Annotated in this window: 49 protein-coding genes and 1 pseudogene (1 of these 50 running past the window's edge); 24 read left to right on the top strand and 26 right to left on the bottom strand. The window is 68.5% G+C overall.

What is annotated here, in order from left to right; translation table 11 throughout:
• The 3 genes from M2165_RS03055 to M2165_RS03045 form a co-directional block, all read right to left on the bottom strand.
• Positions 1-688, bottom strand: partial view of a BPSS1780 family membrane protein gene (locus M2165_RS03055; protein ID WP_280813217.1) — the 5' portion only. The gene continues 137 nt to the left of window position 1, outside the view; 688 of the gene's 825 nt are visible here — the first part of the coding sequence; the start codon lies at positions 686-688; its stop codon lies beyond the left edge, outside the window.
• Positions 689-698: 10 nt separating this feature from the next.
• The gene (locus M2165_RS03050; protein ID WP_280813216.1) at positions 699-1,745 is read right to left on the bottom strand and encodes a homoserine kinase; all 1,047 of its coding nucleotides are present in this window, start codon (positions 1,743-1,745) and stop codon (positions 699-701) included.
• Between the two features lie 63 nt (positions 1,746-1,808).
• Positions 1,809-2,168, bottom strand: a complete 360-nt coding sequence (locus tag M2165_RS03045; protein WP_280813215.1) for a hypothetical protein — start codon at positions 2,166-2,168, stop codon at positions 1,809-1,811.
• Positions 2,169-2,264: 96 nt separating this feature from the next.
• On the opposite strand from M2165_RS03045, the gene polA reads away from it, so the two are divergent.
• Positions 2,265-5,087, top strand: a complete 2,823-nt coding sequence (polA, locus tag M2165_RS03040; protein WP_280813214.1) for a DNA polymerase I — start codon at positions 2,265-2,267, stop codon at positions 5,085-5,087.
• Here the strand turns inward: polA and M2165_RS03035 are convergent.
• On the bottom strand, positions 5,040-6,587 hold the full coding sequence (locus tag M2165_RS03035) for an MFS transporter (RefSeq protein WP_280813213.1): 1,548 nt from the start codon (positions 6,585-6,587) through the stop codon (positions 5,040-5,042). The genes polA and M2165_RS03035 overlap by 48 nt on opposite strands.
• A gap of 83 nt (positions 6,588-6,670) precedes the next feature.
• On the opposite strand from M2165_RS03035, the gene M2165_RS03030 reads away from it, so the two are divergent.
• From M2165_RS03030 to M2165_RS03005, 6 genes are all read left to right on the top strand, one after another.
• Positions 6,671-7,630, top strand: coding sequence for a LysR family transcriptional regulator (locus M2165_RS03030; protein ID WP_280813212.1), 960 nt, complete (start codon positions 6,671-6,673; stop codon positions 7,628-7,630).
• Positions 7,627-8,925, top strand: a complete 1,299-nt coding sequence (locus M2165_RS03025; protein ID WP_280813211.1) for a M20/M25/M40 family metallo-hydrolase — start codon at positions 7,627-7,629, stop codon at positions 8,923-8,925. The genes M2165_RS03030 and M2165_RS03025 overlap by 4 nt, the downstream gene beginning before the upstream one ends.
• A 7-nt stretch (positions 8,926-8,932) precedes the next feature.
• Entirely contained in the window at positions 8,933-9,835 is a 903-nt protein-coding gene (locus tag M2165_RS03020) for a LysR family transcriptional regulator (RefSeq protein ID WP_280813210.1), read from the top strand.
• 9 nt (positions 9,836-9,844) lie between these two features.
• Positions 9,845-10,201 carry a DUF2946 family protein gene (locus M2165_RS03015; RefSeq protein ID WP_280813209.1) on the top strand — a complete coding sequence of 119 codons (357 nt, stop codon included), beginning with the start codon at positions 9,845-9,847 and terminating at the stop codon, positions 10,199-10,201.
• Positions 10,202-10,318: 117 nt separating this feature from the next.
• Positions 10,319-12,493: a TonB-dependent receptor gene (locus tag M2165_RS03010; RefSeq protein ID WP_280813208.1), complete on the top strand. Its 2,175-nt coding sequence runs from the start codon at positions 10,319-10,321 to the stop codon at positions 12,491-12,493.
• Positions 12,494-12,507: 14 nt separating this feature from the next.
• Positions 12,508-14,046 (top strand): PepSY domain-containing protein, encoded by a 1,539-nt coding sequence (locus tag M2165_RS03005; protein ID WP_280813207.1) that lies wholly within the window; start codon positions 12,508-12,510, stop codon positions 14,044-14,046.
• Here M2165_RS03005 and M2165_RS03000 read toward each other — a convergent pair.
• The gene (locus M2165_RS03000) at positions 13,982-15,205 is read right to left on the bottom strand and encodes a D-amino acid dehydrogenase (protein WP_280813206.1); all 1,224 of its coding nucleotides are present in this window, start codon (positions 15,203-15,205) and stop codon (positions 13,982-13,984) included. The genes M2165_RS03005 and M2165_RS03000 overlap by 65 nt on opposite strands.
• 224 nt (positions 15,206-15,429) lie before the next feature.
• On the opposite strand from M2165_RS03000, the gene M2165_RS02995 reads away from it, so the two are divergent.
• From M2165_RS02995 to M2165_RS02975, 5 genes are all read left to right on the top strand, one after another.
• Positions 15,430-16,317: a transporter substrate-binding domain-containing protein gene (locus tag M2165_RS02995; RefSeq protein WP_280813205.1), complete on the top strand. Its 888-nt coding sequence runs from the start codon at positions 15,430-15,432 to the stop codon at positions 16,315-16,317.
• Positions 16,318-16,339: 22 nt separating this feature from the next.
• Positions 16,340-17,086, top strand: a complete 747-nt coding sequence (locus tag M2165_RS02990) for an amino acid racemase (RefSeq protein ID WP_280813204.1) — start codon at positions 16,340-16,342, stop codon at positions 17,084-17,086.
• A gap of 94 nt (positions 17,087-17,180) precedes the next feature.
• The gene (locus M2165_RS02985; RefSeq protein WP_280813203.1) at positions 17,181-18,092 is read left to right on the top strand and encodes a dienelactone hydrolase family protein; all 912 of its coding nucleotides are present in this window, start codon (positions 17,181-17,183) and stop codon (positions 18,090-18,092) included.
• A 109-nt stretch (positions 18,093-18,201) separates the two neighbouring features.
• On the top strand, positions 18,202-19,185 hold the full coding sequence (locus tag M2165_RS02980; protein WP_280813202.1) for a ZIP family metal transporter: 984 nt from the start codon (positions 18,202-18,204) through the stop codon (positions 19,183-19,185).
• Positions 19,186-19,305: 120 nt separating this feature from the next.
• Complete coding sequence (locus M2165_RS02975) at positions 19,306-19,515, top strand: hypothetical protein (protein ID WP_280813201.1); 210 nt, start codon at positions 19,306-19,308, stop codon at positions 19,513-19,515.
• Here the strand turns inward: M2165_RS02975 and M2165_RS02970 are convergent, their stop codons facing one another.
• The 8 genes from M2165_RS02970 to M2165_RS02935 form a co-directional block, all read right to left on the bottom strand.
• Complete coding sequence (locus tag M2165_RS02970; RefSeq protein ID WP_280813200.1) at positions 19,516-20,967, bottom strand: D-aminoacylase; 1,452 nt, start codon at positions 20,965-20,967, stop codon at positions 19,516-19,518.
• Between the two features lie 312 nt (positions 20,968-21,279).
• Positions 21,280-22,269 (bottom strand): oligopeptide/dipeptide ABC transporter ATP-binding protein, encoded by a 990-nt coding sequence (locus tag M2165_RS02965; RefSeq protein ID WP_280813199.1) that lies wholly within the window; start codon positions 22,267-22,269, stop codon positions 21,280-21,282.
• Positions 22,266-23,294, bottom strand: coding sequence for an ABC transporter ATP-binding protein (locus M2165_RS02960; RefSeq protein WP_280813198.1), 1,029 nt, complete (start codon positions 23,292-23,294; stop codon positions 22,266-22,268). The genes M2165_RS02965 and M2165_RS02960 overlap by 4 nt, the downstream gene beginning before the upstream one ends.
• Positions 23,295-23,304: 10 nt before the next feature.
• A complete protein-coding gene (locus tag M2165_RS02955; RefSeq protein WP_280813197.1) occupies positions 23,305-24,189 on the bottom strand; it encodes an ABC transporter permease in 885 nt (294 codons plus the stop codon).
• Between the two features lie 21 nt (positions 24,190-24,210).
• Entirely contained in the window at positions 24,211-25,146 is a 936-nt protein-coding gene (locus tag M2165_RS02950) for an ABC transporter permease (RefSeq protein ID WP_280813196.1), read from the bottom strand.
• Between the two features lie 24 nt (positions 25,147-25,170).
• On the bottom strand, positions 25,171-26,751 hold the full coding sequence (locus M2165_RS02945) for an ABC transporter substrate-binding protein (protein WP_280813195.1): 1,581 nt from the start codon (positions 26,749-26,751) through the stop codon (positions 25,171-25,173).
• 96 nt (positions 26,752-26,847) lie between these two features.
• Positions 26,848-28,293: a M81 family metallopeptidase gene (locus tag M2165_RS02940; protein WP_280813194.1), complete on the bottom strand. Its 1,446-nt coding sequence runs from the start codon at positions 28,291-28,293 to the stop codon at positions 26,848-26,850.
• A 30-nt stretch (positions 28,294-28,323) separates the two neighbouring features.
• On the bottom strand, positions 28,324-29,487 hold the full coding sequence (locus M2165_RS02935; RefSeq protein WP_280813193.1) for an FAD-dependent oxidoreductase: 1,164 nt from the start codon (positions 29,485-29,487) through the stop codon (positions 28,324-28,326).
• Positions 29,488-29,690: 203 nt separating this feature from the next.
• Between M2165_RS02935 and M2165_RS02930 the strand changes: the two genes are divergently transcribed.
• The 5 genes from M2165_RS02930 (at position 29,691) to M2165_RS02910 (ending at position 34,334) form a co-directional block, all read left to right on the top strand.
• Positions 29,691-30,368, top strand: coding sequence for an XRE family transcriptional regulator (locus M2165_RS02930; protein WP_280813192.1), 678 nt, complete (start codon positions 29,691-29,693; stop codon positions 30,366-30,368).
• 143 nt (positions 30,369-30,511) lie between these two features.
• On the top strand, positions 30,512-30,676 hold the full coding sequence (locus M2165_RS02925; RefSeq protein WP_280813191.1) for a hypothetical protein: 165 nt from the start codon (positions 30,512-30,514) through the stop codon (positions 30,674-30,676).
• A gap of 763 nt (positions 30,677-31,439) precedes the next feature.
• On the top strand, positions 31,440-32,741 hold the full coding sequence (locus M2165_RS02920; RefSeq protein ID WP_280813189.1) for an MFS transporter: 1,302 nt from the start codon (positions 31,440-31,442) through the stop codon (positions 32,739-32,741).
• Entirely contained in the window at positions 32,729-33,229 is a 501-nt protein-coding gene (locus M2165_RS02915; RefSeq protein WP_280813188.1) for a hypothetical protein, read from the top strand. The genes M2165_RS02920 and M2165_RS02915 overlap by 13 nt, the downstream gene beginning before the upstream one ends.
• A 4-nt stretch (positions 33,230-33,233) precedes the next feature.
• Entirely contained in the window at positions 33,234-34,334 is a 1,101-nt protein-coding gene (locus tag M2165_RS02910; RefSeq protein ID WP_280813187.1) for a ThiF family adenylyltransferase, read from the top strand.
• A gap of 320 nt (positions 34,335-34,654) precedes the next feature.
• Here the strand turns inward: M2165_RS02910 and M2165_RS02905 are convergent, their stop codons facing one another.
• The 7 genes from M2165_RS02905 to M2165_RS02875 form a co-directional block, all read right to left on the bottom strand.
• Positions 34,655-35,281 carry a DUF3299 domain-containing protein gene (locus tag M2165_RS02905; protein WP_280813186.1) on the bottom strand — a complete coding sequence of 209 codons (627 nt, stop codon included), beginning with the start codon at positions 35,279-35,281 and terminating at the stop codon, positions 34,655-34,657.
• Between the two features lie 3 nt (positions 35,282-35,284).
• Positions 35,285-36,547, bottom strand: a complete 1,263-nt coding sequence (locus tag M2165_RS02900) for an ABC transporter permease (protein ID WP_280813185.1) — start codon at positions 36,545-36,547, stop codon at positions 35,285-35,287.
• 145 nt (positions 36,548-36,692) lie between these two features.
• Complete coding sequence (locus M2165_RS02895) at positions 36,693-37,439, bottom strand: ABC transporter ATP-binding protein (protein WP_280813184.1); 747 nt, start codon at positions 37,437-37,439, stop codon at positions 36,693-36,695.
• Between the two features lie 4 nt (positions 37,440-37,443).
• Positions 37,444-38,037 (bottom strand): DUF2796 domain-containing protein, encoded by a 594-nt coding sequence (locus tag M2165_RS02890; protein WP_280813183.1) that lies wholly within the window; start codon positions 38,035-38,037, stop codon positions 37,444-37,446.
• Positions 38,034-38,942, bottom strand: a complete 909-nt coding sequence (locus M2165_RS02885) for a sulfurtransferase (protein ID WP_280813182.1) — start codon at positions 38,940-38,942, stop codon at positions 38,034-38,036. The genes M2165_RS02890 and M2165_RS02885 overlap by 4 nt, the downstream gene beginning before the upstream one ends.
• 46 nt (positions 38,943-38,988) lie before the next feature.
• Positions 38,989-39,906, bottom strand: coding sequence for a DMT family transporter (locus M2165_RS02880; protein ID WP_280817455.1), 918 nt, complete (start codon positions 39,904-39,906; stop codon positions 38,989-38,991).
• A 17-nt stretch (positions 39,907-39,923) separates the two neighbouring features.
• Positions 39,924-41,063: an aromatic ring-hydroxylating dioxygenase subunit alpha gene (locus M2165_RS02875; RefSeq protein ID WP_280813181.1), complete on the bottom strand. Its 1,140-nt coding sequence runs from the start codon at positions 41,061-41,063 to the stop codon at positions 39,924-39,926.
• Between the two features lie 244 nt (positions 41,064-41,307).
• On the opposite strand from M2165_RS02875, the gene M2165_RS02870 reads away from it, so the two are divergent.
• From M2165_RS02870 to M2165_RS02855, 4 genes are all read left to right on the top strand, one after another.
• Positions 41,308-41,574, top strand: a complete 267-nt coding sequence (locus tag M2165_RS02870; protein ID WP_280813180.1) for an exodeoxyribonuclease VII small subunit — start codon at positions 41,308-41,310, stop codon at positions 41,572-41,574.
• Entirely contained in the window at positions 41,571-42,491 is a 921-nt protein-coding gene (locus M2165_RS02865) for a farnesyl diphosphate synthase (RefSeq protein ID WP_280813179.1), read from the top strand. Before M2165_RS02870 ends, M2165_RS02865 begins: the two co-directional genes overlap by 4 nt.
• 38 nt (positions 42,492-42,529) lie before the next feature.
• The gene (gene dxs / locus M2165_RS02860) at positions 42,530-44,389 is read left to right on the top strand and encodes a 1-deoxy-D-xylulose-5-phosphate synthase (protein WP_280817454.1); all 1,860 of its coding nucleotides are present in this window, start codon (positions 42,530-42,532) and stop codon (positions 44,387-44,389) included.
• Between the two features lie 112 nt (positions 44,390-44,501).
• Positions 44,502-45,584: a TRAP transporter substrate-binding protein gene (locus M2165_RS02855; protein WP_280813178.1), complete on the top strand. Its 1,083-nt coding sequence runs from the start codon at positions 44,502-44,504 to the stop codon at positions 45,582-45,584.
• A 124-nt stretch (positions 45,585-45,708) separates the two neighbouring features.
• Here the strand turns inward: M2165_RS02855 and M2165_RS02850 are convergent, their stop codons facing one another.
• Positions 45,709-47,529, bottom strand: coding sequence for a TRAP transporter large permease subunit (locus tag M2165_RS02850; RefSeq protein WP_280813177.1), 1,821 nt, complete (start codon positions 47,527-47,529; stop codon positions 45,709-45,711).
• An 11-nt stretch (positions 47,530-47,540) separates the two neighbouring features.
• Positions 47,541-48,140 carry a TRAP transporter small permease subunit gene (locus tag M2165_RS02845; RefSeq protein ID WP_280813176.1) on the bottom strand — a complete coding sequence of 200 codons (600 nt, stop codon included), beginning with the start codon at positions 48,138-48,140 and terminating at the stop codon, positions 47,541-47,543.
• A gap of 198 nt (positions 48,141-48,338) precedes the next feature.
• Here M2165_RS02845 and M2165_RS02840 point away from each other — a divergent pair, with 198 nt between their 5' ends.
• Positions 48,339-49,628 (top strand): SUMF1/EgtB/PvdO family nonheme iron enzyme, encoded by a 1,290-nt coding sequence (locus M2165_RS02840; RefSeq protein ID WP_280813175.1) that lies wholly within the window; start codon positions 48,339-48,341, stop codon positions 49,626-49,628.
• Between the two features lie 20 nt (positions 49,629-49,648).
• Here M2165_RS02840 and M2165_RS02835 read toward each other — a convergent pair.
• From M2165_RS02835 to M2165_RS02825, 3 genes and pseudogenes are all read right to left on the bottom strand, one after another.
• Positions 49,649-51,083: pseudogene (locus M2165_RS02835) on the bottom strand (MFS transporter).
• Positions 51,080-52,189: a substrate-binding domain-containing protein gene (locus M2165_RS02830; protein WP_280813174.1), complete on the bottom strand. Its 1,110-nt coding sequence runs from the start codon at positions 52,187-52,189 to the stop codon at positions 51,080-51,082. The pseudogene M2165_RS02835 and the gene M2165_RS02830 overlap by 4 nt, the downstream one beginning before the upstream one ends.
• Before the next feature lie 88 nt (positions 52,190-52,277).
• Entirely contained in the window at positions 52,278-53,633 is a 1,356-nt protein-coding gene (locus tag M2165_RS02825; protein ID WP_280813173.1) for an aspartate aminotransferase family protein, read from the bottom strand.
• 97 nt (positions 53,634-53,730) lie between these two features.
• On the opposite strand from M2165_RS02825, the gene M2165_RS02820 reads away from it, so the two are divergent.
• Entirely contained in the window at positions 53,731-54,666 is a 936-nt protein-coding gene (locus M2165_RS02820) for a LysR family transcriptional regulator (protein WP_280813172.1), read from the top strand.
• 65 nt (positions 54,667-54,731) lie between these two features.
• Here M2165_RS02820 and M2165_RS02815 read toward each other — a convergent pair whose 3' ends face one another.
• Complete coding sequence (locus M2165_RS02815) at positions 54,732-55,529, bottom strand: FadR/GntR family transcriptional regulator (RefSeq protein WP_280813171.1); 798 nt, start codon at positions 55,527-55,529, stop codon at positions 54,732-54,734.
• Between the two features lie 189 nt (positions 55,530-55,718).
• On the opposite strand from M2165_RS02815, the gene M2165_RS02810 reads away from it, so the two are divergent.
• On the top strand, positions 55,719-56,246 hold a 528-nt coding region (locus tag M2165_RS02810), incomplete at its 3' end, for an ABC transporter substrate-binding protein (RefSeq protein ID WP_280813170.1).

Raw genomic sequence — 56,246 nt, 5'->3', positions numbered from 1 at the left:
GCACGGTCGCCACCAGGCTCATCGCGATGCCCGCGAGCAGGAACACGCCGAACCACGCGAGGCCGAACAGCGCATAGGCGCCGAAATTGCGGAACAGCGCCACGATGCTGAAGAAGATGCTCTTCACCGGCTCCACGCGGTGCCAGTGCACCAGCGCGGGCGCATGCCACATGGCGAGCGACAGCGGCAGGTTCAGCAGCATGAGGAACATGCGTGCGAGCTGGAAGTCGCTGCTCGCCATCACCTCGGGCGTGGGCGCCTGGTCGAGCAGGTAGGCGCGCGCGAGCTGGCCGCCGTCGAAGAAGCTGGTGAGCAGCACCGCGAGCGCGAAGTACACGGCCGAGATCACGCCCAGCTTGACCAGCGAGCGCCACTCGGCGCGCATCGCCTCGGCCACGGCGACGAACATCGCCGAGCCGATGGGCCGCTGTGCATGGCCGGCGGTGCCGGACTGCGCGGCGTTGTCGCCGTGCGCCACCGAGCTCGCGACCATCATGCCCAGCGTCAGGAAGGGCAGCAGGATCGGCGCCAGCACGCTGCCGACGAGCGGCAGCAGCGACATCGTCGAGATCAGCGCCATCAGCAGGAAGAACAGCGAGATGAAGGCGAGCGGCTGCCGCCAGAAGGTCTTGAGCCCGAGGCGGACCCATTCGGCGCCGGTTCGCGCCGGCACGAGGTGGAGTTTCATCTTTGGAGGCTCAGGCGGCGATCGGCTCGAGCGCCGGCGCCATCGCGTGCGGGTGGGCGGCGCGCTCGCGCAGCACGCGCTCGAAGTGCGCCGGGTCGTGCGGCTTGAGCATGCTGGCCTCGCGCGGCAGATGGAAGTCCCACAGGCGCGAGATCCAGAAGCGCAGGGCCGCCGCGCGCAGCATGGCGGGCAGCAGCGCGCGCTCGGCCGCGTTCAGCGGGCGCACGGTCTCGTAGGCCGCGAGCAGCGCCTCGGCGCGCCCGGCGTCGTGCCGGCCGGTCGGGAGGTCGATGGCCCAGTCGTTCAGGCACACGGCCAGGTCGAACAGCCAGGTGTCGGTGCCCGCGAAGTAGAAGTCGAACACGCCTGTCAGGCGCGGCGCGGTGCCGGCCTCGGCGCCGGTGGCGAACATCACGTTGTCGCGGAACATGTCGGCATGCACCGGGCCGCGCGGCAGCGCCGCATAGGCCGAGGACCCGGCGACGTGGTTCTGGTAGGCCAGCTCGGCGCGCAGCAGCGCGGCCTGGGCTTCGTCGATGCAGGGCAGCACCACCGGCACGGTCTCGTTCCACCATGCGAGGCCGCGCAGGTTGGGCTGGATGCGCGGAAAGTCGCGCGCCGCGAGGTGCATGCGCGCGAGCATCGCGCCCAGTTCGGTGCAATGCGCCGCGCCCGGGGCCAGTTCGCTGCGGCCCGAGAGCCGCTGCACCAGCGCCGCCGGCTTGCCCGCCACCTGCAGCAGCAGCTCGCACGGCGCCTGGGCGGGAATGGTGAGCGGATGGCCCGAAGGCGGCGCGATGTCCGGGTCGGGCACCGGCTCCGGCACCGGCAGGCCGCGCTCGGCCAGGTGCTTCATCAGGCAGAGGTAGTAGGGCAGCTGCGCGGCGCTCAGGCGCTCGAACAGCGTCAGCACGAACTCGCCGGTCTCGGTGGTCGCGAAGTAGTTGGTGTTCTCGATGCCGCCCTCGATGCCGCGCAGTTCGCGCAGGGGGCCCAGGCCGAGGCGCTGCACGAGCGCGTCGGCCTCGCCGAATTCGACTTCGGTAAAGACTGCCATGGAAGGACGCTCAGCGAGGAGCCGGAGATGCGGGGGGCGGAGAAGACGGCGAGGGCGCCACGGTCAGAACTTGAGCACGTTCCAGACGCGCGCGCCGTTGCCGTTCGAATCGTTGGACGAACCGCGCGTCGAGCCCGCATCGTTCGGCAGCACTTCGTAACCCGGCATGTTGGATTTCGGCTTCACGTTGATGCTCTGCGTGCGCCCGCCGTAGCGGACCTCGTCGACCGAGGCGCCGCTGTCCTCGGTGTGGATGTGCTCGATCTTCTGGTTGCGTCGCCCCTCGGGCTGCGCCTGTTGCTGCTGCGGCTCGGCCGGCGGCGCGGCGGGCGCGGGCTGCTGCGCCTGGACGGCGGCAACGGGGGTGGCGAAGGCCAGCGCCAGCAGGATGCGGCGGGCGACCAGGAGTGTGGAGCTAGGCATGCGCAGATTGTAGGCGGGCGGCCGGTTCGGGGCTGTCGGCTGGCGGCGTACGCCGCCGTGGTTCGGGGCGCCGTGCCGGCACGGCAAAATGGCCGGATGACCGACAAGAAAACGCTGCTGCTCGTCGATGGCTCGAGCTACCTCTACCGCGCCTTCCACGCCATGCCCGACCTGCGGGCCGTGCCGGGCGATCCCAAGAGCCCGGCGACCGGCGCGATCCGGGGCATGATCAACATGATGACGGCGCTGCGCCGCGAAGTCCGCGCCGACTATGCGGCCTGCGTGTTCGACGCACCCGGCAAGACCTTCCGCGACGACCTGTACCCCGCGTACAAGGCCAACCGCTCGCCGATGCCCGACGACCTGCGCAGCCAGATCGAGCCGATCCACGAGGTGGTCAAGCTCATGGGCTGGCCCGTGCTCTGCGTGCCCGACATCGAGGCCGACGACGTGATCGGCACCCTCGCCAAGACGGCCGCGGCGCAGGGCGTGGAAGTGATCGTCTCCAGCGGCGACAAGGACCTGAGCCAGCTCGTGGACGAGCACATCACGATCATCGACACCATGAACGGCAAGAAGCGCGACGTGGCCGGCGTGACGGCCGAGTTCGGCGTGCCGCCGCAGCTGATGATCGACTACCAGACGCTGGTGGGCGATTCGGTCGACAACGTGCCGGGCGTCGACAAGGTGGGCCCGAAGACCGCGGCCAAGTGGCTGCTCGAATACGGCTCGCTCGACGCGCTGATCGCGCGCGCCGCCGAGGTCAAGGGCGCCGCCGGCGAGAACCTGCGCCAGGCGCTCGACCGCCTGCCGCTCTCGCGCCAGCTCGTGACCATCCGCACCGACTGCGACCTCGACGGCCACGTGACGGGCCTGCCTTCGCTCGAAGGCCTGCCCGTGGGCGCGCCGCAGACGGCCGAGCTCAAGCCCTTCTACGAGAAGTACGGCTTCAAGAGCCTGGTCAAGTCGCTCGAGGCGATGGAAGTGCCGCCCGAGCTGATCGAGGAAAACCTGCAGAAGCAGGCCGCGCGCGGCGGTGCCGCGAGCAGCGACCAGGCGGGCCTGTTCGACGAATCGACCAACCTCGGCGCCATCGAGGCCGCCTCGCCCGCGAGCAACCTGCGCTACGAGACGGTCACGACCTGGGCGCAGTTCGACGCCTGGCTCGCGAAGCTGGAGGCCGCCGAGCTCGCGGCCATCGACACCGAGACCACCTCGCTCGACGAGATGGTGGCGCAGATCGTGGGCCTGAGCTTCAGCGTCGAGCCCGGCGAGGCGGCCTACGTGCCGCTCGCCCACAACTATCCCGACGTGCCCGCGCAGCTGCCGTTCGACGAGGTGCTCGCGAAGCTGCGGCCCTGGCTCGAGAACCCCGAGAAGAAGAAGCTCGGCCAGCACATCAAGTACGACCGCCACGTGTTCGCCAACCACGGCATCGAGGTGCAGGGCTACGCGCACGACACCATGCTGCAGAGCTACGTGCTCGAGGCGCACCGGCCGCACGGCCTCGCGAGCCTCGCGGAGCGCCATCTCGGGCGCAGCGGCATCTCGTACGAGGACATCTGCGGCAAGGGCGCGCACCAGATCCCGTTCAGCCAGGTCGAGATCGCCAAGGCCGCCGAGTACTCGTGCGAGGACAGCGACCAGACGCTCGACGTGCACCGCGCGCTGTGGCCGCAGATCGAGCGCGACGAGAAGCTGCGCTTCATCTACCAGCTCGAGATGGATTCGAGCGAGGCGCTCTACCGCGTCGAGCGCAACGGCGTGCTGATCGACGCGCCCACGCTCGCGGCGCAGAGCCACGAGCTCGGCACGCGCATCATGGCGCTGGAGCAGGAGGCCTACGAACTCGCGGGCCAGCCCTTCAACCTCGGCTCGCCCAAGCAGATCGGCGAGGTGTTCTTCACCAAGCTCGGCCTGCCGGTGATCAAGAAGACGCCGAGCGGCGCGCCGAGCACCGACGAGGAAGTGCTCGAGAAGCTGGCCGAGGACTTTCCACTCCCGGCCAAGATCCTCGAGCACCGCGGCCTCTCGAAGCTCAAGGGCACCTACACCGACAAGCTCGGCCAGCTCGCGAACCCGCGCACCGGCCGCGTCCACACGCACTATGCGCAGGCGGTGGCGGTCACCGGGCGGCTGTCGAGCAACGATCCGAACCTGCAGAACATCCCGATCCGGACGCCCGAAGGCCGCCGCGTCCGCGAGGCCTTCGTCGCGCCGCCCGGCTGCGTGATCGCGAGCGCCGACTACTCGCAGATCGAGCTGCGCATCATGGCCCACATCAGCGGCGACGAGTCGCTTCTGCGCGCCTTCCGCGAAGGCATCGACGTGCACCGCGCCACCGCCGCGGAGGTGTTCGGCTCCACGCCCGACCAGGTGTCGAGCGAGCAGCGGCGCTATGCCAAGGTGATCAACTTCGGCCTGATCTACGGCATGAGCAGCTTCGGCCTGGCGCGCAACCTCGGCATCGAGACCAAGGCCGCGGCTTCGTACATCGAGCGCTACTTCGCGCGCTACCCGGGCGTGAAGGCCTACATGGACGAGACCAAGGCGATCGCCAAGGAGAACGGCTACGTCGAGACCGTGTTCGGCCGCCGGCTCTACCTGCCCGAGATCAACTCGCCCAACGGCCCGCGCCGCGGCGGCGCCGAGCGCGCGGCCATCAACGCGCCGATGCAGGGCACCGCGGCCGACCTGATCAAGCTCAGCATGGTCAAGGTGCAGGACGTGCTCGACGCCGAAAAGCGCGCCACCAAGATGATCATGCAGGTGCACGACGAACTGGTGTTCGAAGTGCCCGAGGCCGAGATCGAATGGGTGCGCACCGAGATCCCGCGCCTGATGGCCGGCGTGGCCGAGTTGAAGGTGCCGCTACTGGCCGAGATCGGCATCGGCCCCAACTGGGACAAGGCGCACTGAGCGCCGGCCGCGCCTGAAGAAGGCGCCGCTCGCGAGCGCGAGCACGCCCACGCCGATGCCCGCATAGAGCATCACGTCGCCGAAGCCCTGGCGCAGCGCGGTCTGCGCGATGGCCGAGGCGCCCGCGGCCGGCAGCGCGTGCAGCTTGCCCGCGGCCACGTCCTGCGCGAACTGCAGCAGCGCCGCTGCATCGGCACCGGGCGTGGCGTCGCCGAGCCGGCGCGCGATGCCGCTCACGAGCACGAAGCCCATCAGCGCGATGTTGAAGGCCAGCGTGATCAGCCGCGCGCTGAAGTCGATGCCCGAAGCCATGCCCGCGCGCGCGGCCGACACCGAGCCCGTGCTGGTGTTGGTGACCGGCGAGTTCGTGAGGCCGAGGCCGATGCCGGCCGCGAGGCAGGCGGCGATCACCGCTGCGTCGCTGCCGCGCGCATTGCCCGCGGCCATCAGCAGGAAGGCCGCGGCCATGAGCCCGAGGCCGCCCGGAATCACGCGCTCGGCGCCGTGCCGCAGCGCCAGCCGCTCGGCCACGGGCGGCACCAGCAGCGTGGGCAGCGTGTAGGCGAGCAGGGCCCAGCCCGTGTGCAGCACGTCGTAGCCCAGGCCGGCCTGGAAGTAGATCGGCAGGTAGATCATGAAGGGCCAGAAGCTGAAGTTCATGCCCATCGAGCCCATCATCGCGCCGTTGAAGCGGTGGATGCGGAACACCGAGAAGTCGAACATCGGGTGCGCGCTGCGGCGTTCGGCCAGCACGAACAGCCCCAGGCTCAGCAGCGCGCCGGCGAGCAGCGCGAGGCCGAGCGGATTCGCGAAGCCCTGCACCGTGCCGAGCGTGATGAAGTAGACCAGCGCGAACACCGCGAGCGTCAGCGTCGCCATGCCGGCCAGGTCGAGCCGGTGCGCGGCCGGGTCGCGCGACTCGCGCACGCTCGCATGCACCAGGCCGAGCGTGGCGAGCGTCAGCGGCACATGCACCAGGAACACCCAGCGCCAGTCCGCCAGCGCCACGATCCCGGCGCCGACCAGCGGCCCGAAGCCGAGCCCGATGCCCGCGACCACGCCCCAGATGGCGAAGGCGCGCGAGCGCGCCGCCGGTTCGCGGAACTGCTGCGAAAGGATCGCGAACTGGCAGATCATCATCGCGCCGGCGCCCACGCCCTGCGCGAAGCGCGCGGCGATCAGGAGCGGCGCGCTGGTCGCGAGCCCGCAGGCCAGCGAGGCCAGCGCGAACAGCCACAGGCTCGCCACCAGCACGCGGCGCCGGCCGTAGCGGTCGGCCAGCGTGCCGGCGGCCATCAGCACCGAGGTGCAGGCGAGGGTGTAGGCGTTCATGATCCATTGCGCGTCCTGGAAGTCGGCGTGCAGCACCTGCTCGAGCACCGGCAGGATCACGGGCACGCTCGAGATCTCGAGCCCGAACATCAGGGCGACGAGGCAGACGGCGGTGAGCGCGGCGGCGTCGCGCCGCGCGGGGGAGGAGATCGAAGGGCTGGAGGTCATCCGCCGATGGTGGCGGGAAACGGCTTCCGCATTGGCGACATCTGATCTGCGGATTCGGGAACGAGAAGGCACAATCGCGGCCCATGACCGATCGATTCGATGGCGTCCAGACCTTCTTGGAGGTGGTGGAAAGCGGCAGCCTCACGCTCGCGGCCGAGCGCCTGAACCTCACGCGCTCGGCCGTCGGCAAGGCGCTGGCGCGGCTCGAGGCGCGGCTCGGCGTGCGCCTGCTCCAGCGCACCACGCGCAGCCAGAGCCTGACCGAGGAAGGCCAGGCCTACTACGAGCACTGCCTGCGCGCGCAGGCCGAACTCGAGGCCGCGGAGTCGGGGCTCGAGAGCGGCCGGCGCGAGCCGCGCGGCCGGCTGCGCGCAAGCCTTCCGCTGGCCTTCGGCCACCACTACGCGGCGCCCGCGCTGCTGGGGCTGATCGAACGCCACCCGGCGCTGCAGATCGACGTGGCGATCGGCGACCGCTTCGTCGACCTGATCCAGGAGGGCTACGACCTCGCGGTGCGCATCGGCGAGCTGCCCGACAGCGACCGGCTGGTGGCGCGCCGCCTCGGCGAGCAGACCATGATGCTCGCGGCCGCGCCGTCGTACCTCGCGCGCTTCGGCCGGCCCGAGGGCGTGGCCGCGCTCGCGCAGCACCGCGGCATCGACTACGGCTGTCCCGACCGCGCGCAGCGCGAACTGCGCGATCCGCGCGGGCGCGTGCACGTCGTGCCCTTGCCCTGGCGCGCGCGCTTCAACGACCTGCAGGCCGTGGCCGACGCGGCCATCGCGGGGGCCGGCATCGCCTGGCTGCCCAACTGGCTGCTGGCACGCTACGTGCAAACCGGCCAGCTCGAAGCCGTGCTGCCCGACCACCGCGCCGCGCCGATGTCGATCCACGTGCTGTGGCCATGGTCGCGGCACATGCCCGCCAAGACGCGCTGCGCCATCGATGCGCTGGTCGCCGCCATGCCGGCGTGCATGGAAGAATGCCAGGCCCTGCCGGTACCCGCCGCGCGGAGCAGAAAAACACAAGGAAGCCATTCATGAATCCGTTCCTCCCCCGTTCATGGCGCCGCCTGGGCGCCGCCTGCCTGATCGCCGCGGCCTGCGGCAGCGCGCTGGCCGCGCCCGACGCCCGCATCGCCGCGCTCGCAGCCCAGCAGAAGCAGCCGCTGCTCGACTCGCTGTCGCAGTTCGTGGGCATCGAATCGGGCAGCCGCGACCTCGAAGGGCTGGAGAAGCTCGCCGAGCTCGTGGCCGGCAAGCTCAAGGCGCTGGGCGGCGAGGTCGAGCTGATCGACACCAGCGCCGAGGCCTACCGCATGGAGGACACGCCCGAGAAGATGGGCCGCGTCGTGCGCGCCACCTTCAAGGGCACGGGCAAGAAGAAGATCATGCTGATCGCGCACATGGACACGGTCTACACCGTGGGCATGCTCAACAAGCAGCCCTTCCGCATCGAGGGCGACAAGGCCTACGGCCTCGGCATCGCCGACGACAAGCAGGGCGTGGCGGTGATCGTGCACACGGTCGCGATGCTGCAGGCGCTCAGGTTCAAGGAGTACGGCACGCTCACGGTGCTGATCAACGGCGACGAGGAAATCAGCTCGCCGGCGTCGCGCGCGCTGATCACGCGGCTCGGCGGCGAGCACGATGCGGTGCTCTCGTTCGAGGGCGCCTCGGTCAGGGAGGACAAGCTCTCGCTCGCGACTGCGGGCATCGCCTCGGTCACGCTGAACGTCACGGGCAAGGCCTCGCACGCCGGCTCGGCCCCCGAACTCGGCGTGAACGCGCTCTACGAACTCTCGCACCAGATCCTGCAGATGCGCGACCTGTCCGATCCGGCGACCGGCCTCAAGATGAACTGGACGGTCTCGAGGTCGGGCAGCAACCGCAACGTGATCCCGGCCAGCGCCACGGCCGCGGCCGACGTGCGCGTGCTCAAGGTCAGCGACTACGACCGCATCGAGCAGCAGGTGCAGGAGCGCGTAAAGAAGCAGCTGATCCCGGAGGCCAAGGTCGAGATGAAGTTCGAGCGCCGCCGTCCGCCGCTCGAAGCCACCGACGCCTCGCGCGCGCTCGCCAGCCATGCGCAGGCGATCTACAAGAACGAACTCGGCCGCGCGCTGGGCGCCGACGACAAGGCCGCGGGCGGCGGCACCGATGCGGCCTTCGCGGCGCTCAAGACCAAGGCGCCGGTGGTGGAGCGCTTCGGCCTGCAGGGCTTCGGCGCGCATTCGGCCGATGCGGAATACGTGCTGATCGATTCGATCGAGCCCCGCCTGTACCTCGCCACGCGCATGGTGATGGACCTCTCGCGCGACAAGGTCGGCAGCCGCTGAGCGCGCGATGCGGCTTCGCCACATCGAGGTCTTCAACGCGATCATGCTCACCGGCAGCGTGAGCGCGGCGGCCCGGCTCATCAACATCACGCAGCCGGCGGTGAGCCGCACCCTGCAGCATGCCGAGCTGCAGCTGGGCTTTCCGCTGTTCCAGCGCGCCAAGGGCCGGCTCACGCCGACCACCGAGGCGCTCACGCTGTATCCGCACATCGAGCGGCTGTTCGCGCAGCTCGACGAGGTGCAGCGCCTCGCGGCCAACCTGCGCGCGGGCAGCGACACGGGCGAGCTGCGCATCCTCAGCGTGCTCGCGCTGAGCTACGAGGTGCTGCCGCGCGCGCTCAAGGCCTTTCGCGAGAAGCATCCGGGCTATTCGATCACCGTCGAGTCGCTGCATTCGCCGCAGATCATGTCGGCGCTGCTGCTGCAGGAGGCCGACGTGGGCTTCGTCTTCAGCCCCGCGGTGCATCCCTCGCTGACGCAGGAAACGCTCGCCGACACGCGCATGGTCTGCATCGCGCCCAGGGGCATGCTGCCGCGCGCGCTGGTGCGCAACGGCTCGGTGGCGCTGCACGACCTGGTCGACCGGCCGGTGATCGGCCTGGACAGCCGCGACCCGGTCGGCACCAGCCTGAGCCAGGCCTGCCGGCAGGCCGGCGTGGGTTTCCAGCAGGCGGTGGTCACGGTGCAGACCTACCATGCGGCGCTCTCGATGGCACACCACGGGCTCGGCATCGCACTGGTCGACGGCTGCACCGCGCGCTCGGCCGATCCGGCCAAGGTCGACGTGCTCGCGCTCGAGCCGCACATCCCCGTGCCGGTGCGTGCGCTGCGCTTCGCGGGCCGGCCCGATTCGGTCGCGGTGCGCGGCATCACGCGCTGCATGCGCGAGGCGATCGAGCAGGCCGCATAATCGCCGCCCATGCACGCCCTTCGAACCCTCCGCTTCCTGCGCCGCCTGGTGCTGGCGTGGTTCGTGGGGTCGCTGATGGCGGCGGGCGCTTCGGCGCTCGTGAATCCGCAGGCGATCGAACTCGTGTGTTCCGCCGCGGGCGCGGTCAAGCTCGTCGTGCAGAGCGACGACGGGCCCGCCGAGATGGGCGTGGCCGGCATGCATTGCCCGCTGTGCATGGTCTCCGCACCGCCGCCCGCCGCCGTGTCGCTCGCGTTGCCCACGCCGCTGCCGCTCGGCCGCGCGCTGCAATCGATCCCCGCTGCCCGCATCGCGGCAGCCACGGCCTCGCCGCTGCCGGCGCGCGGGCCGCCGGCGCTCTCCTGAACCTCCGTTCCCGTTCCACCTGACGCGGCTCGCTCTCGCGTGCGGTGGTCTTCCGGTCGTTTCGCGGCCGGCGCCGCGCTTTCTCCTGCCGCGCGCGCCGCCCGCCAGAGAGATTCCATGCCCCGCATTTCCTCCGCCCGTCCCCTGGGCCTGCTCGTTCTTCTGGGCGCGGCCGGCGCGCCGGCCGCCGCACAGCAGCCGGCCGCCGCACCCGCGTTGCCGCCGGTCGAGGTCGTCGACGAAGCGCCGCGCCCCAACGGGCGGCTCGACCTCGACACGCCCGCCGACACCGCCAGCCGCCTCGGCCTCACGCCGCGCGAGACGCCGGCCTCCGTCACCGTGGTGAACCGCGCCGCCATCGAGGCGCGCGGCGCGCAGAACACGCAGGAGATCCTGCGCGCCATCCCGGGCGTGACCGCGCACGACGCGCCGGGCAACATCGGCGTGAGCTACCGCGGCTTCGGCAGCAATTCCATCGGCCAGCTCTTCAACGGCATCAACCTGCAGTACTCGATCGCGGCGCGGCCGGTGGACAGCTGGATCTACGACCGGGTCGAGGCCATCGGCGGTCCGTCGAGCTTCCTGTTCGGTTCGGGGGCGCTCGGCGGCTCGGTCAACTACATCACCAAGACGGCCGAGGCGGGCAACGACTTCGCCGAGGCGCAACTGCGGCTCGGCACGCAGAAGCTGCGCGAGGCCTCGTTCGGCCTCAACCGCCGCATCGCGGGCGAGGGCGGCGCGGGCAGCCACCACGCGCGCATCGACGTGAACCAGCGCGACGCGGACGGCTGGACCGACGGCACCCGGCACCGCGCCACCCAGCTCGCGGCCTCGCTGTTGTCGGACCTGGGCGGCGGGCTCCGGCACACGCTCGCCTACGAATTCCAGCGCGAGAACGTGGAGCGGCCCTACTGGGGCACGCCCGCTCTCAACCCGGTGGCCGGCACGATGCGCATCGACCCCGGCGTGCGCTTCAGGAACTACAACAGCAGCGACGGCCTCTATGCGCAGCGCGTGCAGTGGCTGCGCTCGGTGACCGAATGGCAGGCCAACGAGACGCTGCAGTTGAGGAACACCTTCTACGCCTACGACGCGCTGCGCGACTACCGCAACGTGGAGAACTACCGCTACAACCCGGCGAACACGGCCGTCATCCGGTCCGCCGCACTGCTGCAGCGGCACGACCAGGAGGTGTGGGGCAACCGCATCGAGGGGCTCTACCAGGGCCGGGTCGGCGCGCTCAAAAGCGACTGGTCCTTCGGCCTCGACTTCAGCGAGAACCGGCAGACGCGCTTTCCGAACAGCCTGCCGGGCACGGTGAGCACGGTGAACCCCTACGTCTTCGCGACCGAGCGCTTCTTCGAGGTGCCGGGCATGGTGCCGGGCTTCCGCCCCGACAGGAACAACAGGGTGCGCACCACCGCGCTCTACCTCGAGAACCGCACCGCGCTCGCGCCCGCGCTGCACCTGGTCACGGCGCTGCGGCACGAGCGCATCGATCTCGACCTCGTCAACCGGCGCACGGTCGATGCCGCGAACCCCGCGAGCTTCCACCGCGGTTACGCGCCCACGACCGGGCGCTTCGGCCTGGTGTGGGATTTCGCGCCCGGCGCAAGCCTGTATGCGCAGTACGCGACCGCGGCCGATCCACCGTCGGGCGTGCTCTCGACCGCCTCGTTCGCCGACGTGCGCAACAACAGCGAACTCACCACGGGCCGGCAGGTGGAGCTGGGCACCAAGCTCGACTTCTGGCAGGGCAAGGGCAGCGCCACGCTCGCGGCCTACGACATCCGGCGCAAGAACATCGCGACGCAGGACCCGGCCAACAGCGCGCTCACGGTGCTGGTGGGCGAGCAGTCCTCGCGCGGCGTGGAGCTGGCCCTGGGCCTGCAGCCCACGCCGCGGTGGTCGCTGCAGGGCAACCTGAGCTACGTGGATGCGCGCTACGAGCGCTTCGTGCAGGGCGGTGTCTCGCTCGCGGGCCGCACGCCGACCAACACGCCGGCGGTGGTCGCGAACCTCTGGGTCTCCTACGCCTTCACGCCGGAACTTCAGGCCAGCGTGGGCGTGCGGCATGTGGGCAAGGTGTATGCCGATGCGGCCAACACGGTGAACTGGCCGGGCTACACGCTGCTCGACCTGGGGCTGAGCTGGAAGGTCAACCGCGCCGTCACGCTGGTCGGCCGCATCCGCAACGCGACCGACCGCCTCTACGCCGCGAACGTGGGCACCGCTTTCGCCTACCTCGGTGCGCCGCGCACGGCGGACCTGTCGCTGCGCGTCGCGTTCTGAGCCGGGAGCGCACCATGCACCTCAAGCGCTGGTTGTTCCTGGTCCACCGCTGGCTCGGCGTGCTCGCCTGCGCCTTCTTCGCGATGTGGTTCGTCTCGGGCGTGGTGATGATGTACGTGGGCTACCCCAAGCTCACCGAGGCCGAGCGGCTGCGGCACCTGCCCGTGCTCGACGCCGCCGCGCCGCTGCTGGGGCCGCGGCAGGCGCTCGATGCGGCGGGCATGGCGGGGCCGCTGCGCTCGCTGCGCCTGGCGGCGGCGAGCGGCGGCCGCGCGGTGTACCTGGCCGAGCCGGCTTCCGGCCGCGGCGTGGCCGTCGTCGATGCGCAGACGGGTGCGCTGCTGCAGGCGGTCGACCGCGCGCATGCGCTCGCGAGTGCGCGTGCCTATGCGGGCGAGGGCGTGGCGGTCGCGCACCGCGGCACCATCGGCGAGGATGCGTTCACCCATTCGCGCGCGCTCGACCGGCACCGTCCGCTGCACGTGGTCGACCTGGCCGATGCCGAGTCGACGCGGCTCTACGTCTCGGGCAGCACCGGCGAAGTGGTGCGCGATGCGCCGCGCGCCGAGCGGCTCTGGAACTACGCGGGCGCCTGGATCCACTGGCTCTATCCGCTGCGCGGCGGTGCGCTCGACCCCTACTGGGCCGACATCGTCAACTGTCTGTCGATCGCCGGCATCGCGCTGGCGCTGACCGGCACGGTGGTGGGCGTGATGCGCTGGCGCTTTCGCCGCGCGTACCGCAGCGGCTCGCATTCGCCCTACCAGGGCTTCATGATGCGCTGGCATCACGTCACGGGGCTCCTGTTCGCGCTCGTCACGCTGACGTGGATCTTCAGCGGCCTGATGTCGATGAACCCCTGGCGCATCTTCGACAGCGGCGCGCCGGCGCTGCGCCTCGAGGCGATGAACGGCGGGCCGCTGACGGTCGCCGCCGACGATGCCACGCCCGCGGCATTGCTGGCCGCCACCGGCGGCGGCGTGCGCGAGCTGCGCTGGGTCCGCGTCGCCGGACGGTCGCTGGTGCTCGCGAGCGGTGCCGGCGGCCGCCCGCTGGTGCGCGATGCCCGCAGCGCCGCGCCGCACCTGCTCGATCCCGGCGAGCTGCGCGGCGCCGTCGCCCGCCTGCTGCCCGATCCGGTGCAGCGCATCGAGGTGCTGCACGCCTACGACAGCCACTACTACGCCCGCGAGGCGCACACCATGACCGGCGGCAACGAGCGGCCGCTGCCGGTCTGGCGCGTGGTGTTCGGCGACGCGCATGCGACCTGGGTGCACGTCGATCCGCAGACCGGGGCGGTGCTCGGCCGCTCCGACAGCCTGCGGCGCCTGAGCCGCTGGCTGTTCGCGATGCTGCACAGCTGGGACTGGCTGCCGCTGCTCGAACGCCGGCCGGCGTGGGACCTGCTGCTGATCGCGCTGAGCGCGGGCGGCACGCTGCTGAGCCTGACCGGCGTGGTCATCGGCTGGCGGCGCCTGGGCCGCAAGCTCAGGGCGTCGGCGGGGCGTCGAGCGCCTGCGCGATCCGCTCGGCCGAACCGAAGGCCAGCGTGAAGCCCAGCGCGCCGTGGCCGGTGTTGAACAGCATGTTCGACGGCGCGCCCGCCAGCCGGCCGATGATCGGCAGGCCCTTGGGCGTGGCGGGCCGCATGCCGGTCCAGGGATGCAGTTCCTCGAGCCGGCTCGCCTGCGGGAAGAGGGCGCGCGTGGCGGCCGCGAGCGTCTCGATGCGGGTGGCGGGAATGCGCGCGTCGTGCCCCACGAGCTCCGCCATGCCCGCCACGCGCAGGCGCGAGCCGATGCGTGCGAACACCACCTTGCGCGCGCTGTCGGTCACGTTGACGTGCGGCGCCGCGCCGGGCGCGGGATCGACCTCCACCGTGATGCTGTAGCCCTTGAGCGGGTACACCGGCAGGTAGGCGCCGAGCGCGCGGCCGAGCCGGTGCGAGGCCGCGCCCAGCGCCATCACGAAGGCGTCGGCCTCCACGTCGCCGGCGTCGGTGCGGACCGCGGCCACCCGGCTGCCGCCGCGCGCGAAGCCGTGCACGTCGGTGCCGAGCATGAAGCGCACCCCGCGCGTGCTGAGCACCCGCATCAGCTCGGCGCACACCTTGAGGCAGTCGGCCGCGCATTCGCTCGGCGTGTAGACCGCGCCCGCGATGCGGCTCGCATAGCCGGCGAGCGCGGGCTCGATGGCCGCGCACTCGGCGGGCGAGACGATGCGCTGCGCGCTGCCCATGGTGCGCTGCAGCTCGAGCTGCGCGCGCGCGCCGTCGAGCGCGGCCTCGCTCGCGTAGAGCACCAGCTTGCCGGTGGCGGAGAAGTCGCAGTCCGGCGCGACGTCCGCCTGCATCGCCTCGAAGGCGGTGCGGCTCTGCGCCGCCAGCGCGAGCAGTTGCGCGGTGGTGTCGCGCGAGGTCCGCGCGTTGCAGGCCGCGAGGAAGGCGAGGCCCCAGCGCCACTGGAGCGGATCGAGCTGCGGCCGCAGCTTGAGCGGCGAATGGGGCGAGAGCAGCAGCTTGGGCAGCTGCTTCCAGATCGACGGGTCGGCCAGCGGCTGCACGTACGAATAGCTGAGCTGCGCACCGTTGCCGCCGCTCGCGCCCGCGCCCGGGGCGGCGCGGTCGATCACCGTGACCTGATGGCCCTGGCGCTCGAGCTGCCAGGCGGTCGCCAGGCCCACGATGCCGGCGCCGAGCACACACACATGCATGGGGGCAGCTTTCCGAGATGAAGACAAGTACGACGAATGTAGGCGCGCCCGGCGGCGGCCGGAAATGCCAAAAGCGCGGTCGCCCATAGCCAAAGCGCATGGCCCGGCGCCGGCCCGCGGCCACCCATAACCTTTGGGTATGGCCTAGGGTTCATTTGGAATTGTCGCGATGTGTCACTCCTTCTTACACTGGCCGCTCCGTCAACCAACTGAAGAAGGCACGCATGAAACTCTCCGCATTGATGGCCGCCGCTGCCGTGGTGCTGCTCACCGCCACCGGCGTCCAGGCCGCCGACACGCTGGCCAAGATCGCCGAGTCCGGCAAGATCACGCTCGCCTACCGCGAGTCGTCGGTGCCCTTCAGCTATCTCGACGGTCCCAACAAGCCGATCGGCTTCTCGGTCGAGCTCTCCAACGCCGTCGTCGAGGCGGTCAAGAAGAAGCTCAACAAGCCCAACCTGCAGGTGCAGCTGATGCCGGTCACCTCGCAGAACCGCATCCCGCTGATCACCAACGGCACCGTGGACCTGGAGTGCGGCTCCACCACCAACAACACCGCGCGCGGCAAGGACGTGGCCTTCGCGGTCAACCACTTCTACACCGGCACCCGCCTGCTGGTGAAGAAGTCCTCGAAGATCAAGAGCTACGCCGACCTCGCCAAGAAGACGGTCGCGAGCACCACCGGCACCACGAACGCGCTCGTGATGCGCAAGTACAACGCCGAGAAGAACCTCGACATGGACATCGTGCTCGGCAAGGACCACGCCGACGCCTTCCTGCTCGTCGAGAGCGACCGCGCGGTGGCCTTCGCGATGGACGACATCCTGCTGTTCGGCCTGATCGCCAATGCCAAGAACCCGGCCGACTTCGAAGTGGTGGGCGAGTCGCTGCAGGTGGAGCCCTATGCCTGCATGCTGCCGAAGGACGACCCGGCCTTCAAGAAGCTCGTGGACGACACCTTCACCGGCCTGATGAAGAGCGGCGAGTTCGAGAAGCTCTACACCAAGTGGTTCATGTCGCCGATCCCGCCGAAGAACGTGCCGCTGAACCTGCCGATGAGCGAGCAGCTCAAGGAAAACATCAAGCATCCAAGCGACAAACCCGCCACTTGAGCTCGCCCTGGATCGCGCACACATGACTCCCACCAACGTCGTCGGCATCCTCGGCGGCATGGGGCCGGCGGCCGGCGCCGACTTCGTGCGGCTCTTCGTCGAAGCCTGCGCGGCGCAGATGCGTGCGCGCGGGCTGCCGGTGCGCGACCAGTCCTTTCCCGAGCACTGGCTCGCGCAGGTGCCGGTGCCCGACCGCACGCAGGCGCTCGGCTCCGCCGATAGCGGCGCGCACCAGCCGCTCGAGCCGATGCTGCAGGCGCTGGGCCGGCTGGCCGCGCTCGGCAGCCAGGCGGTGGCGATCGCCTGCAACACCGCGCATGCATGGCATGCGAAGCTGCAGGAGCGCTTTCCGCAGGTGGAGCTGCTGCACATGGCGCGCGAGGTGGCGCGGCACCTGGCCGCGCAGGACGCGGGCCGCGTGGCGCTGATGGCCACCGAGGGCACCTACCGCGTGCGGCTCTACGAGCAGGCGCTGGCCGAAGCGGGGCTCGAATGCCACGTGCCGCTGGCCGAGGAACGCCGCGTCATCATGCGCGGCATCTTCGACGGCGTGAAGGCGGGCAACATGCCGCTCGCCGAAGAATGCTTCTCGCAGGTGGCGCTGAAGCTGGCCGAGCGCCACGGGCCGGTCACGATCGTCATGGGCTGCACCGAGGTGCCGCTCGGGCTGCAGGGCTCGGCCGCCGTCGCGGGGCTGCGCCTCGTCGACCCGGCGCAGGTGCTCGCCGACGCGCTCGCGCGGCGCGCCTACCGCGACGTACAACCCTGACGCCGGCCGGGGCGGGTCGATTTCGCCTACATTGCGGCGTGCGTTTTCCGCGCATGCCCCCTCGTTCGACGAATCATCCACAGGAGCCCCTCCCATGTCCCTTCGCGACGACAGCCGTTCCGACCTCCGATCCGACTTCGATTCGCTGCGCCCCGGCGAGAGCACCGCGCAGGGCGCGACGCGCCGCACCGCGCTCAAGGCCGCGATCGGCGTGGGCTATGCCGCCGCCGTCATGCCGGTGATGGCGCAGACCGCCATCAGCACCTCGACCGAAGGCCTCAAGGCCGGCCCGGTCAAGTACAGCGTCGACGGCTTCGAGGTGCCGGCCTATGCCGCCGCGCCGGCCGGCAAGACCGGGCTGCCGGTGATCCTCGTGATCCAGGAGATCTTCGGCGTGCACGAGTACATCGCCGACACCTGCCGCCGCTTCGCCAAGCTCGGCTATCTCGCCATCGCGCCCGAGCTGTATGCGCGCCAGGGCGATCCGCGCGGCTACACCGACATTCCCAAGCTGCAGGCCGACATCGTCTCCAAGGTGCCCGACGCGCAGGTCATGGCCGACCTCGACGGCGCGCTCGCCTATGCCAGGGCCAACGGCGGCGACGTCAGCAAGGCCGGCATCACCGGCTTCTGCTGGGGCGGCCGCATCGTCTGGCTCTATGCCGCCACCGGCAAGGTCAAGGCCGGGGTCGCCTGGTACGGCCGGCTGGTCGGCAACGCGAGCGAACTGACGCCCAAGCACCCGATCGACGTGGCCGCCAGCCTGCAGGCGCCGGTGCTCGGCCTCTATGGCGGAAAAGACCAGGGCATCCCCCTTGACACGGTTGATAAGATGAAAGCGGCCTTGGCAAATGGCACGCCTGCTGCCAAGGCATCGAGCTTCGTCGTGTACCCCGAAGCAGGCCATGCCTTCCATGCCGACTACCGCCCGAGCTATGTCAAGAGCGCGGCGGACGACGGCTGGCAGCGCGCCACGGCCTGGTTCAAAGCCAATGGCGTCGTCTGACCGACGACCCGGGTAGCCACACCACCGCCGAAGGCCGTCCGCGTGACGGCCTTTCTGTTTTCATGAACGACACCGGGCGCCTGCGCCCATCGACATTGCGCGAGCAGCTATGAATTTGATAGTGATCATCCTGGCCACGCTGGTGGCCGGCATCGGAAGCGTGTGGCTGGCCGCACTGCTGCTGCGCGTGGGCGTGCGCAGCGGCTCGGGCGGCTTGAATTCGCAGCACCTGCTGAGCCTGGCCGCCGGCGCGCTGCTCGCGACCGCCTTCATGCACCTGCTGCCCGAGGCCTTCGAAAGCCGCATCGAGCCCGCGCTGCTCTTCGGCGTGCTGCTGTTCGGGCTGGTGTTCTTCTTCCTGCTCGACAAGGCCGAGCTGTGGCACCACGGGCATGAGCACCACCATGCAGGCCACGGCGATCACGATCACGACGGGCATGCCCACCATGACCATCACGGCCATGCGCACGCGCATGCGCCGCGCGCGGGCGGCCGTGGCGGCTGGGCGGTGCTGACCGGCGACAGCGTGCACTGCTTCGGCGACGGCATCCTGATCGCGTCGGCCTTCATCGCCGACATGCGCCTCGGCCTCGTGGCGGCGGTGGCGGTGCTCGCGCACGAGGTGCCGCACCACATCGGCGACCTCGTCGTGCTGCGCCAGAGCTCGGCCAACCAGCGCGCGGCGCTCGTGAAGGTGTCGCTCGCGGGCACGGTGACGATGCTCGGCGGCATTGCGGGCTGGTGGCTGGTCGACCAGCTGCACGGATGGCTGCCGTACTTCCTGGTGCTCGCGAGCAGCAGCTTCGTCTACGTGGCGCTGGCCGACCTGATTCCGCAGTTGCAGAAGCGCCTCGCCGCACGCCAGACGGTGGCGCAGATCGCGTGGCTCGCGGTCGGCATCCTGCTGGTCGCGCTGGTGAGCCGCCTCGCCCATGGCGAGCACGGGCATGCGCACGGCGACGACCACGCGGGGCACGGCCATGCCGGCCAGGTGGAGGCGGCGCATGGCCACGAAGGCCACGACCATTCATCGCACGAAGGCCATGCGCACGAGCGCGAAGGCGGCGCCGGCGCGCCCGCGCACAAGGACTGAGCGTTCCGCCGGATACGTTCCGAAACCGACCGCGGCGCGGGGATTTGGGCACAACGGCCCAAAGAGGCGCAACATGGGGGCTCTCGCCCGTTTCGCCATTCCATCGCCGAGGAGCCGATCATGAAGCACGTCGACGCCAAGAAGCGTTCCGCCCCGCCATCGAACGAAGATGAGGACGACTCGCCCGCCGACGATTTCGACGAAGCCGATTCGGAAGTCGGCGACGACCTCTCGGAGACCGGCATCGACCTCACCGATGCCAGCGAACTCGACGCCGACAACGTGCCCGCGGACGAGGAGTTCGCGCGCGTGATGAACGCGCCGGATTGATCAGGCCGCGTCCCGCCGCACGATCACCTGCCCGTTCTGCGCCCCGGTGTGCGCACCGCGGTGCCAGGTGAGGGCGCCGTTCACGATCACCGCGTCGATGCCTTCGGCCGGCTGCGCCGGCGTTTCGTAGCTCGCGGTGTCGCGCACCGTGGCCGCATCGAAGATCACCACGTCGGCATGGTGCCCCGGCGTCAGCGTGCCGCGCTCGTGCAGCCCGAAGTTGCGCGCGGTGAGCCCGGTCATCTTCCAGACCGCGGTCTCCAGCGGGAACAGGCCGACGTCGCGGCTGTAGTGGCCGAGCACGCGCGGGAAGGTGCCCCACAGGCGCGGATGCGGCTTGTCGCCGAGCGGAATTCCGTCGGAGCCGATCATCGTGTCCTCGAACCCGAGCACGCGCTGCACGTCGTCCTCGTCCATCATGAAGTAGATCGCGCTGCCGGGCAGCAGGCGCCTCGCGGCCTCTTCGGCCGGCACGCCCCATTCGGCCGCGATGTCCTTCAGGTCGCGGCCCGCGCATTCGGGGTGCGGCACGCTCGAGGCGATGAGCACGCGGCCGTCGAGCATGCCGCGGTCGGTGCGGATCATGGTGGAACCGGCGGTGTAGGGATAGCAGTCGAGCCCGATGCACTGGTGGCGCATCGCCTCGCGGATGAACGGCAGCGTGACTTTCGTGCGCCCGAAGTTGCGCGCGTTCTGCACCTTGTGGTGCGACACGATCACCGGGATGTCGAGGGCGCGGCCGACGTGGAAGGTCTCTTCGAGCGACTCCATGACGCGGTCGCCCTCGTCGCGCATGTGCGTGACGTAGAGCGCCTTGCGCGCGCTGAGCGGGCGCGCGACCTCGATGATCTCCTCGGGGGTCGCCTTGGTGGCCGGCGGGTAGAAGGTGCCGGTCGAGAGGCCGATGGCGCCGGCCTGCATCGCCTCTTCGACCAGCGCCCGCATGGCGGCGATCTCTTCTGCGTCCGCGGGGCGGTCGAGGTCGGGCATGACGACGGCACGCAGCGTTGAATGGCCGACCATGGCGGCGACGTTGACCGAGGAGGGCGCGGCGCGCAGCGCGTCGAGGTACGCCGCGAAGGTGGAGAAGCGGTCTTCGGCCGGGGTGTCGAGCAGGCTCAGCGGCATCGGCAGGTCCATGTCGGCGCGCAGCGGCGCGGCGCTGATGCCGCAGTTGCCGGCCACGACGGTGGTCACGCCCTGCGACACCTTGAAGGGCATGCGTGCCTGCGAGAGCACGGCCTGGTCGTCGTGCGTGTGCGAGTCGATGAAGCCCGGCGCGACGATGCGGCCGGTGGCATCGAGCGTCCGCTCGGCCGCATGGTCCGCGAGCTGGCCGATGGCGGCGATGCGGCCGTCGACGATGCCGACGTCGGCCTCGAAGCGCGGCGCCTTGGTGCCGTCGATCACGGTGCCGCCGCGGATCAGCAGGTCGTAACGGGGGGTCTTCATGTCGGTCCTTTCTTTTCTACATTCGAGATGATTTGCGTCTGTTCAGGGCGCGTGCACAGGCCACCGGGTACTTCCCTCCGCGAATGTCCCCCGGCCTGCGGCCTCCTCCTTTATTTCGCTGCGGGAAGCACCCGGTGGCCTGTGCACGGGGCACGCTGTGGGTGCTCGCGGTCTGCGACGGCACTGAACGCGCTCAGGGTGATGGGGTGCCTTGCGCAGCGAAATAAAGGAGGAGGGCGAAGCCCGGGGGACATTCGCGGAGCAAGGCACCCCGTCGCCCTGAGCGTCGCCCCGAACAAGAACCCGGCGCCATCAGCGAAAGTGGCAGGCCACCCAGTGGCCGCCTTGCGACGACGAGGGACGTTCGCTCAACACGGGCGCCTGCACCTTGCAGACGGGCTGCGCCATCGGGCAGCGGGTGTGGAAGCGGCAGCCCGACGGCGGATTCGCGGGGCTTGGCGGGTCGCCCTGCAGCAGCAGGCGGCGCGCCGGGGTGCGCGGGTTGGGCACCGGCACGGCCGACAGCAGGATCTCGGTGTAGGGATGCAGCGGCGCGGAGAAGAGCGTGTCGCGGTCGGCGATCTCCACGATGTGGCCGAGGTACATCACGGCCACGCGGTGGCTGATGTGCCGCACCACGGCCAGGTCGTGCGCGACGAACAGGTAGGCGATGCCGAATTCCGCCTGCAGGTCCATCAGCAGGTTCACCACCTGCGCCTGCACCGACACGTCCAGCGCCGAGACCGGCTCGTCGCAGACGATGAGCTTCGGGTTCAGCGCCAGCGCGCGCGCGATGCCCAGCCGCTGCCGCTGGCCGCCCGAGAACTCGTGCGGAAACTTGCTTGCCGCTTCGGGCCGCAGGCCGACGCGCGAGAAGAGCCACTGCACGCGCTCGCGCCGCTCGGCGGCGGTGTCCGTGCCGAAGTTGCGCAGCGGCTCGGCCACGATGTCGCCGGCCGTCAGGCGCGGATTCAGCGAGGCGTAGGGATCCTGGAAGATGATCTGCAGCTGCCGCCGGCGCAGGCGCATCTCGCCGGCGGGGAGCGTCAGCAGCTCTTCGCCTTCGAGCGCCACCGAGCCCGAGGTCGGCTCGACCAGCCGCATCACGGACTTCGCGGTCGTCGTCTTGCCGCAGCCCGACTCGCCGACCAGCGAGAGCGTTTCGCCGCGCGCGACCGAGAACGACACGTCGTCGACCGCCTGGATCGCCGGCCTGGCCGGGCGCAGCCAGCGCTTGGGCGAGACGTAGTGCTTGCGCAGGTTGCGCACCTGGAGCAGCGGGGCTGCGGCGGTCGTCGTCATGCGGGCACCCCGGCGTCGTTCCATTGTTCCTCGACCGCGAAGCAGGCCACCTCGTGGTCGCCCCCCTGCGGCGCGAGCCGCGGGGCCTCGTTGCGGCAACGCTCGCGCGCATGGGCGCAGCGCGCGGCGAAGGCGCAGCCGCGCCCGAGTTCGTGCGCGGCGGGCACCAGGCCCGGGATCTCGTGGAGCCGCGCGCGCGTGGCGTTCATCGCCGGCATCGACGCCATCAGCGCCCGGGTGTAGGGATGCAGCGGCCGGTCGAACAGGTCGATCACGTCGGCTTCCTCGACCTTCCGGCCCGCATACATCACGACCACGCGGTCGCAGCTCTCCGCCACCACGCCGAGGTCGTGCGTGATCATCACCACGCCCATGCCGAGTTCCTTCTGCAGCCGCTTGATGAGCTCGAGGATCTGCGCCTGGATGGTCACGTCGAGCGCGGTGGTGGGCTCGTCGGCGATCAGCACCTCGGGGTTGCAGGCGAGCGCCAGCGCGATCATCACGCGCTGCCGCATGCCGCCCGAGAGCTGGTGCGGGTATTCGTTCACGCGGCGCTCGGGCTCGGGAATCTGCACCACGCGCAGCATCTCGACCGCGCGCTGCATCGCCTCGGCGCGGCTCGCCTTCTGGTGCAGCTGCACCGTCTCCGCGATCTGCCGACCCACCGTGAGCACCGGGTTCAGCGAGGTCATCGGCTCCTGGAAGATCATCGAGATGCGGTTGCCGCGGATCTGCCGCATCTCGCGCTCGCTCAGCTGCATCAGGTCGGTGCCGCGCAGGCGCACCGCGCCCATGTGGCGGCCCGGCGGCGTGGGCACGAGCCGCAGGATCGACAGCGCGGTCACGCTCTTGCCGCAGCCCGACTCGCCGACCACGCCGAGCGTGCGGCCCGCGCGCACCGTGTACGAGACGCCGTCGACCGAGCGCACCACGCCGTTCAGGGTATGGAAGTGCGTGCGCAGGTCGTCGACTTCGAGCAGCGGTTCGCCGGGTGCGAGCGCCGCAGGGGGCAGGGGAGCCGTCATCGTGCGCACCTCACAGTTGCCGCGCCAGGCGCGGATCGAGCGCATCGCGCAGGCCGTCGCCGAGCAGGTTGATCGCCAGCACCGTGGCCGCCAGCAGCAGGCCCGGGTACAGGATGATGTGGAACGCCACCGCGACGAAGTTGCGGCCCTCGGCCATCATGTTGCCCCAGCTCGGCGTCTGCGCCGGCACGCCGACGCCGAGGAAGGAGAGCGCGGCCTCGGTCAGCACCGCGGCGGCCGCGACGAAGGTCGACTGCACGATCAGCGGTGCCACCATGTTGGGCAGCACGTGGCGCAGCAGGATCGTCGGCAGCCGCGTGCCGACGGCATGCGCGGCCTCGACGTAGAGCTGTTCGCGCAGGGTGAGCGCGAGCGAGCGCACCAGCCGCACCACGCGCGGGATCTCGGGCACCGTGATGGCCACGATCACCGTCGTGAGGCTCGCGCGCGTAACGGCCATGAGCGCGATCGCGAGCAGGATGCCGGGGATCGCCATCAGGCCGTCCATCACCCGCATCACCGGACCATCGGCCCAGCGCACGAAGCCCGCGAACAGCCCGATCAGCACGCCCAGCCCCGTGGCCAGCGCCGCGACCGCGGCGCCCACGATCATCGACACCTGCCCGCCCCACACCGCGCGGCTGAACACGTCGCGCCCCAGCGCATCGGTGCCGAACCAGTGCTCGGCCGAAGGCGGCTGCATGCGCGCGAGCGGATCGATGTCCTGCGGATCGTGCGTGGCGAGCCACGGCGCGGCGATCGAAAGCGCCGCCACCGCGATCAGCAGCAGCGCGCCGACGATCAGCGTCGGATGCTTGCGCGCCCAGCGCCAGCGCGGCGGCACGAAGGGCGCTTCGTCGGCGGCCGGTGCGGCCGGCGTGGAGAGGTCACTCATCGGGAGCACGGTGGACATGGCCTAGTACTGGATTCGGGGGTCGAAGAGGCGGTAGCTCAGGTCGATCAGCAGGTTGATCAGCACGTACACGCCCGCCGACAGCAGCAGCACGCTCTGGATCACCGGATAGTCGTGGCGCTGCACCGAATCGATCACGAGCCGGCCCACGCCCGGGATCGCGAACACCGTCTCGGTGACCACCACGCCGCCGATCAGCAGCGCGATGCCCACGCCGACCGTGGTCGCGATCGGAATGGCCGCATTGCGCAGCGCATGCCCGAGCACCGGCAGCACGCCCAGGCCCTTGGCGCGCGCGGTGCGGATGTAGTCCTCGTGCAGCACCTCGAGCACCGTGGCGCGCGTCATGCGCGTGACGAGCGCGATGTACACCAGCGCGAGGTTCACGCAGGGCAGCACCAGCGAGCGCAGCCACTCGCCCGGCCCGTCGGAAAAGCGCGCATAGCCCTGCACCGGGAACCAGGGCAGCTGGATCGCGAAGGCGTAGATCAGCAGGTAGCCGACGAGGAACACCGGCACCGAGAACGCGAGCACCGCGAACACCATCACCAGCCGGTCGACCCAGCTGCCCGCGCGGTAGGCCGCGAGCGTGCCCAGCGGCACCGCCACGACGAGCGTGATCAGCATGGTCAGCGCGGCGATCGACACCGTCGGCTCCAGCCGCTGCGCCAGCAGCTGCGCGACCGGCACCTGCGTGAAGATCGAGGTGCCCAGGTCGCCGGTGAAGAGCTTGCCGATCCACAGCGCGAACTGCTGCCACAGCGGCAGGTTCAGCCCGAGCGCGGCGCGCAGCTTCTCGATGTCCTCCACGCTCGCGAGGTCGCCGGCGATGAGCGCGGCCGGATCGCCCGGCGAGAGGTGGATCAGCAGGAACACCACCACCGCCACCACCGCCATCACGGGGAGCGTCGAGAGAAAGCGTCGGACGATGTAGCCCACGGCGGAGTCCCTGTGCGGCGCCGGTCAGCGGTCGAGCGCCCAGACCACCGGCATGCCGGCCCAGAGCTTGTCCAGGCCCTTGAGGTCGGCGCGCGCGGCGAAGGCGGCCGAATACTGGCCCGCGTTGATGTAGGGCACCGCTTCGTAGGCGCGGGCCTGGAAGGCGTCGAGCAGTTCGCGGCGCTTGGCGGGCACCGTTTCCTTCAGCCAGGCGGTGCGCAGCTCGTCGAGCGTCTTGTCGCAGGGCCAGCCGGGCAGCGTGTTGCCGCAGGCGGCGCCCAGGTAGGCGTTGCTGATCGGAGAGTTCACGTCGAACTCGCCCGCCACCGTCACGTACATGTTCCAGCCGCCGGCCTCGGGCACCTCGCGCTTGGCGCGGCGCGCGCCGATGGAAGCCCAGTCGAGCGTCTGCGCATCCACGTTAAGCCCGATGCTCTTCATCGTCTGCGCGGCCATCAGCGCCTCGGCGTTCAGGTAGGGTACGTCGCTCGGCACCAGCAGCACCACCTTCTCGCCCTTGTAGCCGGCGTCGGCGAGCATCTTCTTGGCCTTGGCCACGTCGGCCTTGCGGTAGGGCTCGGCGCCGGCCGAGGTCTCGTTGGGGCTCCCGCAGATGAAGAAGGTGGGGCAGTAGGCCATGCGCATGTCGAGCGGATAGCCCATGGCCGCGACGAAGCGTTCCTGGTTCACCGCCTGCAGCAGGGCCTGGCGCACCTTCGGGTTGTTGAAGGGCGGATGCAGCTGGTTCATCACGAGGAAGCCCTGGTAGGCGCCGCCCGAGCCGATCTTCACGCTGCTGTCGGCGCGCAGCGGCGCGATGTAGTCGGGCTGCAGCTGCTCGACCAGGTCGACCTCGCCGCGCTTGAGCGCCGCGATGGCGCTGTTGGAATCGGGCAGGTAGAGCCATTCGACGCGATCGAACCTGCTCTTCTTGCTGCCGGCGAGGCCGTTGGTCGGCTCGCTGCGCGCCACGTAGTGCGGATTGCGCACGAACACCGCCTTGTTGCCCGGCACCCATTCGTCGCGCTTGAAGACGAAGGGCCCGGAGCCCAGCACCTCGGGCAGCGGCGCGGTGGCCGGCATCTTCGCGAGCCGCTCGGGCAGGATCACCGGCGGAAAGCCCGAGGGCTTGGCCAGTGCGTCGAGCACCATGCCGAAGGGCTCGGCGAGCGTGAGCGTGAAGCTGCGCGCGTCGGTGGCCTTCCACTCGGCGCCGGCCGCGGTCATGGCGCGGCCGAGGCTGTCGCGTGCGGCCCAGCGCTGCAGCGAGGCGACCGCATCGGCCGCGGTGACCGCGCTGCCGTCGGAGAACTTGAGGCCGGGGCGCAGCGTGAAGCTCCACTGCCGGCCGTCCTTCGAGGCGGTGTATTTCTCGACCATCTGCGGCTGCGGCTTGCCGCTCGCATCCTGCGCGAACAGGGTGTCGTAGACCATGTAGCCGAAGTTGCGCGAGATGTAGGCGGTGGTGAAGGTCGGGTCGAGGATCTTCAGGTCGGCATGCGCCACCACCTTGAGCGTCTTGGGCGCCGGCGCCTGGGCGAGCGCCGGCAGGCAGGCGGCGGAAAGCGCCAGGGCGGCGAGGGCGGCAAGCGTTCGTCGTTTCATCGTCGGTACTCCTTCAACGGCAGGAACAGATGGCAATTCGGCGCGAAACACCGCGGGACCGGGTTCTGCCGGGCCGCTGGTGTTGCCGCTGGAAGGTCAGGCAGCGATCGGCCACTTGGGCAGCCGCGCCTTTTTGTAGGGCAGGGTGTTGAGGTCGAGCGTCACGGCGCCGGGCGCGCCGGCGTAGATCACGTGCTTCGCGACCTTCGAGTACGAGGCGTAGAAGTGCTGCGACGACTTCACGACGACGATCTTCTTGGCGGCCAGGTCGCAGCCCAGCTGCGTGAAGAGGTCGGTGCCCATCGCCTGGTTGCGCAGCGTGATCAGCACGATCTCGATGCCGCTGGCTTCCACCAGCGCGCTGTCGCCCATCAGCGTGGGCGTGCCGGCCAGGCCGGTCATCACCAGGTCGTGCTTCAGCGCCTTCACCGTGCATTCGAGGTCGAGCGGGTCGCCCGAGAGCGGACTGATCTTGCCGCCGATGCGCATCGCCAGCCTGGCGCCGACGCCCGCATCGAAGGCGATGCGCACCGCGATCGGGTCCCACATCGGGCCGAGCGCTGCGTTGGTGATGCCGCGTTCGATCATGCGGCGCAGGATGAAGGTGGCGTCGCTCGCGGCGCCGCCGCCGGGGTTGTCGGCACCGTCCGAAATGACGACCGGACCGCCGTCGAAGGCCAGCGCCTCGTCGAGCGAGGCGTCGATCCCGGGGTAGTTCACCGTCAGGCCGTCGCGCATCGCGATCACTTCATCCGCCAGCTGGCGGGCGAGCGCGTCGGCCTTGGCTTGGTCGCCGTCGGTGTAGACCAGCACCTTGGTGCCCATCTCGGACACGTCGCCCCAGGAGAAGCCGTGCGTGAGCGAGATCGAGAGCACGCCGTCGCGGCCTTCGAGCGCCTGCATGCGTTCGACGAAGCCGCGCGCCGGCTCGCGCGAGGTGTGCACCGTGACGATCATGTCGCAGTCGACCACGGCCGCCACCGGCTTCACCTTGCCTTCGACCATCGCCGCGCAGAGGTCCACCAGTTCGAGCCCGCGCTCCAGCACGTCGGTGTGCGGATACTCCTTGAACGAGATCATCAGGTCGGCGTTGGCGACCATCTGGGGCGTGAGGTGGTTGTGCGGATCCAGCTCGGCGCCGACGACCACGCCGGGCCCGACGATCTGCCGCACGCGCGCCAGCAGGTCGCCCTCGCAGTCGTCGTAGCCGTCGGCCACCATCGCGCCGTGCAGGCCGAGCAGCACCATGTCCACCGGCAGCACCGCGCGCAGGTCGGCCAGCAGCTCGTCGCGCAGCGTTTCGTAGGCGTGGCGCGTGGTCGTGCCGCTGGGCTGCGCGCCGGCCACCATGCCTTCGAACAGCGTCCAGCCGCGCGCCTTGCCGCGCATGCGCGCCGCCCACAGCGGGCCCGAGAACAGCGTCATCGCATCCGGGTGCTGGCCGGCGGCGAAGTAGCCGCGGTCCTTGAAGGAGGCGAGGCCGGTGGGCATCGGCGCGAAGGTGTTGGTTTCGGTGGCGAGCGAGGCGCTGAAGACACGCATGGGAGGGCCCTTGGGTTGTGAGGTGTTCGGTCAGGCGGCCGCGGCGGCGGCGCGCAGCCGGCCCGGGCCGAGCATCTCGGCCGTGAGCCCGAAGTCCGCGATGCGCGCCGGCAGCGGCAGCCCGCGTGCGAGCGCGGCGCAGGCCTCGCCCATGGCGGCGGAGGTCTGGATGCCGTAGCCGCCCTGCGCCGCGACCCAGAAGAAGCCCGGCGCATCGGGATCGAAGCCGCCGACCAGATCGCCATCGGCCACGAAGGAGCGAAGGCCGGCCCAGGTGCGCGTGGGGCGGCGGATCGCGAGCGTGGTGGCTTCCTCGATGCGGTGGATCGCGATGGCGATGTCCAGCTCTTCGGGCTGCACGTCCTGCGGATCGACCGGGTCGGCATTGGCCGGCGAACCGAGCAGCATGCCGGCGTCGGGCTTGATGTACCAGCCCTCGTCGGCGCTGAAGACCATCGGCCAGTGCGCGACGCTCTGGCCCTCGGGCGGCGCGAAGATGAAGGCCGAGCGGCGGCGCGGCTCGATGCCGATGGGCCGCACGCCCGCGAGCTGCGCGATCGTGTCGACCCATGCGCCCGCGGCGTTGAGCACCACGGGGGCCTCGTAGACCTGGCCGCCGGCCGTCACGCGCCACAGGCCGCCGGTGCGCTCGATCGCCGTCACGCCCGCATCGCACACGAGCCGGCCGCCGGCCCGGCGCATGCCGCGCAGGTAGCCCTGGTGGATGGCGTGCACGTCCATGTCGGCGGCATCGGGCTCGTACACCGCGCCGTCGACCTGATCGGCGCGCAGGGCGGGCACCATCGCGAGGGTTTCCGCGCCGCTCAGGCGCTTCGCGCCGGTGTTCATCGCGCGCAGCACCTCCCAGTGGGCGTCGAGCTCGGCGCGCTGCGCGGCGCTGCCGACCATCATCGCGCCGCGCGGGGTGAGCAGCGGATGCTCGGAGAAGCCTTCGGGCGGATGCGCGAGGAAGGCGCGGCTCGCCATGGTGAGGGCGCGCACCTGCGGCGTGCCGTAGCTTTCCATGAAGAGCGCGGCCGAGCGGCCGGTGGCGTGGTAGCCCGGCTGCGCTTCGCGTTCGAGCAGGATCACGCGCGCATGCGGCGCGAGCCAGTAGGCGACCGAAGCCCCGGCGATGCCGCCGCCGATCACGAGGAAGTCTGCCGCGACCGTCGCGGGTGTGCTGGAGTTCATTGCCGAAAAGTGTAGGTACGAATTTGCGGATACGCAAATCAAAAATGAAGAACCAAGGGGAAACCATGGTGCACCCGAACGGTGAAATTTGCGTCCACGCAATTTGCGCATACGCAATTTCCGGGCCCGCGCGGCGCCTGTGCGGCTGCATCGACGGCCGCCGGGCTGGCAGAATCGCCCTGCATCACAAGAGAAAGCCGAGCGTGAATCCACACACAGGGACCCCGACGGGAACGAGGCCGAAGGACGAGCCGCCCACGCTGGACCGCACCACTTTCGGTCACCGCCTGCGCAGCGCGCGCAAGCGCTTCGGCTGGACGCTGGCGCAGCTGGCGGAGCGTTCGGGCGTCTCGATCACCACCATCTCGCGCGCCGAGCGCGGTCAGCTCGCGCTGGGCTACGAGAACTTCACCGCGCTCGGGCGCGCGCTCGAGATGGACATGAACGCGATGTTCGCGGGCGCCGGCGTGAAGCCCGCCCAGCTCGACGGGCCCGTGGTCACGCGCGCCGGCAAGGGCGTGGTGTACCGCGGCCTCTCGATCGCCTACGAGTTCCTCGGCACCACCGCGGCCGGCAAGCAGATGAGCCCGATCGTCGGCACGGTGCATGCGCGGCGCATCCACGGACCCGAGGACTTCGTGCGCCACACGGGCGAGGAGTTCGCATACGTGCTCTCGGGCGAGATCGAGGTGCACTTCGACAACGGCGAGGTGGTGCGGCTCGGGCGCGGCGATTCCCTGTACTTCGACAGCCGCATCGGCCATGCGTACGTGAGCGTGAGCCGCCAGCTCGCGAAGATCGTGGGCATGACCACGGCCGAGAGCGGGCACATGAAGTCGGCGCGCGAGGCGCCCGCGGCCGGGACGAAGCGCCGGAGCTGAGACCGATCGCTGCAGGAGGATTTCCGATGCCGGATGCGAACTGGAAGGACAACGTGCCCGTCGTGGCGACCTTCACGGGCTGGCGCGGCTCGCGCTCGCGACCAACAGCATGAATCCGGTGTTCCGCCTCGGCGAGCGGCACCTTGCGTACCGCGTACCGCGCGCGCGAGCGGCCCTGCGAGGACATCGCCGAGGTCAACGTTCTCCAGGCCTTAAGTACATTCAACCTAGTCTTCGCCTTCCGCGACACGCGCCTGACCTTCATGGCCAAGGTGGGCACGCCCGTGCTGTGGGCGCTGCCCCCCTAGCTATTGAGTCTCAGGAAGTTGTTGACGGCTGGGATGCGCCTGATGAGCGGCTGGTGGTTCAAGGCGGGGATGGCAATGCGGGTTGTAGGTGGCTGAGGGTCTGCAGAGCGGCTTCGCGCTCGGCGGAGCAGTCACAGGCCAAGCAACGGCTCACCCACGCAGGCTGATCTGCACGAAGTGCTCGGGCTGATCCAGCGCTCTTGAGCGCATGTGGACGCGGCATAGCCCACATCTTTGCAGACTCCCTGGAAGTTCCTTTGCCCGCACGGCCCGATCACGCCCGTCGGTGCGCACACGGAGCGCAACCGCCTTGCTTTGTTAGGAATCTGGTACGGTTTCGTCGCAATTGATAGTTGCAAAATGACATGACGTGGTCGTTGATCTAGCCCTCCAAAAAAATTACAACGGGGCTCAATTTTCGGTCGAGAGTCGTGTATTTTTTCACGTAATCCATCGCCAGTTCGCTTTTTTCTGCGGCGTCCAGCTATATAGTTAGCAGCGAGGATGATACTCATTCTCATTGTTAAATCTATCGAAAGTGGAGGTTTATATGACAGAAGAACGCAAAACTTCGGACGAGTCGAACGAGTTGATCGAATCGATTCTCTCAGACTATGAAGAGCATGAGAAAAATCTGCAGCCGCTCACGGTTAGCGGCTGGGGGTGCCGCGGCATGTGCTGCATCGAGGCTCGTTAAGCAAGACTTTCAGTAAATTCAACTGCCTGCTTCGAGATGTGGAGCAGGCAGTTGTTTCTCTTCGCCATGGAAAGCAAAGCCCAAAACAATAGCGTCTGGCATTTAATTGTAAGCCGCGGCTTGGCATCGCTCGGTGGCTCCATTGCATCGTTTGGAATAGACGTTTGGTTCTATAAAAAAACCGGCTCGTACTCCAATTTTGCAGTAATAGCCATTTTGACAATTCTTCCGCCCATAATATTCTCTCCGATCGCGGGATTTTTCGCGGATCGGGCAAACAAGTCCAAGATACTTTTTTGGGCCGAACTGTCGACGGTTCTGTTGTTCCTCCTGTTAGGAGGGCTCTATCTTGCCGAAAAGCTTGGCTTTCTCGCGATTGCCACCTGTATCTTCCTTGTAGCGACGGCCGCTGAGTTTCGATATACGGCGATGGTCGCGCTGATTCCAGAACTCGCGAGCAAGGAAAAACTAAACTCAGTCAACGGAATTCAGCAGGCGTTTAGAGGGGCGGTGATAGTCATCGGTCCACCTCTTGGAGCATTAGGATACAAATACTCCGGCCTGATTTTACTGCTGAGCGGGGCAATTTTGTTGAGCTTCTATTCGATCTATGTCGCTCGAACACTCTCGTTGTCTCATGTTGGTGGCGAACACGAGAACCTTCGTCCCGTTCGCAGTACTTTCTTCAAAGACTATGCAACGAGTATTGAATGGATTAATAGCAAGCCGGGACTGAAAGTTGTTCTCTTTCATTTTACCCTGATTTATGGGGTTATTTCGATTTTTGGGACGCTGCTGACGCCGCACATCCTCACAATTAAAGATGAGGGTTGGCTAGCGGCCGTTACTTCTGCCCAAGGAGGAGGGTTGATCGCTGCCGGTATAGTTCTCGGGAAATTTGGAGAAATCATTAACCCTCAAAAATTGCTTTTTCTCGGCTGCCATGTAATGGGGGTGATATTTATTCTATTTGGGATTTTCAATCAAGAATACGCCATGATTGGCCTCTCCCTCGCTCTCGGTGCCACTATTTCGACCGTTTCCGCAGCAAATCAAACGATCTGGCAATCCAATACGCCATTCCAGATGCAAGGGAAAATCACTGCCCTGAGATCAATAATGCTGTATCTCTTTTCTCCGGCGGCGATTTATGCTTCCATCCCTATATCCGACTTCTTCAAGGGCGTCGTCCATCGAGGCTTTATGGGGGCGATGTTACCAAAAGGTGGTCATGGATGGTCGAATGCAATGTTCGTTTCGGCTGGCATCAGCGTTCTTCTTGCAAGTTTCCTAGTGTTTTTGATATTTCATAGAAAAATCGCTCTGACGGAAGTCAGGGTAGAGGGGTGCGAAGAATGGAAAAAATAAAACCGCTCAGTGATGTGTTGAGGTATCGAAACGATCAACTCGTTTTAATGTTTTCTCGAAAAAAAGGAATTTCGCATTTCGAATCGCTGCAACTATTCGAGGAACTCAAAAAGTGGCTGTGGTTCCTGGCGCAGCGAGACGCCAACTCGAAGCCGTTTGCTGTATTTCCGGAGCAATCGGTCATTGACCATTATTGGCATGAGTTCATCTTAAGCACCAAAGACTATCATGCATTCTGCGATCTTTTTTTTGGCCGCTATATTCATCACGTGCCGACGCCTGATGGAATTTTGGAGGACGGGTCCGATTTTGGTGTTCACAACTCCTTAATGGAGATAGATCCCGGCGCGTTTGTTCAGCAAAAATTAGATATTCTCCGAGAATCGATGCGAGAAGTTGCAAGAGTATTAGGAGTGGAGACGGTAAAGATCTGGTACCGTGAATTACCGGCCAAATATTATTTTCGGACGCCTAAATTTACTGATTGACGCGATGCTGGACAAAGAAAGAATCCCATCTTATTTGTTGGACGATATCCAGAAGCCAGGGACCAAGCTATATATTTCCAGAAGCTGGAAAATTCGCGAGTACTCATCACGACTATGGTTGTATAACGAAAGCGCCGGGTCTGTAGATTTTGATATTTCCGATGCGACGGCGAGAATGGTGAGCTTGATCGCAAAGGGGAATGCGGTAGTCGGTGATGCAACAAAAATATCTGCCGACTCTTGGCTTCGAATTTTGTTATATCTATGGAAGAACGATATCCTTCGCATAGCCGAAGATGGAAATATAAGAGTTTCCACTGCTCCATCCAGATATATATGGTTTGAAGAATACCTCCGCAGGTACGCGAGCCCTAGTTGGTCAATAAATCAAATGCTTGCTGCTTTGGCTTCTTCGAAAGTGTGTGTAATTGGCCTTGGCGGGTTAGGTGCAACACTTGGACTTTCATTGGCAGCAAGCGGAATAGGCTCAATCAAGCTAGTGGACGGAGATGCGATTGAAGAAAGCAATCTTCCTCGGCAGATTCTATACTCTGAACAATCGATCGGTAGAAATAAGGCAAATGTTCTTAGAGACGTGATTTTGAGCAACAATAGCGCAACCGATGTAGATGTTCATCCGGCATTTATATCCTCAAGTGAAGATGCCGTCGCGGCTACAAAAGGATGTGATTTGGTGGCCTTATGCGCCGATCAACCAAGATTCAAGATCCGAAATTGGGTGGGCAAAGCATGTCTTGAGCGTAAAATTCCTTACGTCTTTATGGCAGGTCAATGGGTAGGCCCGCTTTCAGTTCCTGGTGCCTCGCCTTGCTATGCCTGCGTCGGTCGCTTTCACGGTTCGAGGATCTCTGATGTCCCGGGCTATCTGGAAATGCACTCATCAGAAGAAATTCCTCCCAGAGCTTCGTTTGGTCCACGTCCACTTGTATTGGCTGGATTTATTTCCGCAGCGATTATGCATTTCCTTGCTGGTATAGATAGGGAGTCACTCTTATCTCGTAGGTTCAAGTGCGATCTTCAAGGAAGGCTGGAAGAGGAGGAGTTGGTTAGATATAGAAATTGCCCCGTCTGTGGCAGCAGATGAATCCTGAGTTCGGGTAAAGCGGTGACCGACCTGCATGGCAATGCGCCGCACTAATCATCTCTTGCAACGCGGCGCCTCGAAATGCACGCACTTTTCATTTGCAAATGGCGGCTGACAGCGCCGAGTCTGGAACTATTAGCTCGCGCCTTGAGCTTCGCGGGCGGCGCTGCTCGCACAACCTGCTGCCGCACTCGGCTTGCGTAGGGCTTGAGCACGGCCGTTCAGCTCACGTGCTCAACGCGGTTCTTCTGTTTCCAGACTAGGATTTCGGCGTCTTGGACGAACAACTGCTGAAAAATCCTACTTAGGCGGGCTTCACTTCATTTGGCGCCGCCGGTGTACTTGGTGACGCTCGTGGCGTTCACGTGGTAGCCGCTCACGCCCATCATCGAATCGTTGCGCAGCGTCTGCAGCTTGCCGGTGACCCAGACCGTGTCCATGGCGCGGAACTTCGCGCCCTTGGGCGTGACCACGTGCAGGATCTGGTTCGCGGGCGGCGGCGGCGTGTGGATGCAGGCGCCGAAGTAGGGCACGAGCAGGAACTCGGTCACTTCGCCCTTGGCCTCCTCGAGCGGCACGATGAAGCCGGGGATCTTCACCTCGACGCCGTTCATCGCGGGATTGGTCGGCGCGTTGTTCGAGACCTCCTGCATCTTGAGCAGCAGCTCGTTGGCGCGCGGATCGCCGTCCTGCAGCGAGGCCAGGTCCATGCCCTTGAATTCCTTGGCCGGGTCCCAGTCCTTCGGCACCAGCTCTTCCCAGGTGATCTGCCGCGGCTGACCGGGCGCGGTCCTGGCGGCCGCGGCCTTGCCGCCGAGCGGGTTGGAGGCGGTGGTGTCCTTGGGCGCCGGGTCGGCGGCCCAGGCCGCGGCCGACAGCAGCGAGGTTCCGAACGCCAGGGCGGCGGCCGTGCGCAGGGCGCGAAGAGCGGTGGTGGTCGTGTGCATCGATCAGATCCTCGGAGAAAGCCCGTCCGCGAGCGACAGCCTGTACGCGCGGATGCCGGGCAGCAGGCTCGCCAGCCAGCCGGCGGCCAGCAGGCTCGCCAGCAGCAGCCATTCGTTCAGTGTAGGTTCCGAAAGCGTGAGTGTCAGTCCGAACTGCGACTGCAGCCATGGCGCCAGCAGGGCAATGCCGAGCACCGCCATCGCCACGCCGAAGGCGACGCCGAGCACGGTGACGATCGCGCCCTCGAGCGCGAGCAGCGCCAGCACGTGGCGCAGCCCGGCGCCGACCGCGCGCAGCACGGCCAGTTCGCGGCGCCGCTCGTTCAGCCCCGCCATCACCACCGACACCAGCCCGGCCAGGCTCACGAGCGCGACCAGCGCGGACATCAGCAGCAGCGCGTTCTCGCCCACGCCGATCACGCTCCAGAGTTCGTCGAGCGCCACGCCGGGCAGGATGGCCATGAGAGGCTCGCCGCCGTAGGTCGAGATCCAGCGCTGCACGCCGAACACCGCCGCGCGGTTCTTCAGCCCGACGAGCACGGCCGTGACGTTCTTCGGCGTGAGGTCGAACTTGCGCACCTGCTCGGCCGGGATCTTCACGCCCGGCATCGGCGCGCCGCCCACCCATTCGAGGTGGATCGCCTCCATGGCCTCCAGGCCGATGTGCACCGTGCGGTCCACCGGGGTGCCGGTGCGCGCGAGCACGCCCACCACGGTGAAGGGCTTGTCGGCATGCTCGGCGGTGTTGAGTTCGCCGCTGCCGTGCGCGAGCGTGATCCGCTGGCCGACGTGGTAGCCCAGCCGGTCGGCCACCTCGGCGCCGACCACCGCATCGAACAGTGCCGCGAAGGGCTTGCCCTCGCGCAGCGCCAGCGACTGGCGGTTGCCGTAGCGAAAGCGCGTGAAGTACTCGGGCGAGGTGGCCAGCACGGAGAAGCCGCGGTGCGAGTCGCCGAGCGACAGCGGCACCACCCAGTCGACGCCCTGGTGCGCGGCCAGCGCCTGCACGCTCTTCCAGGAGATGTTGTTGGTGGCGGCGCCGATGCGGAACACCGAATAGAGCAGCAGCTGCGTGGAGCCGGTGCGCGCGCCCACGATCAGGTCGGTGCCCGAGACCGAGGAGGCGAAGTTCTGGCGCAGTTCGGTGCGGATGCGCTCGACCCCGAGCAGCAGGAAGGTCGACAGCGCGATCGAGAACACCGTGAGCGCGAGCGTGAAGCGGCGGTTCCAGGCGCTGCGCCAGGCGATGGAGAAGAGGGCGCTCATGAGAGGGCGGGGGAGTGCGGGATCAGAACGCAGAGGTCGCGAAGGTTTCGCAGAAGTCGCAGAAGAAACATCCAAAAGTTTTCTTGGAATTCTTCTGCGACTTCTGCGTAGCTTTTGTCTTCCTTCTGCGTTCGGCTGTCCGACTTCATGCAGCCTCCAAAGCGCCGACAGCCGCGCGGTTGATCTCGGGCAGCAGCACGTGGCGTGCGAAGCGCTGGGCGATGCGCTGGTCGTGGCTCACGAAGACGAGGGCGCTGTGGTTCACCGCGCAGGCCGTGAGCAGCACGTCGAGGAAGGCTTCGCGCCGGTCCTCGTCGAGCGCGGAGGTGGGCTCGTCGGCGATCACCACCTCGGGCTGGCCGATCAGCGCGCGCGCGGCGGCCACGCGCTGCTGCTGGCCGACCGAGAGCTGCATCGCCTGGCGCTGCCAGAGCTCGCGGGCGAGGCCCATCTCGCCGAGCAGGCGCTCGGCCTCGGCGCGTGCGCTGCCGCCGTGCTGCGCCGCCTGCGTGTTGCGCCGCGCGGAGAAGCGGCAGGGCAGCAGCACGTTGTCGATCACGCTCAGGTAGGGCAGCAGGTTGAACTGCTGGAAGATGTAGCCCACGTGGGCCACGCGGCAGCGGTCGCGCGCGGCGCCCGAGAGCCGGGACCAGTCGTGCCCGAGCAGGCTGACGCGGCCTTCGTCGGCCACCAGCACGCCCGCCAGCAGCGACAGCAGCGTGCTCTTGCCGCAGCCGCTCGGCCCGTGCAGGAAGACCGATTCGCCGGCCGTGATGCGGAAGGCCTCGATGTCGATGCAGGGCCGCGCCGCGCCGGGCCATGCGAAGCGCAGGCCCTCGGCCGCGAGCACGACGCGCAGCGGCGCCGCGTCGCCCGGGGAAACGGTGCTCACGGCCTCACTTGCCCCAGCTCAGGCGCACCGGCTGCGAAGCCTGCGCGCCGCCCGGGCGCTTGAGCTGGCGCTTGAACTGGCCCTGGGCCGAAGCGATCTGCGCATCGATCTGGCGCGTGCCCTTGAAGGCCGAGAACAGGCCCACGTCGATGAACTTCGCCGCGGCCGCGTTGGTGCAGTTGAAGGAGAAGGTGGCGTCGAGATCGGCGTGGCCCGCGGGTTCGGCGGGGTCGGGCTTGCCGAGGCCGAGGGCGCTCGACCGCAGCTCGACCGGGCCGAGCTTGCAGTTGGCGGCGGGATCGACCGCGAAGAGCTTGTCGGCCGCGCGCAGCTGCGCGATGGCGTCCTCGGCCGTCTTCTTCTCGGCGTCGGTCCTGGGGGCGCGCTCGAAGCCGACGAGGTTGTCGAGCGGCGATTCCATGGCGATCACCACCGTGGGGCCGTCGATCGCCACGTCGAGCTTGAGCTGGCCGTGCACGTGGGCGTGCTGCTGCTGTGCCTGTGCCGGGAGCACGGAGGCCGCGAACCATGCCGCGGCGATGGTGGAGACGGCGAAGCCGGATGCAATGCGTCGTCGGGGGAGTCGGATGTGCTTCATGGTTCTGCGCCTTGCCGGGTCGGCAGCCCCGGCGTGTTGCTCCATTCGCTCCAGCTGCCGGCATAGAGCGCGGTCGTTCCCAGCCCCGCGATCTGCATCGCAAGCAGGTTGGGCACGGCGCTCACGCCACTGCCGCATTGATGGACGACCGTCGCCGGATCGCGTCCCGCGAGCAGCGCTTCGAACTCGGCACGCAATTGCGATGCCGGCTTGAACTTGCCGTCGGGGCCGAGGTTCTCGGCGAAGGGCCGGTTCAGGGCCCCGGGGATGTGACCTGCGATCGGGTCCAGAGGTTCCACCTCGCCGCGATAGCGTGCGGCGGCCCGCGCATCGATCAGGTTCTGGTCAGGCTCGCCCAGCCGGCGCACCACCTCCTCGGTGCGCACGAGCTTCGCGAGCGGCTCGCCGGGCACGAAGTTCGACTGGAAGCGCGCGGGCTCCTCGCGGTCCGTGACTTCGCCGCCCGCGGCCTGCCAGGCCTGCAGGCCGCCGTCGAGCACCGCCACCGCATCGTGGCCCATCCACTTGAGCATCCACCAGAGCCGGCCGCAGTAGTTGGCGCCGTTGCGGTCGTAGACCACGGCCTGCATGTCGTTCGAGAAGCCGATGCTCGAGAGCCATGCCGCGAACTTCTCGCGGCTCGGCAGCGGATGGCGCCCGCCCGAGGCCGGCACGCCGTCCTCCTGCGCGACCACCACGTCGCCGTGTGCGCCGGGCAGGCCGTGGCGCGCGCTCAGGTGGTCGTCGAGGTCGGCATGCAGCGCGCCGGGGATGTGGGCCGCCGCGTACTGCCGTGCGCCGGCTTCGGGCGCCATGAGGTCGAAGCTGCAGTCGAAGACCATGAGCGGCGCGTCGCCCGCTTGCAGCTGTTTCAGTTGTTCGACGCTGACGAGGGTGGTGTACATGGCGGGGTTCCTTCGCTGTCGATGTGCGCGGCGGTCGCGCTTCAGTTCAGTGTTCTTCGGCCGGCGCCTTGGGCACGGCGCGCTGCCGCAGCACGGTGGCCGCGATGCCGCTCGCGATGATCAGCGCCATGCCGGCCCACCCCGCGGCGTCGATGCGGTCGTCGAACAGCACCACGCCGTAGAACGCCGCGAACACGATGCCGGAGTACTGCAGGTTGGCCACCACGAGGGTGCCGGCCTGGGTCTTGGCCGTGGCGTAGGCGCGCGTCATGCAGAGCTGGCCGAGCGCGGCGAGCAGGCCGATCGGCAGCAGCCAGAGCGCATGCTGCCACGTCCAGGCGTCGCCGCCCGAAAACCCGGTGGCGGCCGTGGCGAATGCGCCGGCCACCGCCGAACCCACGGCGAAATAGAAGACGGTGCGCAGCTCGGGCTCGCCGATGCGCGACAACGCGACCACCTGCATGTAGGCGAAGGCGGCGGTCAGCCCCGACAGCAGGCCCAGCAGGCCCGCGAAGCTCTCGTGGCCGCTGACGCTGGGCTTGAGCATCAGCACCACGCCCACGAAGCCCGCGAGCACCGTGAGCGCGAGCGGCCCCTGCAGCGGCGGCCGCTCGACCCGGCCGTCGCGCCCGGGCACCGGCACCCACGCGAGCAGCGCGCCGCCGACCAGGAAGGCCGCGACCCAGACGCTGCTCATGTAGTTGAGCGTCACGGCGGTGGCGAGCGGCATGTGGGCGATGGCGTAGAACCATGCGCCGAGCGACACCACGCCGATGATGCTGCGCCAGGCGTGCATGCCGGGGTAGCGCGTGGCCATCGAGACCCCGCGGCTGCGCGCCAGCAGCCACAGGAACACGATGCCGATCAGGCCGCGCCCGAGCACCATCTCCCCGCTGTTGAACCACGCCGAGGCCACCTTGACGACCACGCTCATGGTCGCGAACAGAAAGGCGCCCAGCACCATCCAGAGCGCTTGCACTCTCAGGCAGCCTGCATCGCGGCCTTGTACCACTCGTGGAACTGCTGCATGCCGTCTTCCATCGGGCTCTGGTAGGGGCCGGTCTCGTTCTCGCCGCGCAGCATCAGCGCGCGGCGGCCGGCGTCCATGCGCTCGGCGATCTCGTCGTCCTCGACGCAGGTCTCCATGTAGGCGGCCTGCTGGGCCTCGACGAACTCGCGCTCGAAGGCGACGATCTCCTCGGGGTAGAAGAACTCGATCATGTTGAGCGTGCGCGTCGGGCTCACCGGATGCAGCGTCGACACCGTGAGCACGTGCGGATACCACTCGACCATCACGTTCGGGTAGTAGGTCAGCCAGATCGCGCCGTACTTCGGCGGCTTGCCCTCGCGGTACTTGAGCAGCTGTTCCTGCCAGCGCTGGTAGATCGGGCTGCCGGCGCGGCCCAGCCGGTTGGCCACGCCCACGGTCTGCACCGAGTAGTTGCGGTTGAATTCCCAGCGCAGGTCGTCGCAGGTGACGAAGCTGCCGAGGCCGGGATGGAACGGGCCGACGTGGTAGTCCTCGAGGTAGACCTCGATGAAGGTCTTCCAGTTGTAGTTGCACTCGTGCAGCTCGACGCGGTCGAGCGCATAGCCGGTGAAGTCGAGGTCGGCGCGCGGGCCCAGCGTGGCCATGTCGGCCGCCACGTCGCGGCCGCTGCCGCCGGGCGCGCTTTCGAACAGCAGGCCGTTCCACTCGGTGAGCGGATAGTTGTGCAGGTTCAGGCAGGGATCCTGCTCGAAATGCGGCGCGCCGATCAGCGTGCCGGTGGTGCGCGGGTCGGAGGCCGCGTAGGTCCAGCGGTGCAGCGGGCAGACGATGTTGCCGCCGGCCTGGCTGTCGAGCTGGCCGCGCCCGCGCAGGATCAGCGCCTGCCGGTGGCGGCACACGTTGGAGATGAGTTCGACACCCTTGGGCGTGTGCACGAGCGCGCGGCCCTGGTGCTCCTGCGGCAGGGTGTGGAAGTCGCCCGGCTCCGGCACCGCGAGCCGGTGGCCCACGTAGCGCGGGCCGCGGGCGAAGAGTGTCTGCATTTCGCGCGCGTAGAGCGACTCGTCGAAGTACGCGGAAACTGGAAGTTGGCTCGCGGCCTGCTGCAGTTGAAGACTTAAATCAGACATGGAGGACCTGACCAAGCTCCCCACAGGGAGAAAAGGAGAACGGAACGCGCCGTCTTGGAAGGCGACGGCGCGAAGAGTTGTGCCGGCGCGGCCGGCGGGGGAATCTCGGATTGTACCCAAGGGGCCTCCGCAGCGCCCGCCCGAGGTCATGCGCGGGCATGCCTGGCCTGCGGGGCGCCCGGGCCGCTCGCAGCGGCTTTGGTTCGCCGACCTAAAATGCCCCGTTTCATTCACATTCCCTCGCATGCCCAAGGTCCCTTCCCCCGCGCCGTCCAGCCCGGAAGCCACGCCCGACACAGGTCCGCTGCCGGCCAGCTACGAAGCCGGGCTCCAGGAGTTGGAACAATTGGTTGCAGAACTCGAGTCGGGCCAGCTGCCGCTCGACCAGCTGCTCGGCAGCTACCAGCGAGGCGCCGCGCTGCTCGCGTTCTGCCGCGAGAAGCTGCAGGCGGTCGAGGACCAGATCAAGGTGCTCGACGCCGGGACGCTCAAGCCTTGGAACGCCGAATGAGCGCCGTGCGCACGGCCGGCTGGGACGCGGCGCGCCTCTCGGCCTGGAGCGAGCCGCATCTGGCGCGGGTCGAGGCCGCGTTGTCCGAATGGGTCGGCGTCGATGCGCCGGTGCTGCTCGGCGATGCGATGCGCTATGCCGTGCTCGACGGCGGCAAGCGCCTGCGGCCGCTGCTGGTGCTGGCCGCGAGCGAAGCAGTCGGCGGCAATACCGCCGCTGCGCTGCGCGCAGCCTGCGCGGCGGAACTGATCCATGCCTATTCCCTGGTGCACGACGACCTGCCCTGCATGGACAACGACGTGCTGCGCCGTGGCAAGCCCACGGTGCACGTGAAGTTCGGCGAAGCCGATGCGCTGCTCGCGGGCGATGCGCTGCAGGCGCTGGCCTTCGAGCTGCTGACGCCCGAAGGCGACGAGGTGCCCGCATCGATGCAGGCCGCGCTCTGTCGCCTGCTCGCGCGCGCCGCGGGCAGCCAGGGCATGGCGGGCGGACAGGCGATCGACCTCGCGAGCGTGGGCTTGGCGCTCGACGAGGCGCAACTGCGCGAGATGCACCGCCTGAAGACCGGCGCGCTGCTGCAGGGCAGCGTCGAAATGGGCGCGGCCTGCGCCGCGGCACCGCTGGCGCCCGGCGCGCTGGCGGCACTGCGCGACTACGGCGCCGCGATCGGCCTTGCATTCCAGGTGGTCGATGACATCCTCGACGTGACGGCCGATTCGCAGACCCTCGGCAAGACCGCCGGCAAGGATGCGGCCGCCGACAAGCCCACCTACGTCTCGCTCTGGGGCCTGGACGGTGCACGCACGCAGGCGGCGCAATTGCTGGCCGAGGCGCTCGCCGCGCTCGAGCGCAGCGGCCTCGCCGACACGGCGGCGCTGCGCGCGCTCGCCCACATGGTCGTCGACCGCGACCGATGAACAGTTCACCGATGGACAAGAAGACCCACCACGAACCCATGGCACCGCTGCTTCCCACGCTCCACGACCCGGCGCCGATCCGGCAGTACGACCGGGCCCAGCTCAAGCAGCTGGCGGACGAGGTGCGGGCCTGCGTGCTCGACAACGTCTCGCGCACCGGCGGCCACCTGAGCTCCAACCTCGGCACGGTCGAGCTCACGGTCGCGCTGCACCACGTCTTCCACACGCCGCACGACCGGCTGGTGTGGGACGTGGGTCATCAGACCTATCCGCACAAGATCCTCACCGGCCGGCGCGAGCGCATGCCCACGCTGCGCCAGATCGGCGGCATCTCGGGCTTCCCGCAGCGCACCGAGAGCGAGTACGACACCTTCGGCACCGCGCACTCGTCGACCAGCATCTCGGCCGCGCTCGGCATGGCGATGGCGGCCAAGCAGAAGGGCGAGGACCGCCACACGGTCGCGATCATCGGCGACGGCGCGCTCACGGCCGGCATGGCCTTCGAGGCGCTCAACAACGCCGGCGTGTGCGACTGCAAGCTGCTCGTGATCCTGAACGACAACGACATGTCGATCAGCCCGCCCGTGGGTGCGCTCAACCGCTACCTCGCGCAGCTCATGAGCGGCAACTTCTATGCCGCGGCGAAGAACGTGGGCAAGAGCGTGCTGCGCGCCGCGCCGCCGCTGTTCGAGCTCGCCAAGCGCTTCGAGCAGCATGCCAAGGGCATGGTGGTGCCGGCCACGCTGTTCGAGCAGTTCGGCTTCAACTACGTGGGCCCGATCGACGGCCACGACCTCGACTCGCTGGTGCCCACGCTGGAGAACCTCAAGCACCTCGACGGCCCGCAGTTCCTGCACGTGGTCACGAAGAAGGGGCAGGGCTACAAGCTGGCCGAGGCCGACCCCGTGGCCTACCACGGTCCCGGCAAGTTCGATCCGCAGGTCGGGCTGGTCAAGTCGGCCGCGCCGGCCAAGCAAACCTTCACGCAGGTCTTCGGCCAGTGGCTCTGCGACATGGCGGCGCACGACGGCCGGCTCGTGGGGATCACGCCCGCGATGCGCGAGGGCTCGGGCCTGGTCGAGTTCGAGCAGCGCTTTCCCGATCGCTACTACGACGTCGGCATCGCCGAGCAGCATGCGGTGACCTTCGCCGCGGGCCTGGCCTGCGAAGGCCTGAAGCCGGTCGTCGCCATCTATTCGACCTTCCTGCAGCGCGCCTACGACCAGCTGATCCACGACGTGGCGATCCAGAACCTGCCCGTGGTGTTCGCACTCGACCGCGCGGGGCTCGTGGGCGCCGACGGGGCCACCCATGCGGGCGCCTACGACATTCCGTTCCTGCGCTGCATTCCCAACATGAGCATCGCCTGTCCGGCCGACGAGCGCGAGACGCGGCAGCTGCTCACGAGCGCCTACGAGCAGAACCATCCGGTGGCGGTGCGCTATCCGCGCGGTGCCGGCGCGGGCGTCGCCCCGCACCTCGCGCTCGATGCGCTGCCCTTCGGCAAGGGCGAGCGGCGGCGCGAGGGCCGGCGCATCGCGATCCTCGCCTTCGGCACGCTGCTGTATCCGGCGCTCACAGCGGCCGAGTCGCTCGACGCCACGGTGCTCAACATGCGCTGGGCCAAGCCGCTCGACGTCGAGCTGCTGCTCGAGGCCGCGCGCACGCACGAGGCGCTGGTCACCGTCGAGGAGGGCGCCGTGATGGGCGGCGCCGGCAGCGCGGTGCTCGAGGCGCTGCAGGCCGCGGGGCTGCAGAAGCCGGTGCTGCAGCTGGGCCTGCCCGACCGCTTCATCGAGCATGGCGATCCCGCGAAGCTGCTCGCTTCGATCGGGCTCGATGCCGCGGGCATCGAGGCCTCGATCGTGCAGCGCTTCGGCGCCTCGGTCGCAGGGTAAACCCCGGCCGGGCGGATGTAAGCACGTTCTTACAATCGCCGGGACTTACGAAAGTCGTCGACGCGGCCACAAGCCGCGTTTCGTTTTTTCCAATGCACTCGGAGTGAATTCAATGGATCGTCGTTCCCTCATCAAAAACGCCGGCATCGCCGGCGTTCTGGCCGCCGGCATTGCGCCCGCAGTCCATGCGCAAGCCGCCGTCCGCTGGCGGCTCGCGTCGAGCTTCCCCAAGTCACTCGACACCATCTACGGCGGCGCGGAAGTCTTCGCCAAGGCGGTCAAGGCGATGTCGGGCGGCAAGTTCGAGATCTCGGTGCATGCCGGCGGCGAGCTGATGCCTCCGTTCGGCGTGGTGGACGGCGTGCAGAACGGCTCGGTCGAGATGTGCCACACCGTGCCCTACTACTTCTACGGCAAGAACCCCGCGTTCGCGCTGGGCTCGGCGATTCCCTTCGGCCTGAACTCGCGCCAGATGACCGCGTGGATGACGCACGGCAACGGCCGCAAGCTCATGAACGAGTTCTACGCCAAGTACAACATGCTGAGCTTCGCCGGCGGTAACACGGGCTGCCAGATGGGCGGCTGGTACCGCAAGGAGATCAAGTCGCCGAACGACTTCAAGGGCATGAAGATGCGCCTCGGCGGCGGCCTGATTGGCGACGTGATGACCAAGCTCGGCGCGGTGCCGCAGAGCATCCCCGGCGGCGAGATCTACCAGTCGCTCGAAAAGGGCACGCTGGACGCCGCCGAATGGGTTGGCCCGTACGACGACCAGAAGCTCGGCTTCAACAAGGTCGCGCCGTTCTACTACTACCCCGGCTGGTGGGAAGGCGGCCCCGAGGTCGATTTCTTCATCAACCAGAAGGCCTTCGACGGCCTGTCGGCGGAGAACAAGGCCATCGTCGAAGCGGCAGCCGCGCTGGCCTCGTCGGACATGCTCGCCAAGTACGACGCGCTGAACCCTACCGCGCTGAAGCAGCTCGTGGCCTCGAAGACCAAGGTGCTGCCGTTCTCGCAGGCCGTGCTCGACGCCTCGTTCAAGGCCTCGATGGAAGTCTTCGCCGAGAACGACGCCAAGAGCCCCGAGTGGAAGAAGATCTACGCCGACCTGCGCACCTTCCAGCGCGACCAGGTGCTGTGGTTCCGCTTCGCCGAGTCGGCGTTCGACACCTTCATGGCCAAGCAGAAGCTCTGATCCCGCGGGCTTCGGGCCTTGCGAGAGACAAAAGGAAAAGCCCGCATCGCGCGGGCTTTTTTTCGTCCGTCCGCAGCCCGCGCAGCGCGCGGACCCGGACCGGAATGCGGTCCGGGGCGCGGGACTATTTCTTGTCCCGCTCCATCGATTCGAGCATCGCCTTCATCGGATCGTCCTCCGCCGCCGGGGCGGCCGCGCCGCCTTCGGGCGCCGAGGCCCCGGCCTCCGGGGCGGGCGTCGCGGGCGCACCGGCGTCGGGCGGCGGCACCTCGGGCGCGGGCACCTCCGGTGCAGCGCCCGGCATGTTCGCTTCCATCTCGCGCATGACCTTGTCGAGGTCGTAGACCTCCTTCTCGTCCAGGCCGCTCGACACGATGCCCGGGAAGGCGATGATCAGGCCGACCATCGCGAGCTGGATCAGCAGGAACGGCACCGCGCCCCAGTAGATCTGCATGGTGGTGACCGGCTCGACGAGCTTGCCCGTCACGCGGTCGGTGTAGGCCTTCGTGGGCGCCACGCTGCGCAGGTAGAACAGCGCGAAGCCGAAGGGCGGGTGCATGAACGAGGTCTGCATGTTCACGGCCAGCAGCACGCCGAACCAGATCAGGTCGATGCCCAGCTTGTCGGCCACCGGCGCCAGCAGCGGCACCACGATGAACGACAGCTCGAAGAAGTCGAGGAAGAACGCCAGGAAGAACACCATGATGTTCACCACGATCAGGAAGCCCAGCTGGCCTCCCGGCACCTTGGCCAGCAGATGCTCGACCCACAGCGGCCCGTCCACGCCCTGGAACACCAGGCCGAAGATCGTGGCGCCGATCAGGATGAAGATCACGAAGCACGAGAGCTTGGTGGTGGTGTTGAGCGCCTGCTTGAGCAGCGACATGCTCATGCGTCCGCGCACCGCAGCCATGATCAGCGCGCCCACGGCGCCCATCGCGCCGCCTTCGGTCGGCGTGGCGACGCCCAGGAAGATGGTGCCGAGCACGAGGAAGATCAGCAGCAGCGGCGGAATCAGCACGAAGGTCACGCGCTCGGCCATGCGCGAGAGCAGGCCCATGCGCGTGATGCGGTTGATGACCGCGATCACCAGCGCCAGCAGCACGCCTGCGCACATCGACACCACGATCGTCTCGTCGGTGGCGACGCGCGTGACTTCCTCGCCCTTCCACCAGCTGTGGATGTCGACGATGTGTCGCGCGAACCAGACCGATGCCACGGTGCACACGGCGGTGAGCACCAGCAGCGAGAGACCACCGCTCTTGCCGCTGTCCTCGCGCATCGTGCGCGCTTCGGGCGGCAGCGCGGGCACCCACGCGGGCTTGAACACCGCGAGCAGGATCACGTAGCCCGCATACATCGCCATCAGCAGGAAGCCCGGCAGGAACGCGCCCTTGTACATGTCGCCTACGCTGCGGCCGAGCTGGTCGGCCAGGATGATCAGCACCAGCGACGGCGGGATGATCTGCGCGAGCGTGCCCGAGGCCGCGATCACGCCGGTGGCGAGGCGCCGGTCGTAGCCGTAGCGCATCATGATCGGCAGCGAGATCAGGCCCATCGAGATCACCGAGGCCGCCACCACGCCGGTGGTCGCCGCGAGCAGCGCGCCCACGAACACCACGGCCAGCGCGAGGCCGCCGCGGATCGGGCCGAACAGCTGGCCGATGGTCTCGAGCAGGTCCTCGGCCATGCCGCTGCGCTCGAGGATCAGGCCCATGAGCGTGAAGAACGGGATGGCGAGCAGCGTGTCGTTCTGCATGATGCCGAAGAGCCGCAGCGGCATGGCCTGCAGCAGCGCCTCGGGCAGAAGGCCGAGCTCGATGCCCACGAAGCCGAAGAACAGGCCGCAGGCGCCCAGGCTGAAGGCCACGGGGAAGCCGACCAGCAGGAAGCAGATCAGCCCCGCGAACATCAGCGGGGCGTAGTTCTGAATGATGAATTCCATGGTGCGTGCGCTCAGCTGGACTTGGGTTGGGCTTCGGCGAGCCGGCGGATCGACTCCGCCAGCTCTTCCTCGGCCGTCTTCTCGCCGCGCTTGGCGGTCGGGTCGTCGATGCGGCCCTGCAGGAAGGCGACGCGCTTGATGAGTTCGGACCAGCCCTGCAGCATCAGCAGCGTGAAGCCGAGCGGGATCATCGCGTACACCGGCCAGCGGATCAGGCCGCCCGCGTTGTTCGACATCTCGCCCGAGCGGTAGCCGTTCAGGAAGAACGGAATGCCGTACCAGAGCACGGCCAGGCAGAAGGGCGTGAGGAAGAAGGCGAAGCCGAAGATGTCGACCCAGATCTGGCCGCGCTTCGAGAGGCGGCCCACGAGCACGTCGACCTTCACGTGCTCCTGGTTCAGCAGCGTGTAGCCCGCGGCGATCAGGAACGAGGCGGCGAACAGGTACCACTGCACCTCGAGGTAGGCGTTGGAACTGGTGTTCAGCACCTTGCGGACGATCGCATTGATGGCACTGATCACGGTCGACGCCAGGATGAGCCAGATCACGTACTTGCCGATCTGGGCATTGAGCCAGTCGACCGCGCGCGAAAACCTGAGCAGGAAATTCATGCTCTTCTCCAGAGAGGAAATGGATGCGTTGGAATGCAGAAGCGGGCCGGGTTCCGTCGGCGGGCGACGGTCGGGGGCTTCGGCGGACGCGCGATTTTATCGGCGCCGAACGCGATTTCCGGGCTGGCCCGGGCGGTGTATTCCCGTAGGCGCGGGTGCATGGATCGCACCAGCAGCGTGCGCTCGCGATAATGCAACATGCCGTCGTCATCGCCCCTCACGCCTTCGAGCCCGGCGCATTCCATCGACTCGCCCGAGATGCACCGCGCGGGCCGCGAGCTGCTCTCGCTCGCGCTGATCGACGCGCGCAACCACACGCTGCACCTGCTCTCGCTCTACGAGCAGGCACTGGGCTCTTCCACCCTTGCCGTGCCCGCGAGCGACGAGAGCATCGTGCCGCCGGTGTGGCTTGCGGGGCACATCGGCTGGTTCGCCGAGTGGTGGATCGGCCGCAACACCCAGCGCGCCTTCGGCGCCGAGTGCCCCGTGCGGCCGACCCGGCTCGCGGCCATCGATCCCCATGCCGACGAATGGTGGAACCCTGCGCAGGTGACGCGGGTGCGGCAGTGGTCGCCCGACCTGCCCGATCTCGCGCACACCAAGGCCTACCTGCTCGAAACGCTGGAGAGCACGCTCGAACTGCTCGAGCATGCGGCCGAGACCGACCCGGGCCTGTACTTCTACCGCCTCGCGCTCTTCCATGAAGACATGCGCGGCGAGCAGTTCATCGTGATGGCGCAGACCCTCGGGCTGCCGCTGGGCATCGGGCAACCGCCCGCCACCGTGGTGCGCGAGCCGCTGGTGCTGCCCGCCACGCGCTGGGAGCTCGGCCTGCCCGAGCAGGGCGGCGGCTTCGCCTTCGCGCAGGAGATCGGCGCGCACCGGGTCGACGTGCCCGAGTTCGAGATCGATGCGCAGCCCGTGACCTGGAACCAGTACATCGAGTTCGTCGACGAGGGCGGCTACGACCGCGAGGAACTCTGGCATCCCGAGGGCTGGCGCTGGCTCGCCGACCAGATCGAGGGACGCCGCAGCCCGCGCCACGTCGAGCAGATCGGCGCCGCGCGCCACGGCACCGGCGGCTCGGTGCTGCAGCACCGTTTTGGTGCGACCGTGCGCGCCGCCGGCCACCACAGCGCGGTGCACCTGAGCTGGTGGGAGGCCGACGCCTGGGCGCGCTGGGCCGGCCGCCGCATCGCCACCGAGGTCGAGTGGGAGATCGCCGCCCAGGCGGCCGCGCGGCGCGGCTTCCGCTGGGCCGACGTGCATGAATGGACCGCGGGCACGCTGCGGCCCTGGCCCGGCTTCCGCGCCGATCCATGGAGCGCGGGATCGGAGTTCGATCCGGTGCCGGCCTTCGGACGCGCGCGCGTGCTGCGCGGCGCCTCGTTCGCCACGCGCTCGCGGCTGCGTTCGCTGCGGCGCCGCAGCTTCGCGCTGCCGGGCCGCGACGAGGGCTTCTTCGGCTTCAGGACCTGCAGTCTTTGAATCGAGCGCTGCGGCGCGCCTCAGCGGTCGTGCGGGCCCGATGACATCGGCGGCGCCACTTCCTCCAGCGGCTTGCGTTCCGCATCGGCCGCGTAGCGCAGCGCGAGCAGCCCGGCCCACGATGACCAGCGTGGCGCCGATCGCATAGCCCACCGTCACCGCGCCGCGGCTGCCGGTCTCGATCAGCAGGCCGAACAGCAGCGGCGCCGCGAAGCCGCCCGCGCCGGTGCCGATGGCGTAGAAGACCGCGATCGCCATCGCGCGCATCTCGAGCGGGAATACCTCGCTGACCGTGAGGTAGGCCGAGCTCGCCGCGGCCGAGGCCAGGAAGAACACCGCCGACCAGCACAGCGCCTGGCTGCGCGCATCGAGCCAGCCCATCATGAAGGCCCAGCTGGTGAGCGCGAGCCCGACGCCCGCGAGCACATAGGTCAGCGCGATCATCCGGCGCCGGCCCACGCTGTCGAACAGCGGCCCGAGCAGCAGCGGCCCGAGCACGTTGCCGAGCGCGAACGGGAAAATGTAGAGCGCCACGTTGTCGTCGGGCACGCCGTAGAAGCGCGTGAGCACCAGCGCGTAGGTGAAGAAGATCGCGTTGTAGAAGAAGGCCTGCGAGACCATCAGCGCCACCGCGACCACGCTGCGCGCGCGGTAGCGGCGCAGCAGCACGTGCGCCACTTCGCGCATGGTGGGGCTGCGGCGCTGGCCGGCATAGGCCATGCGCCCCTCGGCGGGCGGGAGCGGCCCGTGCTGCGCGCGCACTTCGGCCTCGATGGTCTCCACGATGCGCAGCGCCTCGTCGGCGCGGCCGTGCGCCACCAGCCAGCGCGGGCTCTCGGGCACGTCGCGCCGCACCAGCAGAATCGCCACCGCGAGCAGCGCGCCGAGGCCGAAGCCCACGCGCCATCCCCACACCGGGCCGATCACGGCCGGGTCGAGCAGCAGCAGGCTGAGCCCCGCGCCGAGCGCCGCGCCGATCCAGAAGCTGCCGTTGATCGCGAGGTTCACGCGACCGCGCACGCGCGCCGGAATCAGTTCGTCGACCGCCGAGTTGATGGCCGCGTATTCGCCGCCGATGCCGAGGCCGGTGACGAAGCGGCAGAGCGCGAAGAAGGCGAAGTCGTTCGAGAACGCGGTGGCGAGCGTGCCGATCGTGTAGACCACCAGCGTCACGAGGAACAGCTTCTTGCGTCCGAGCCGGTCCGTGAGCCGGCCGAAGAGCAGGGCGCCGGCCACTGCGCCGAGGATGTAGATCGAGCCCGACCAGCCGATCTCGGTGGCGCTGAGCCCCAGCGTGTCGGGCCGTTCGAGCACCGCGCCGATCGAGCCGACCAGCGTCACCTCCAGCCCGTCGAGCACCCAGGCCACGCCGAGCGCGATCACCACGCGCCAGTGCCAGCGCGACCACGGCAGCCGGTCGAGCCGCGCGGGGATGTCGCTGGTGGCCGGGGTCAATGCGGGCTGTGCTCCTTTTCGCGCTGGAAGGTCCACCACGGCAGCAGCGCGCGCAGCGACTGCACTTCGCCGCTGCCCGCGGTCTCGTAGCCGGGCAGCGTGCCTAGCAGGTGCTGCCAGCCCGGGCTGCGCAGCACCTCGACCAGCGCCTGCACGGCCGGCTGCTCGAGCGCGGACTTGAGGCAGGCGAGGTGGTAGCGCTCGTGCACCAGCGGCACGAAGCCGAGGCCTTCGGCATGCGCGGCCGATTCGAGCCCGAGCCCGGCGTCGGCCTGCCCCGAAGCCACCGCATGGGCGACCGCCGCATGCGAGGTCTCGCAGCGTTCGTAGCCGGAAAGCGCCGCAGCGTCGAGTCCGGCCTGCGCGAGCAGTTCGTCGAGCAGCACCCGCGTGCCGGTGCCGATCGGGCGGTTCACGTAGCGGGCATGGAGCCGCGCCGCGTCGGCCAGCGAGCGCAGCCGCAGCGGATTGCCGGCCGCCACGATCAGCCCCTGCGTGCGCCGCGCGAAGCCGATCAGCTTGTGCTGCCCCGGCTTGAGCAGCGGCTGGTAGGTGCGCTGCGCGATCGATCCGCGCGGCGGATGCTCGAGCGTGTGGAAGCCCGCCATCACGCAGCGGCCCTGGTTGAGCGCGCGGATCGCATCGACGCTGCCGGTGAAGTGGATGTCGAGCTGCAGTTGCGCGGTGCCCGCGGCATGCGTGCGCAGCAGCGCGAGCGCGTCGTCGTGGCTGGCCTGCAGGCTCAGCACATGGGTGCGGTCGTCGAAAGCGAGCGCGAACGCGCGTTCGAGTTCGGCATGCAGCGCCTCGATCTGCGGCGCCAGCCGGGCCTGCGCCTGGCGCTCGGCCCACAGCAGCTTGTCGCCGAATTCGGAGAGCTGGGCGCGCTGGCCCTGCTCGCCCTGGATCAGCGGCCGGCCCAGCGTCTGTTCCCATTCGCGCAGCTCGCCCCACACATGGCGGTACGAGAGCCCGAGCGCGCGCGAGGCGCCCGAGATGGACCCCTGCTCGCGCACGGCGAGCAGGATCTGCATCAGCGGATTGCGGATCTGTCGCGATCCGTTCCGGCGCGGCCGGATCGCATAGGAGAGGTCGATCTGTTGCACGGGAGGCAGGCAGCGGAGGGGTGGAAGGGCCGGCCCATTATGCAGAGCCGCCCCGTCCGCCGCTGTCGGCCTCGACGCCGTGCCGGCCTCACGCCGTTTCGGCGAGCGCGTCGGCGAGCGCGTTGACGAGCCGGTCGATCTCGGCCTTCTCCGCAATGAAGGGCGGCGCGAGCTGGATCGTGTCGCCGCCGTAGCGCACGTAGAAGCCCTTCTTCCAGCAGTTCATCGCGATCTCGTACGGACGGCGCGCCGGCTCGCCCGGCAGCGCGGCGATCGTCAGGCCCGCGGCCAGGCCGAAGTTGCGGATGTCGCTGACGTACTTGCTGCCCTTGAGGCTGTGCACCGCATTCTCGAAGTGCGGCGCGAGCGCCTGCACCCGGCCGATCATGTCTTCCTTCTGCAGCACGTCGAGCGCCGCGATGCCGGCCGCGCAGGCCACCGGATGCGCGCCGTAGGTGTAGCCGTGCGGAAACTCCAGCATGTAGTCGGGCCCGCCCGCCGCCATGAAGGTGTCGTAGATCTCCTTGCGCGCGATCACCGCGCCCAGCGGCTGCGCACCGTTGGTCACCTGCTTGGCGACGTTCATGATGTCCGGCGTCACGCCGAAGGCTTCCGCGCCCGTGAGCGCGCCGCAGCGGCCGAAGCCGGTGATGACCTCGTCGAAGATCAAGAGGATGTTGTGCGCGGTGCAGATCTCGCGCAGCCGCTGCAGGTAGCCGCGGGGCGGAATCACCACGCCGGCCGAGCCCGCGAAGGGCTCGACGATCACGGCCGCGATGTTCGATGCGTCGTGCAGCGCGATCAGGTCGAGCAGGCGGTCGGCCAGTTCGGCGCCGTTGTCGGCCATGCCGCGCGTGAAGGCGTTGGCCGCGATCTGCGTGTGCGGCAGGTGGTCGGCCTCCACGCCCTGGCCGAAGAGCTTGCGGTTCGCGCCGATGCCGCCCACCGAGATGCCGCCGAAGTTCACGCCGTGGTAGCCCTTCTCGCGGCCGATCAGGCGCGTCTTGCTCGCCAGGCCCTTGGTGCGCCAGTAGGCGCGCGCCATCTTGAGCGAGGTGTCGGCCGCCTCGGAACCCGAGCCGGTGAAGAACACGTAGTCCAGGCCCGCCGGCGTGAGTTCCCTGAGGCGGTTGGCGAGTTCGAACGACAGCGGATGGCCGAACTGGAAAGCGGGCGAATAGTCGAGCTTGGCGATCTGCCGGCTCACCGCCTCGGTGATCTCGGGCCGGCCATGGCCCAGGCCCGAACACCACAGGCCCGAGAGCCCGTCGAAGATCTTGCGGCCGTCGCCGTCGGTGAAGTAGGCCCCCTTGGCCTCCACGATCATGCGCGGATCGGCCTTGAAGTTGCGGTTGCCGGTATAGGGCATCCAATGCGCGTCGAGCCAGGCGGCGTCGGTGCGCAGGGCGGGCGTGGGTTCGATGGCGGGGGCGGCGAGGGTCATGGCGCGCGGGCTCCGGAAAGGGTGAGGGAAAGACGCGATTGTTGGCAGCGCGTTCAGTGTGGAGAATGGCGCAATATCAATGTTCACTTGACGGTTCATGCAAGTAAAGGAAAAGACCCGCAGCCGCGCCGTGCTGGGCCAGCTCAGCGACATGGACCTGCGCCTGCTCAAGGTGTTCAGGAGCGTGGTCGACTGCGGCGGCATGGCGGCCGCCGAGCTCGAACTCAACATCGGCACCTCCACCGTGAGCCGCCACGTCAAGGACTTGGAGACCCGCCTCGGCCTGGTGCTGTGCCGCCGCGGCCGCGCGGGCTTCGCGCTCACGGCCGAGGGCCAGCGCGTCTACGACGAGACGCTGCGCCTGCTGGCCTCGGTCGATGCCTTCCGCGGCAGCATCGACGACATCCACAACCGCATGGGCGGCCAGCTCGACATCGCGCTGTTCGACAAGACCGCCACCAACCCCAAGGCGCGCATCGGCGAGGCGATCGCGCGCTTCACCGAGATCGCGCCTGAGGTGAGCCTTGCGGTGCACGTGGGGTCCATCAACGCCATCGAGCAGGGCGTGCTCGAAGGCCACTTCCAGATCGGCATCATCCCGGCGCACCGCAGCTCGAAGAGCCTCGTCTACGCCGATCTCTTCGACGAGACCATGCTGCTGTACTGCGGCAAGGGCCACCCGCTCTTCGGCGCCGATCATGCGAAGCTCACCTGGGCCAAGCTGCGCGAGCATCACTTCGCCGGCCTCGGCTACCACTCGCCCAACATGGAACTGAGCCACCGCGCGAAGCTCTCGCGCAAGGCCACGGGGTTCGACCAGGAGGCGATTGCTACTTTGATCCTGTCAGGGCGCTTTCTCGGGTTCTTGCCCGATCACTATGCGCAGGCGTTCGAGCAGCGCGGGCTGATGCGGGCGGTGGCGCCGGGGCGGTTCAACTATGCGTGCCTGTTCGTGAGCTTGTTGCGGAGGTCGCCGAAGCCGTCGAGGGCGGTGTTGGCGTTTCAGGCCTGCCTCGAGGCGGCCCATGGCTGAGCGCCGCGCTTGCTCGTGGTCTGCGCCTTGATCAAGCGGCTCCGGCCAAGCGAGCTCTCGCCAAACTACCGCTGCCCACTCGGCAGCAACAAATGCTTCGCCCCGATGTGCGCCTCCATCTCGTGCATGTGCGCCTCGGCATCGACCATGTGCTCGGCCATCAGCCGGCGCACTTCGTCGGCGTCTTCCTTGCGGTAGGCCGCCAGCAGCTGGGTGTGGTAGTCCACGTTGGCCTCGCCGAAGTGGTGGTGGTCCAGCGCCTTCTTGTAGACCACCAGGTCGCGCAGCAGGTCGTTCAAGAAGCGGCACATGAAGGAGAGCACCGGATTGGGGCAGCTCTCGGCCAGCAGGGTATGGAAGGCGAGTTCGGCCTCGCGCTGGATGCGCAGTTCGTCCTCGGTGGTGGGCTCCTGGGTGCACAGGCGCACGTTCTCTTCGAGGCGCTCGAACTGTTCGGGCGTGAGGCGGCCCACCACGCTCACGGCCAGTTCGGGTTCGAGCACCTTGCGCAGCTGGTAGATGTGGTGGCCGTCGAGGTGGTGGAAGTGCAGGAAGTTGCGCAGCGGCTCCGACGCATGCTCGACCGAGACCTGCTGCAGGTAGGCGCCGCCGCCCGGGCCGGTGCGGATCGAGATCAGGCCGCGCACTTCCAAGGCCTTGAGCGCCTCGCGCACGGTGCTCTTCGAATAGCCGAAGAGTTCGATCAGCTCCTTCTCGTTCGGCAGCCGGTCGCCGGGCTGCTTGCGCTCGGCCACGATCCAGCGCTTGACGTCCTCGACGATGACGTCGGAAAGCTTCTGCCGCCTGGGCCGGTTCTGCCCGAAACCCCTGGCGTCCTGCTGCTGCTGCTGCTTGGATTTCATGCGTGAAAGGAAGTCATGGCGAGAGTGAAGAAGCAAGGAGCAAGCAGGTCCCGGGCCTGAGCGCCGCCGATTTTGGCACGGCCATTGCTAGCGGGTTTTTACCAGCATATTAATCCTATTTATCCGCTTAAATTGCCTGCGCATTCCACGCAGCACTTGCGCTCACTTCATCCCTGATCGGAGAACTCCATGCAACGCAGACACCTTCTTCAGCTCGCCGCCCTGTCGGCCGCGCCCGCCTCGCTGCTCGCCGGCCGCGCCGCCTGGGCGCAGTCGGCCGAGGCGATCCGCTTCGGCTGCCCGGTGCCCATGTCGGGCGCCTTCGCGGCCAACGGCAAGTTCGCGGACCTAGGCATGAAGCTCGCGATCGAGCAGTACGGCAGCGTGCTCAAGCGGCCGCTCGCCTACACGGTGCTCGACACCGAAGGCAAGCCCGCGACGGCGGTGCGCAAGGTGCAGGAAGCCTCGCAGCAGCAGGGCGCGAAGTTCTTCGCGGGCGGCATCCTGTCGTCGGAGGCGCTCGCCATGGGCAAGGAGGCCGAGAAGGCCGGCGGCGTCTTCATCACCACTGCGGGCGCGGACGAGATCACCGGCAAGGACTGCAACCCGGCCACCTTCCGCTGGTCGGTGCCCACCTTTGGTGCGGTGGAGCAGACGGTGCGGCCGCTGATCGCGAGCATGCCGAAGGCGAAGCGCTGGTACACGATCACGCCGCAG

Source organism: Variovorax sp. TBS-050B, from assembly GCF_029893635.1.
In the GTDB taxonomy this organism is placed as follows: Bacteria; Pseudomonadota; Gammaproteobacteria; order Burkholderiales; family Burkholderiaceae_C; genus Variovorax.
The sequence above is the reverse complement of the archived record's forward strand: the minus strand, read 5'-3'. Positions and strand labels throughout refer to the sequence as shown.

Excerpts from the sequence above, each read along its gene's own strand:
- M2165_RS02965 (WP_280813199.1), bottom strand. The coding sequence starts at position 22,269 with ATGACGACGACCGCCGCAGCCCCGCTGCTCCAGGTGCGCAACCTGCGC.
- M2165_RS02990 (WP_280813204.1), top strand. The coding sequence starts at position 16,340 with ATGACTCCCACCAACGTCGTCGGCATCCTCGGCGGCATGGGGCCGGCG.
- M2165_RS02970 (WP_280813200.1), bottom strand. The coding sequence starts at position 20,967 with ATGAAGACCCCCCGTTACGACCTGCTGATCCGCGGCGGCACCGTGATC.
- polA (WP_280813214.1), top strand. The coding sequence starts at position 2,265 with ATGACCGACAAGAAAACGCTGCTGCTCGTCGATGGCTCGAGCTACCTC.
- M2165_RS03015 (WP_280813209.1), top strand. The coding sequence starts at position 9,845 with ATGCACGCCCTTCGAACCCTCCGCTTCCTGCGCCGCCTGGTGCTGGCG.
- M2165_RS02890 (WP_280813183.1), bottom strand. The coding sequence starts at position 38,037 with ATGAAGCACATCCGACTCCCCCGACGACGCATTGCATCCGGCTTCGCC.
- M2165_RS02815 (WP_280813171.1), bottom strand. The coding sequence starts at position 55,529 with ATGAAATCCAAGCAGCAGCAGCAGCAGGACGCCAGGGGTTTCGGGCAG.
- M2165_RS02985 (WP_280813203.1), top strand. The coding sequence starts at position 17,181 with ATGTCCCTTCGCGACGACAGCCGTTCCGACCTCCGATCCGACTTCGAT.
- M2165_RS02915 (WP_280813188.1), top strand. The coding sequence starts at position 32,729 with ATGGAAAAAATAAAACCGCTCAGTGATGTGTTGAGGTATCGAAACGAT.
- M2165_RS02870 (WP_280813180.1), top strand. The coding sequence starts at position 41,308 with ATGCCCAAGGTCCCTTCCCCCGCGCCGTCCAGCCCGGAAGCCACGCCC.
- M2165_RS03000 (WP_280813206.1), bottom strand. The coding sequence starts at position 15,205 with ATGCATGTGTGTGTGCTCGGCGCCGGCATCGTGGGCCTGGCGACCGCC.
- M2165_RS02850 (WP_280813177.1), bottom strand. The coding sequence starts at position 47,529 with ATGGAATTCATCATTCAGAACTACGCCCCGCTGATGTTCGCGGGGCTG.
- M2165_RS03050 (WP_280813216.1), bottom strand. The coding sequence starts at position 1,745 with ATGGCAGTCTTTACCGAAGTCGAATTCGGCGAGGCCGACGCGCTCGTG.
- M2165_RS02880 (WP_280817455.1), bottom strand. The coding sequence starts at position 39,906 with ATGGTGCTGGGCGCCTTTCTGTTCGCGACCATGAGCGTGGTCGTCAAG.
- M2165_RS02820 (WP_280813172.1), top strand. The coding sequence starts at position 53,731 with ATGCAAGTAAAGGAAAAGACCCGCAGCCGCGCCGTGCTGGGCCAGCTC.
- M2165_RS02865 (WP_280813179.1), top strand. The coding sequence starts at position 41,571 with ATGAGCGCCGTGCGCACGGCCGGCTGGGACGCGGCGCGCCTCTCGGCC.
- M2165_RS03045 (WP_280813215.1), bottom strand. The coding sequence starts at position 2,168 with ATGCCTAGCTCCACACTCCTGGTCGCCCGCCGCATCCTGCTGGCGCTG.
- M2165_RS02935 (WP_280813193.1), bottom strand. The coding sequence starts at position 29,487 with ATGAACTCCAGCACACCCGCGACGGTCGCGGCAGACTTCCTCGTGATC.
- M2165_RS02940 (WP_280813194.1), bottom strand. The coding sequence starts at position 28,293 with ATGCGTGTCTTCAGCGCCTCGCTCGCCACCGAAACCAACACCTTCGCG.
- M2165_RS02960 (WP_280813198.1), bottom strand. The coding sequence starts at position 23,294 with ATGACGGCTCCCCTGCCCCCTGCGGCGCTCGCACCCGGCGAACCGCTG.
- M2165_RS02980 (WP_280813202.1), top strand. The coding sequence starts at position 18,202 with ATGAATTTGATAGTGATCATCCTGGCCACGCTGGTGGCCGGCATCGGA.
- M2165_RS02905 (WP_280813186.1), bottom strand. The coding sequence starts at position 35,281 with ATGCACACGACCACCACCGCTCTTCGCGCCCTGCGCACGGCCGCCGCC.
- M2165_RS02920 (WP_280813189.1), top strand. The coding sequence starts at position 31,440 with ATGGAAAGCAAAGCCCAAAACAATAGCGTCTGGCATTTAATTGTAAGC.
- M2165_RS03030 (WP_280813212.1), top strand. The coding sequence starts at position 6,671 with ATGACCGATCGATTCGATGGCGTCCAGACCTTCTTGGAGGTGGTGGAA.
- M2165_RS03005 (WP_280813207.1), top strand. The coding sequence starts at position 12,508 with ATGCACCTCAAGCGCTGGTTGTTCCTGGTCCACCGCTGGCTCGGCGTG.
- M2165_RS03010 (WP_280813208.1), top strand. The coding sequence starts at position 10,319 with ATGCCCCGCATTTCCTCCGCCCGTCCCCTGGGCCTGCTCGTTCTTCTG.
- M2165_RS03035 (WP_280813213.1), bottom strand. The coding sequence starts at position 6,587 with ATGACCTCCAGCCCTTCGATCTCCTCCCCCGCGCGGCGCGACGCCGCC.
- M2165_RS02885 (WP_280813182.1), bottom strand. The coding sequence starts at position 38,942 with ATGTACACCACCCTCGTCAGCGTCGAACAACTGAAACAGCTGCAAGCG.
- M2165_RS02910 (WP_280813187.1), top strand. The coding sequence starts at position 33,234 with ATGCTGGACAAAGAAAGAATCCCATCTTATTTGTTGGACGATATCCAG.
- M2165_RS02900 (WP_280813185.1), bottom strand. The coding sequence starts at position 36,547 with ATGAGCGCCCTCTTCTCCATCGCCTGGCGCAGCGCCTGGAACCGCCGC.
- M2165_RS02875 (WP_280813181.1), bottom strand. The coding sequence starts at position 41,063 with ATGTCTGATTTAAGTCTTCAACTGCAGCAGGCCGCGAGCCAACTTCCA.
- M2165_RS03025 (WP_280813211.1), top strand. The coding sequence starts at position 7,627 with ATGAATCCGTTCCTCCCCCGTTCATGGCGCCGCCTGGGCGCCGCCTGC.
- M2165_RS02975 (WP_280813201.1), top strand. The coding sequence starts at position 19,306 with ATGAAGCACGTCGACGCCAAGAAGCGTTCCGCCCCGCCATCGAACGAA.
- M2165_RS02855 (WP_280813178.1), top strand. The coding sequence starts at position 44,502 with ATGGATCGTCGTTCCCTCATCAAAAACGCCGGCATCGCCGGCGTTCTG.
- M2165_RS02995 (WP_280813205.1), top strand. The coding sequence starts at position 15,430 with ATGAAACTCTCCGCATTGATGGCCGCCGCTGCCGTGGTGCTGCTCACC.
- M2165_RS02845 (WP_280813176.1), bottom strand. The coding sequence starts at position 48,140 with ATGAATTTCCTGCTCAGGTTTTCGCGCGCGGTCGACTGGCTCAATGCC.
- M2165_RS02840 (WP_280813175.1), top strand. The coding sequence starts at position 48,339 with ATGCCGTCGTCATCGCCCCTCACGCCTTCGAGCCCGGCGCATTCCATC.
- dxs (WP_280817454.1), top strand. The coding sequence starts at position 42,530 with ATGGCACCGCTGCTTCCCACGCTCCACGACCCGGCGCCGATCCGGCAG.
- M2165_RS02825 (WP_280813173.1), bottom strand. The coding sequence starts at position 53,633 with ATGACCCTCGCCGCCCCCGCCATCGAACCCACGCCCGCCCTGCGCACC.
- M2165_RS02955 (WP_280813197.1), bottom strand. The coding sequence starts at position 24,189 with ATGAGTGACCTCTCCACGCCGGCCGCACCGGCCGCCGACGAAGCGCCC.
- M2165_RS03020 (WP_280813210.1), top strand. The coding sequence starts at position 8,933 with ATGCGGCTTCGCCACATCGAGGTCTTCAACGCGATCATGCTCACCGGC.
- M2165_RS02945 (WP_280813195.1), bottom strand. The coding sequence starts at position 26,751 with ATGAAACGACGAACGCTTGCCGCCCTCGCCGCCCTGGCGCTTTCCGCC.